This is a genomic window from Streptomyces sp. NPDC046831, from assembly GCF_040645305.1.
In the GTDB taxonomy this organism is placed as follows: domain Bacteria; phylum Actinomycetota; class Actinomycetes; order Streptomycetales; family Streptomycetaceae; genus Streptomyces.
Genome location: NZ_JBEYXZ010000032.1, coordinates 1 through 57,671, shown reverse-complemented (window position 1 = coordinate 57,671; position 57,671 = coordinate 1). Strand labels below are relative to the sequence as shown.

Annotated in this window: 42 protein-coding genes and 1 pseudogene (1 of these 43 running past the window's edge); 20 read left to right on the top strand and 23 right to left on the bottom strand. The window is 73.1% G+C overall.

Annotated features, from left to right (window positions below):
- The 6 genes from ABZ920_RS24190 to ABZ920_RS24165 all read left to right on the top strand — a co-directional run.
- On the top strand, positions 1–837 hold the 3' portion of the coding sequence (locus ABZ920_RS24190) for an ABC transporter ATP-binding protein (protein ID WP_361508622.1). Its footprint begins 15 nt before the window's first position; the window shows 837 of its 852 coding nt (coding positions 16–852); its start codon lies off the left edge, out of view; it ends in the stop codon at positions 835–837.
- Positions 834–1,724, top strand: coding sequence for an ABC transporter permease (locus tag ABZ920_RS24185; RefSeq protein ID WP_361508619.1), 891 nt, complete (start codon positions 834–836; stop codon positions 1,722–1,724). The genes ABZ920_RS24190 and ABZ920_RS24185 overlap by 4 nt, the downstream gene beginning before the upstream one ends.
- 44 nt (positions 1,725–1,768) lie before the next feature.
- Entirely contained in the window at positions 1,769–3,115 is a 1,347-nt protein-coding gene (locus ABZ920_RS24180; protein WP_361508616.1) for an LLM class flavin-dependent oxidoreductase, read from the top strand.
- Positions 3,112–4,704 (top strand): FAD-binding protein, encoded by a 1,593-nt coding sequence (locus ABZ920_RS24175; protein ID WP_361508613.1) that lies wholly within the window; start codon positions 3,112–3,114, stop codon positions 4,702–4,704. Before ABZ920_RS24180 ends, ABZ920_RS24175 begins: the two co-directional genes overlap by 4 nt.
- Positions 4,701–5,072 (top strand): ferredoxin family protein, encoded by a 372-nt coding sequence (locus ABZ920_RS24170; RefSeq protein WP_361508611.1) that lies wholly within the window; start codon positions 4,701–4,703, stop codon positions 5,070–5,072. Before ABZ920_RS24175 ends, ABZ920_RS24170 begins: the two co-directional genes overlap by 4 nt.
- 203 nt (positions 5,073–5,275) lie before the next feature.
- The gene (locus ABZ920_RS24165; RefSeq protein ID WP_361508608.1) at positions 5,276–6,268 is read left to right on the top strand and encodes a TauD/TfdA family dioxygenase; all 993 of its coding nucleotides are present in this window, start codon (positions 5,276–5,278) and stop codon (positions 6,266–6,268) included.
- 185 nt (positions 6,269–6,453) lie between these two features.
- Here the strand turns inward: ABZ920_RS24165 and ABZ920_RS24160 are convergent.
- From ABZ920_RS24160 to ABZ920_RS24145, 4 genes and pseudogenes are all read right to left on the bottom strand, one after another.
- Positions 6,454–6,630: pseudogene (locus ABZ920_RS24160) on the bottom strand (ATP-binding protein); the annotation flags it as partial.
- 137 nt (positions 6,631–6,767) lie between these two features.
- On the bottom strand, positions 6,768–7,418 hold the full coding sequence (locus ABZ920_RS24155; protein ID WP_361508605.1) for a hypothetical protein: 651 nt from the start codon (positions 7,416–7,418) through the stop codon (positions 6,768–6,770).
- Between the two features lie 550 nt (positions 7,419–7,968).
- Positions 7,969–9,498 (bottom strand): UDP-N-acetylglucosamine 1-carboxyvinyltransferase, encoded by a 1,530-nt coding sequence (locus tag ABZ920_RS24150; protein WP_361508602.1) that lies wholly within the window; start codon positions 9,496–9,498, stop codon positions 7,969–7,971.
- Between the two features lie 64 nt (positions 9,499–9,562).
- Positions 9,563–9,760: a DUF4236 domain-containing protein gene (locus ABZ920_RS24145; protein ID WP_361508599.1), complete on the bottom strand. Its 198-nt coding sequence runs from the start codon at positions 9,758–9,760 to the stop codon at positions 9,563–9,565.
- A 594-nt stretch (positions 9,761–10,354) separates the two neighbouring features.
- Here ABZ920_RS24145 and ABZ920_RS24140 point away from each other — a divergent pair.
- On the top strand, positions 10,355–13,189 hold the full coding sequence (locus tag ABZ920_RS24140; protein WP_361508596.1) for an aconitate hydratase: 2,835 nt from the start codon (positions 10,355–10,357) through the stop codon (positions 13,187–13,189).
- Between the two features lie 129 nt (positions 13,190–13,318).
- Here ABZ920_RS24140 and ABZ920_RS24135 read toward each other — a convergent pair whose 3' ends face one another.
- Together ABZ920_RS24135 and ABZ920_RS24130 are read right to left on the bottom strand one after the other, a co-directional pair.
- On the bottom strand, positions 13,319–14,392 hold the full coding sequence (locus ABZ920_RS24135) for an NAD(+)/NADH kinase (RefSeq protein ID WP_361508593.1): 1,074 nt from the start codon (positions 14,390–14,392) through the stop codon (positions 13,319–13,321).
- Between the two features lie 400 nt (positions 14,393–14,792).
- The gene (locus ABZ920_RS24130; RefSeq protein WP_361508590.1) at positions 14,793–18,590 is read right to left on the bottom strand and encodes a GH92 family glycosyl hydrolase; all 3,798 of its coding nucleotides are present in this window, start codon (positions 18,588–18,590) and stop codon (positions 14,793–14,795) included.
- A gap of 576 nt (positions 18,591–19,166) precedes the next feature.
- Between ABZ920_RS24130 and ngcE the strand changes: the two genes are divergently transcribed.
- The 9 genes from ngcE (at position 19,167) to ABZ920_RS24085 (ending at position 31,290) form a co-directional block, all read left to right on the top strand.
- Positions 19,167–20,618, top strand: coding sequence for an N-acetylglucosamine/diacetylchitobiose ABC transporter substrate-binding protein (gene ngcE / locus ABZ920_RS24125; protein ID WP_361508587.1), 1,452 nt, complete (start codon positions 19,167–19,169; stop codon positions 20,616–20,618).
- Positions 20,619–20,667: 49 nt separating this feature from the next.
- A complete protein-coding gene (locus ABZ920_RS24120) occupies positions 20,668–21,594 on the top strand; it encodes a sugar ABC transporter permease (RefSeq protein WP_361508584.1) in 927 nt (308 codons plus the stop codon).
- Between the two features lie 4 nt (positions 21,595–21,598).
- On the top strand, positions 21,599–22,522 hold the full coding sequence (locus ABZ920_RS24115; protein ID WP_361508581.1) for a carbohydrate ABC transporter permease: 924 nt from the start codon (positions 21,599–21,601) through the stop codon (positions 22,520–22,522).
- A gap of 246 nt (positions 22,523–22,768) precedes the next feature.
- Positions 22,769–23,968: an ROK family transcriptional regulator gene (locus tag ABZ920_RS24110; protein WP_361508578.1), complete on the top strand. Its 1,200-nt coding sequence runs from the start codon at positions 22,769–22,771 to the stop codon at positions 23,966–23,968.
- Positions 23,969–24,089: 121 nt separating this feature from the next.
- Complete coding sequence (locus tag ABZ920_RS24105) at positions 24,090–25,211, top strand: sugar ABC transporter substrate-binding protein (protein WP_361508575.1); 1,122 nt, start codon at positions 24,090–24,092, stop codon at positions 25,209–25,211.
- Positions 25,212–25,411: 200 nt separating this feature from the next.
- Positions 25,412–26,203: an ATP-binding cassette domain-containing protein gene (locus ABZ920_RS24100; protein WP_361508572.1), complete on the top strand. Its 792-nt coding sequence runs from the start codon at positions 25,412–25,414 to the stop codon at positions 26,201–26,203.
- Complete coding sequence (locus ABZ920_RS24095) at positions 26,200–27,489, top strand: sugar ABC transporter permease (protein WP_361508569.1); 1,290 nt, start codon at positions 26,200–26,202, stop codon at positions 27,487–27,489. The genes ABZ920_RS24100 and ABZ920_RS24095 overlap by 4 nt, the downstream gene beginning before the upstream one ends.
- A gap of 192 nt (positions 27,490–27,681) precedes the next feature.
- A complete protein-coding gene (dxs, locus tag ABZ920_RS24090) occupies positions 27,682–29,610 on the top strand; it encodes a 1-deoxy-D-xylulose-5-phosphate synthase (RefSeq protein ID WP_361508566.1) in 1,929 nt (642 codons plus the stop codon).
- 153 nt (positions 29,611–29,763) lie between these two features.
- Complete coding sequence (locus tag ABZ920_RS24085) at positions 29,764–31,290, top strand: amino acid permease (RefSeq protein ID WP_361508564.1); 1,527 nt, start codon at positions 29,764–29,766, stop codon at positions 31,288–31,290.
- 108 nt (positions 31,291–31,398) lie between these two features.
- Here ABZ920_RS24085 and ABZ920_RS24080 read toward each other — a convergent pair whose 3' ends face one another.
- The 6 genes from ABZ920_RS24080 to ABZ920_RS24055 form a co-directional block, all read right to left on the bottom strand.
- On the bottom strand, positions 31,399–31,770 hold the full coding sequence (locus ABZ920_RS24080; protein ID WP_361508562.1) for an NTP pyrophosphohydrolase: 372 nt from the start codon (positions 31,768–31,770) through the stop codon (positions 31,399–31,401).
- A 670-nt stretch (positions 31,771–32,440) separates the two neighbouring features.
- Positions 32,441–34,570 carry a 3-hydroxyacyl-CoA dehydrogenase NAD-binding domain-containing protein gene (locus ABZ920_RS24075; RefSeq protein WP_361508559.1) on the bottom strand — a complete coding sequence of 710 codons (2,130 nt, stop codon included), beginning with the start codon at positions 34,568–34,570 and terminating at the stop codon, positions 32,441–32,443.
- Positions 34,567–35,793: an acetyl-CoA C-acyltransferase gene (locus ABZ920_RS24070; protein ID WP_361508556.1), complete on the bottom strand. Its 1,227-nt coding sequence runs from the start codon at positions 35,791–35,793 to the stop codon at positions 34,567–34,569. Before ABZ920_RS24070 ends, ABZ920_RS24075 begins: the two co-directional genes overlap by 4 nt.
- A 545-nt stretch (positions 35,794–36,338) precedes the next feature.
- On the bottom strand, positions 36,339–37,628 hold the full coding sequence (locus tag ABZ920_RS24065) for a ribonuclease D (RefSeq protein ID WP_361508553.1): 1,290 nt from the start codon (positions 37,626–37,628) through the stop codon (positions 36,339–36,341).
- 353 nt (positions 37,629–37,981) lie between these two features.
- Positions 37,982–38,644, bottom strand: a complete 663-nt coding sequence (locus ABZ920_RS24060; RefSeq protein ID WP_361508550.1) for a response regulator transcription factor — start codon at positions 38,642–38,644, stop codon at positions 37,982–37,984.
- A gap of 670 nt (positions 38,645–39,314) precedes the next feature.
- Complete coding sequence (locus tag ABZ920_RS24055; protein WP_361508547.1) at positions 39,315–39,941, bottom strand: DUF3000 domain-containing protein; 627 nt, start codon at positions 39,939–39,941, stop codon at positions 39,315–39,317.
- A 194-nt stretch (positions 39,942–40,135) separates the two neighbouring features.
- Between ABZ920_RS24055 and hemE the strand changes: the two genes are divergently transcribed.
- Positions 40,136–41,218 (top strand): uroporphyrinogen decarboxylase, encoded by a 1,083-nt coding sequence (hemE, locus tag ABZ920_RS24050; RefSeq protein WP_361508544.1) that lies wholly within the window; start codon positions 40,136–40,138, stop codon positions 41,216–41,218.
- Positions 41,219–41,225: 7 nt separating this feature from the next.
- Here hemE and ABZ920_RS24045 read toward each other — a convergent pair whose 3' ends face one another.
- The gene (locus tag ABZ920_RS24045) at positions 41,226–42,050 is read right to left on the bottom strand and encodes a rhomboid family intramembrane serine protease (protein WP_361508541.1); all 825 of its coding nucleotides are present in this window, start codon (positions 42,048–42,050) and stop codon (positions 41,226–41,228) included.
- Between the two features lie 124 nt (positions 42,051–42,174).
- Here ABZ920_RS24045 and ABZ920_RS24040 point away from each other — a divergent pair, with 124 nt between their 5' ends.
- Positions 42,175–42,465 (top strand): hypothetical protein, encoded by a 291-nt coding sequence (locus ABZ920_RS24040; protein WP_361508538.1) that lies wholly within the window; start codon positions 42,175–42,177, stop codon positions 42,463–42,465.
- Positions 42,466–42,943: 478 nt separating this feature from the next.
- Here the strand turns inward: ABZ920_RS24040 and ABZ920_RS24035 are convergent, their stop codons facing one another.
- Positions 42,944–44,368, bottom strand: coding sequence for an FAD-dependent oxidoreductase (locus tag ABZ920_RS24035; protein ID WP_361508536.1), 1,425 nt, complete (start codon positions 44,366–44,368; stop codon positions 42,944–42,946).
- A 27-nt stretch (positions 44,369–44,395) separates the two neighbouring features.
- Complete coding sequence (locus ABZ920_RS24030; RefSeq protein ID WP_361508533.1) at positions 44,396–45,415, bottom strand: DUF4349 domain-containing protein; 1,020 nt, start codon at positions 45,413–45,415, stop codon at positions 44,396–44,398.
- Positions 45,416–45,589: 174 nt separating this feature from the next.
- Between ABZ920_RS24030 and hemG the strand changes: the two genes are divergently transcribed.
- Both hemG and hemQ read left to right on the top strand, forming a co-directional pair.
- A complete protein-coding gene (gene hemG, locus ABZ920_RS24025; protein ID WP_361508530.1) occupies positions 45,590–47,047 on the top strand; it encodes a protoporphyrinogen oxidase in 1,458 nt (485 codons plus the stop codon).
- 4 nt (positions 47,048–47,051) lie between these two features.
- A complete protein-coding gene (gene hemQ / locus ABZ920_RS24020) occupies positions 47,052–47,783 on the top strand; it encodes a hydrogen peroxide-dependent heme synthase (protein WP_361508527.1) in 732 nt (243 codons plus the stop codon).
- Between the two features lie 42 nt (positions 47,784–47,825).
- On the opposite strand, the gene ABZ920_RS24015 is transcribed toward hemQ, so the two are convergent.
- From ABZ920_RS24015 to ABZ920_RS23980, 8 genes are all read right to left on the bottom strand, one after another.
- Entirely contained in the window at positions 47,826–49,469 is a 1,644-nt protein-coding gene (locus ABZ920_RS24015; protein WP_361508524.1) for an alpha/beta hydrolase, read from the bottom strand.
- A gap of 431 nt (positions 49,470–49,900) precedes the next feature.
- A complete protein-coding gene (locus ABZ920_RS24010; protein ID WP_361508521.1) occupies positions 49,901–50,668 on the bottom strand; it encodes a TIGR04222 domain-containing membrane protein in 768 nt (255 codons plus the stop codon).
- A 95-nt stretch (positions 50,669–50,763) separates the two neighbouring features.
- Positions 50,764–51,549, bottom strand: coding sequence for a DUF4142 domain-containing protein (locus tag ABZ920_RS24005; protein ID WP_361508518.1), 786 nt, complete (start codon positions 51,547–51,549; stop codon positions 50,764–50,766).
- A 351-nt stretch (positions 51,550–51,900) separates the two neighbouring features.
- The gene (locus tag ABZ920_RS24000; RefSeq protein ID WP_361508515.1) at positions 51,901–53,418 is read right to left on the bottom strand and encodes a DUF692 family multinuclear iron-containing protein; all 1,518 of its coding nucleotides are present in this window, start codon (positions 53,416–53,418) and stop codon (positions 51,901–51,903) included.
- 323 nt (positions 53,419–53,741) lie between these two features.
- Positions 53,742–54,470, bottom strand: coding sequence for a peptidyl-tRNA hydrolase (locus tag ABZ920_RS23995; protein ID WP_361508512.1), 729 nt, complete (start codon positions 54,468–54,470; stop codon positions 53,742–53,744).
- Between the two features lie 99 nt (positions 54,471–54,569).
- The gene (locus ABZ920_RS23990; RefSeq protein WP_361508509.1) at positions 54,570–54,785 is read right to left on the bottom strand and encodes a hypothetical protein; all 216 of its coding nucleotides are present in this window, start codon (positions 54,783–54,785) and stop codon (positions 54,570–54,572) included.
- A 17-nt stretch (positions 54,786–54,802) separates the two neighbouring features.
- Complete coding sequence (locus ABZ920_RS23985) at positions 54,803–55,672, bottom strand: polysaccharide deacetylase family protein (protein ID WP_361508672.1); 870 nt, start codon at positions 55,670–55,672, stop codon at positions 54,803–54,805.
- 115 nt (positions 55,673–55,787) lie between these two features.
- Complete coding sequence (locus tag ABZ920_RS23980) at positions 55,788–57,308, bottom strand: FAD-dependent oxidoreductase (protein ID WP_361508506.1); 1,521 nt, start codon at positions 57,306–57,308, stop codon at positions 55,788–55,790.
- Positions 57,309–57,671: the final 363 nt, after the last annotated feature.

The following is a 57,671-nucleotide window of genomic DNA, read 5'->3' as shown; positions in this document are numbered from 1 at the left end:
GTACCCAAGATCGAGTTCAGGCAGGTGCGCAAGACGTTCCCCGCCCGGGCCGGTGCGGTGCGCCGCCGCGCCGCCGCCCGGGGGGACGGCGAGTTCACCGCCCTCGACGGCATCGACCTGAGCATCCGGGCCGGCGAGTTCGTCGCCGTGGTCGGCCCCAGCGGCTGCGGCAAGTCCACCCTCCTGGACCTGCTGGGCGGGCTCACCCCGGCGACCGGAGGGCGGATCCTCCTCGACGGGCGACCGGTGACGGGGCCGGGCCTGGACCGCGGCATCGTCTTCCAGCAGTACGCCCTGCTGCCCTGGCGGACCGCCCTGCGCAACGTGGAGTTCGGTCTGGAGGCGACCGGCGTGCCGCGCCGCGAGCGCACCGAACGGGCTCGCGCGTACCTGGACCTGGTCGGGCTGTCCGGCTTCGAGGACCGTCACCCGCACGAGCTGTCCGGCGGCATGCGCCAGCGCGTCGCGATCGCCCGCTCGCTCGCCTACGACCCCGACGTGCTGCTGATGGACGAGCCGTTCGCCGCGCTGGACGCGCAGACCCGCGAATCGCTCCAGGACGAACTGCTGCGCATCTGGCAGCGCACCGGGAAGACCGTCGTCTTCATCACCCACAGCATCGAGGAAGCCGTCTACCTGGGTCAGCGGGTCGCCGTGATGACGTCCCGGCCCGGTCGCGTCAAGCAGGTCGTGCCGATCTCCCTCGGCTCCCGCACCGCGACGGACGACCTGCGTTCCAGCCCCGAGTTCGCACGCTACCGGCACGAGATCTGGACGCTGCTGCACCACGAGGTGACCAGGGCCCAGCAGCTGGAGAAGGAGGAGGTCGCCCCATGAGCCCCGTAAGCGGTCCGACCACGCGCCTCGCGACGGCGCCCGCCAGGCCCACCGCGACGCCCCCGGCCGGCACGGAGCGGGCGACGCCCGCCCGGCCCCGCGACGTGCTGTCGTCACGTCCGCTGCGGGCCGTGCTGGCCGCCGCCACCAAGTCGGCGGCCGTCGCCGCCCTGCTGCTCCTGTGGGAGCTGGCGCCCCGCCTCGCCCTGGTCGACCGGACCTTCCTGCCCCCGTTCAGCGAGGTCGCCCGCGCCTGGTGGGACCTGGCCGCCGACGGCCGGCTCGCCACCCACGCGCAGGCCAGTCTGGTGCGGTCGTTCAGCGGCTTCGGCCTCGCGGTGGTCGTGGCCGTCCCCCTCGGCCTGCTGATCGGCTGGTACCGGCCGGTGGCCGATCTGCTCGGCCCCCTGCTGGAGGTGTTCCGCAACACCGCGGCCCTCGCCCTGCTGCCGGTGTTCGTGCTGCTGCTCGGCATCGGCGAGACCTCGAAGATCTCCATCGTCCTCTACGCCTGCACCTGGCCGATCCTGCTGAACACCATCAGCGCGGTGGGCAACGTCGATCCCACGCTGGTGCGGCTGGCGCGCTCCATGGACCTGTCCGCGCCGCGGCTGTTCCAGAAGGTGATCCTGCCGGCCTCCGTGCCGACGATCTTCACCGGCATCCGGCTGGCGGGCGCGGTCTCCATCCTCGTCCTCGTCGCGGCCGAGATGATCGGCGCCAAGGCCGGCCTCGGCTACCTGATCAACGCCTCGCAGTACAACTTCGCCATCCCGGAGATGTACGCCGGGATCATCACCATCTCCGCCATCGGCGTCCTGTTCAACCAGCTGCTGGTGGCCGTCGAACGGCGCCTGAGTTCCTGGCGCGTGCCCGCCGCACGCTGACGCAGCCGCCCCGCCCGTCCCTCCCAGCGCCCCGAGGAACCTCCATGCCCGCAGCCAGTCCCCGCCGTCTTCACCTCAACGCCTTCCTGATGAACGCCGGCCACCACGACGCCGCCTGGCGGCACCCCCGCACCCAGCCCGGACGCGTCACCGACATCGGCTACTTCCAGCACCTCGCGCGGACCGCCGAGCGCGGGAAGCTCGACTCCGTCTTCTTCGCCGACGGCCTCGCCCTCGCGGGCAAGGTCCGGCACAACGCGCTCGGCGGTCTCGAACCGCTCACCCTGCTGTCCGCGCTCGCCACGGCGACCGAGCGGATCGGCCTGATCGCCACCGTGTCGACCACCTTCAACGAGCCCTTCCACACCGCCCGCAAGTTCGCCTCCCTGGACCACATCAGCGGCGGACGGGCCGGCTGGAACATCGTCACCTCCGCCACCGTCGACGAGGCCCGCAACTTCGGCCGGGACGAGCACCTCGAACACGGCCTGCGCTACGACCGGGCACGGGAGTTCGTCGAGGTCGCCACGGAACTGTGGGACAGCTGGGAGGACGACGCGATCACCCTCGACGTCGACAGCGGGGTCTACGCCGACACCGGCAAGGTGCACCCCATCGAGCACCGCGGCACCCACTTCCGGGTCCGCGGACCGCTCAACGTCCCGCGCGCGCCGCAGGGCCACCCGCTGCTCGTACAGGCCGGCTCCTCCGAGGACGGCAGGGAGTTCGCCGCCCGGTACGCCGAGGCCGTCTTCACCGCGCAGCAGACCCTCGCCGACGCCCAGGCCTTCTACAAGGACCTCAAGAGCCGCCTGGCCCGCTACGGCCGCGCCGAGGACGACGTGCGGATCCTGCCCGGGATCTGCCCCGTCATCGGCTCGACCGAGGCGGAGGCCCGCGCCCTGGAGCAGGAGCTGACCGACCTGCAGGTGCCGGAGTACGGGCTCGCCCAGCTGTCCGGGATGCTCGGCACCGACCTGACCGGCCTGCCGCTGGACGGCCCACTGCCCGCACTGCCCGACGAGCGGGACATCAACGGCAACAAGAGCCGTTTCACGCTGGTCGCCGAACTCGCCCGCCGCGACGGACTGACCCTGCGCGAGCTGATCGCCCGGCTCGGCGGCGGCCGCGGGCACCGCGTCTTCGCGGGCACCCCCGAGCAGGTCGCCGACCAGCTCCAGGAATGGTTCACCCAGGGCGCGGCCGACGGCTTCAACGTCATGCCGCCGTACCTGCCCGGCGGACTGGAGGACTTCGTCGACCACGTCGTGCCGATCCTCCAGGACCGCGGCCTGTTCCGCACCGAGTACACGGGGCGCACCCTGCGCGAGCACTACGGCCTGCCCCGCCCCGCGAACCGGTTCGCCGCAGGCCGGGGAGGAGCCGCGTGAAGGGGCTCGACCTGACGACCGACGTCCTCGTGGTCGGCGGCGGCCCGGCGGCGACCTGGGCCGCCCTCAAGGCCGCCCAGGCCGGCGCGGAGGTCGTCCTCGCCGACAAGGGCCACTGCGGCACCAGCGGCGCGACCGCGTCGGCCGGCACCGGCGTCTGGTACGTGCCGCCGGACCCGGCCGCCCGCGAGGCGGCCATGGCGAGCCGCGAGGAGCTGGGCGGGCGCCTGGACGACCGGCGCTGGAAGCGCCGGGTCCTGGAGCAGACGTACGCGGGCGTCAACGAGCTGGCCGCGGCCGGCCGTTACCCCTTCCCGACGGGCCCGGACGGAACGCAGCTCAGGAACGGCCTCCAGGGGCCCGAGTACATGCGCCGGATGCGCGTCCGCGTCCAGCGCGCCGGCGTGCGCGTCCTCGACCACAGCCCGGTCACCGAACTGCTCACCGACCCGTCCGGGGCGGTCGCCGGAGCGGCCGGGTACCGCCGGCAGGCGGGGGAGCCCTATCGCGTGCGGGCGGGCGCCGTCGTCCTGGCCACGGGAGGCTGCGCGTTCCTCAGCGGCGCGCTCGGCTGCAACGTCGACACCGGCGACGGCGCCCTGCTCGCCGCCGAGACGGGCGCGGAGCTGTCCGGGATGGAGTTCTCCAACGCCTACGGCATCGCACCCGAGGGCACCTCGGTCACCAAGACGGCCTTCTACGCGTTCGCGACCTTCTTCCACGAGGACGGCACCGTCCTGGAGGGCGCCGCGAGCCAGGGCGGCCGGTCCGTGATCGCCCGCGCCCTGCTGCACGAGAAGGTGTACTGCCGTCTCGATCGGGCCGACGAGTCCGCCCGGGGCGCGATGCGGCTGGCCCAGCCCAACTTCTTCCTCCCCTTCGACCGGCTCGGCATCGACCCGTTCACCGAGCGGTTCGCCGTCACGCTGCTCGCGGAGGGCACCGTGCGGGGCACCGGCGGCATCCGCGTCACCGGCGACGACTGCGCCACCACCGTGCCCGGTCTGTACGCGGCCGGCGACGCCGCCACCCGCGAGCTGATCTGCGGCGGCTTCACCGGGGGCGGCAGCCACAACGCGGCCTGGGCCATCTCCTCGGGCACCTGGGCGGGCAAGGGGGCGGCCCGCCACGCGCTCTCCCTCGGCTTCCGCGCCGCGACCCGGAGCCTGCTGCCGGCGGGCGGGGCCGGACTCCGCCCCACCGGCAGGCCCGGACGGCCCGGCGCCCACCGGGAGGTGACCGCGGCCGTGCAGGCCGAGGTGCTGCCGTACGACAAGAACTACCTGCGCCACGGCACCGTCCTCACCGCCTCCCTCGCCGCGCTCGACGCCACCTGGCGCGAGGCCCGCGCCACGCTGCACGCCACGGGCCCCGACGCCGTACGGGCCCGCGAGGCGGCGGCGATGACCGCGCACGCCCGCTGGATGTACGCCTCGGCGCTCGCCCGCACCGAGAGCCGCGGCATGGCGCGGCGCCTGGACTTCCCCGGCCAGGACCCGGCGCAGCGCCACCGCGTGGTCAGCGGCGGGCTCGACGAGGTGTGGACCCGGCCCGAGCCGGTGGCCGCACCGCTGGAGGCCGCGTCGTGATCGAACTCGTCTCCGCCGAGCGCTGCATCGCCTGCGACAAGTGCATCGAGGTCTGCCCGACCAACGTCTTCGACCGGGGCGCGGACGGCGTCCCGGTCCTGGCCCGCCACTCCGACTGCCAGACCTGCTTCCAGTGCGAGGCGAACTGCCCCGCGGACGCCCTCTACGTCGCCCCGCAGACCCGCCCGGCCCCGGCCGGGGACGCCACCGTCACCGACGAGGAGGGCCTGGCGCGGGCCGGACTGCTCGGCAGCTACCGCCGCCGGATCGGCTGGGGGCACGGACGCACCCCGGGCGCCCGGCTGGCCGTCGGCCCGCCGCTGGACCCGCCCGGCGGCCGGGGGCACTCCCTGCCCATCACGTCCTGAGCCCGCGCGACGGCGAGCCTCGGCTCCCTGAGCACCCGCCCCCGGGCTCTCACTCCCCGGGCTCCCACCCTCGCTGGCAGCCCTCCCGCCCGGGGCTCACGCCACCGCACCCCGATCGGCCGCGACGCCTCCTCATCCGCGCCGCGCCGACATCCTTCCGATCGACCAGACCACCAGCCCACCCGCGTCGAAGGGACCGTTCCATGACCTCCACCGTGCCCGCCCCGTCCGCCCCGCCCGCCCCGGAGACCGCAGGGGCGGCCGCCGCCCTGACCGTCACCAGGATCGGGGGCCGCCTCGGTGCCGAGATCTCCGGCGTCCGCCTCGGCGGCGACCTGGACGAGACGACCGTGACCGCGATCCGCGCCGCGATCCTCGAACACAAGGTCGTCTTCTTCCGCGACCAGCACCACCTCGATGCCGGAAGCCACGAGGCGTTCGCCCGCCTCCTGGGCACCCCGGTCGCCCATCCGACCGTGCCCTCCGTCGACGGCCGCTACGCCCTCGGCATCGACAACGAACACGGCGGCCGGGCCAACCAGTGGCACACCGACGTCACCTTCGTCCCCGCCTACCCGGCCTTCTCGATCCTGCGCGCCGAGGTGGTCCCGCCGTACGGCGGCAACACCCTGTGGTCCAACACCGCCGCCGCGTACGCCGAGCTGCCCGAGCCCCTGCGGGTGCTGGCCGACAGCCTCCGCGGTGTCCACACCAACGACTACGACTACGCGGCCGTGCGCCCCGACGCCCCGTCCGAGGCGCTGAGGCAGCACCGGGAAGTGTTCACCTCGACCACCTTCCGCACCGAGCACCCGGTGGTGCGCGTCCACCCCGAGACGGGGGAGCGCACCCTGGTCCTCGGCAACTTCCTGCAGCGGCTCACCGGCTTCGGCGGCCCCGACTCCCGCGCGCTGATCGGTGTGCTCCAGTCCCACGTCGAGCGCCCCGAGAACACGGTGCGCTGGCAGTGGCGCGCGGGCGACGTGGCCGTCTGGGACAACCGCGCCACCCAGCACTACGGCGTGGACGACTCCGACGACCACGAGCGCACCCTGCGCCGCGTCACCCTCGACGGCGACGTCCCGGTCGGCGTGGACGGCCGCCGCTCCGTGCTGCTGTCCCCGGAGACGGTGCCCGAGCCCGCGTACGGCATCGCCTCCGGCGCCTCCACCGACGGGGCGGTCGCCCAGGCGTGACCTGGCAGCCCGGTCCGGATCGGCCCGCAGCGGTCCGGGCCGGCCCGCATCGGTCCGGCCCGGCCCGCAGCGGTCCGGCCCGGCCCGAACGGGTCCGGCCCGGCCCGCAGCGGTCCGGCCCGGGCGGGCGGTACCGGTCGGCCGGGCGGTACGGTCTGGCAGCACGCCCTGCGCCACTGGCTGCTGGTCGACTTGCGGCCCAGGTAGTCCGCGATGCCGCCGCGGGAGGCGTTGCCGGCGGTGATGGCGGCCAGTACGGAGTGGTAGAGAGCGGTGTCGTGGAGTTCGGGCTCCTCCGCCAGCAGGTATCGGACCTCGCGGAACAGGGGGCGGCCGGAGTTGAGGACGGCACGCACCACCCACGCAGGCTCCCGATCTTGCCTCGCAGGTGCTGGCCGGGCCGGCCGTGGCTCATGCGCACCAGTTGGTCCACCGCGAGATCAAACCGGGGAACGTGCGCCGCCAACTACGTCACCGGCCGCGCGGCCCTCGGGAACCGTCAGGCGCAGCCGCGCCGCCAGTTCCAGCCGACGAAGGTGTGACGCAGATCCACCTCGAAGTGGCAGGACGCGGTGCCTTCGGCCGTGATGTCGACGTACGAGTGGTGGGTGTTGGCGTACCAGGTCCCGGTCGCGTCGAAGATGCCCCGGTAGGTGAAGTCCGCGTGTGCCTCGCTGCGGGAGGCGGGGCAGTCAGTGGCACAGTCGACGCCCTCGGTGGCCGACTTCCGCGACCAGCCCGCGTCCCACGGCTCCCGGTTCCACTGTTGGGTGGCGTCGGTGGTCGCGCTCACGACACGGCCGCCGCCGGTGGTCCAGTGCGACGTCACGTACAGGCCGGTCATACGGATGTTGCAGCAGTCGTACATTTCGTTCCAGCTGGAGAGCCGGTGTGCGCCGCTCTCGGTGTCTTCGGTCCGAGCCCCTGCGGCGGTTCCCTCGGCCCGGCCGAGCGGCATCAGCCGCACCTCACCAGGTCGTGGCCTGCAGTCGGCGCCGATCGAGACCTCCTGCTGCACGGCCATGCCCGCTGGCGGCGCGGGCAGTGAGCTCGTCAACCGCAGACCGCCACAGGAGCGGTCGGCCCCCGCTCCGTCGCCGGCGGCGGACGCCGGAACGAAGACGAAGGACAGCACAAGGGCGACGAGCACTGAGCCACAAGCGATCCGGACAGGCAACTGCCCTCCCCTTTTCCCCAGGTGTCGACTCGGCCCGATACCTCCGCGCGGCATCTTGGTTCCCGCTCAGCACATGCCCCTGATCTGCCGGGGCAGTCCAGCGCAGACGCCTCCGCCCTCATCCCCTCTCCCGCCGGCCTGGGACGCGGCCTCCGATGCCGGCGATCTCTGCCGCCCTTCCTGTCGTGCAGCCCCGTCCCTCTGCCAACGACACGGAGTTCCTTCCCCACCGGCAACCACCGGCCAGTCACGCCCGGTTGAACAGCGGCAACGGCATCTGAGCCAATCCGCCCAATCCTCGGCGCACCGCAGTCCGCTGAAATGCCTGATCGGTGCCGTCAGCCGCTTCGACCCGGCCCTGTGTCTCTTCTCGGTGGCGCAACGTGTGGAATGCGTGGCGCCGGGAGCCTTCGAGCCCCGGCCGAAAGTCCCGTCAGGCTTCCCGGAAGCGCCGCCACGTCCCGGCTCGCCGCACATCTGTGCAGGTGACCAGGGACATGGTGGCACCTTTCCCTAAGAACGGTCAGATGTCCCGGAACGTCTCGATCTGGGCCCCGACCGAGTTGAGGCGCTCGGCCAGGTCCTCGTAACCGCGGTTGATGACGTAGACGTTGCGCAGCACCGACGTGCCCTCCGCGGCCATCATCGCCAGCAGGACGACCACGGCGGGGCGCAGCGCCGGCGGGCACATCATCTCGGCGGCGCGCCAGCGGGTCGGGCCCTCGACCAGCACCCGGTGCGGGTCGAGCAACTGCAGGCGGCCGCCGAGGCGGTTGAGGTCCGTCAGGTAGATCGCGCGGTTGTCGTAGACCCAGTCGTGGATGAGCGTCTTGCCCTGCGCGGAGGCCGCGATGGCCGCGAAGAAGGGGACGTTGTCGATGTTCAGGCCGGGGAACGGCATCGGGTGGATCTTGTCGATCGGCGCCTCCAGCTTGGAGGGCCGGACGGTGAGATCCACCAGCCGGGTGCGGCCGTTGTCCGCGAAGTACTCGGCGCCGCGGTCGTGGTCGAGGCCCATCTCCTCCAGGACCGCCAGCTCGATCTCCAGGAACTCGATGGGCACCCGGCGCACCGTCAGCTCCGACTCGGTGACGACGGCGGCGGCCAGCAGGCTCATCGCCTCGACCGGGTCCTCGGACGGCGAGTAGTCGACGTCCACGTCGATGTCCGGCACGCCGTGCACGGTGAGGGTGGTGGTGCCGATGCCCTCGACCCGCACGCCCAGCGCCTCCAGGAAGAAGCACAGGTCCTGGACCATGTAGTTGGAGGAGGCGTTGCGGATGACGGTGACGCCGTCGTGGCGGGCGGCCGCCAGCAGCGCGTTCTCGGTCACGGTGTCGCCGCGCTCGGTCAGCACGATCGGGCGGGCGGGGCGGACGGAGCGGTCCACCTGGGCGTGGTACTGGCCCTCGGTGGCCGCCACCTCCAGGCCGAACCGGCGCAGCGCGATCATGTGCGGCTCGATCGTCCGCGTCCCCAGGTCGCAGCCGCCCGCGTACGGCAGCTTGAAGCGGTCCAGGCGGTGCAGCAGCGGCCCGAGGAACATGATGATGGAGCGGGTGCGGACGGCGGCGTCGGCGTCGATGGCGTCCAGGTCGAGGCCGGCCGGGGGCACGATCTCCAGGTCGGTGCCGTCGTTGATCCAGCGGGTGCGGACGCCGATCGAGTTCAGCACCTCCAGGAGCCGGTAGACCTCCTCGATCCGGGCGACCCGGCGCAGCACCGTGCGCCCCTTGTTGAGCAGCGAGGCGCACAGCAGGGCCACGCAGGCGTTCTTGCTGGTCTTGACGTCGATGGCGCCGGACAGCCGGCGGCCGCCGACCACGCGCAGATGCATCGGACCGGCGTAGCCGAGGGACACGATCTCGCTGTCCAGTGCTTCGCCGATCCGGGCGATCATCTCAAGGCTGATGTTCTGGTTTCCGCGCTCGATGCGGTTGACGGCGCTCTGACTGGTGCCGAGTGCTTCGGCGAGCTGCGCCTGTGTCCAGCCCCGGTGCTGCCGGGCGTCACGGATGAGCCTGCCGATGCGTACGAGGTAGTCGTCTGCCATGAGGCTGAGGCTATCTCACATATGAGATGGCACCTCCTGGGGGGTCCATTCGGGTGACAGGGCGTCAGTGGCGTTTGGCGCTGTGAGTGCGGCGCCACCCGAAAGGTCCGGGCAGATCCATCGATGTCGTACGACGTCCCGTGCTGCTGTGAGTGTGCCGGGGGCCGTTCTTCCCGCCGGTGGTGATGGACCAGGAGCGCTTGTTGATGTTCAGCCGCACCCCCGGAAGGATGCGGAAGCTCTTGCGGAACGTGAGCGGCATGCCGTGCCTCCTTCGCTCGTCCGGGCCTCTCGGGCCCTCTCGTTTCCTTCCGGATACCCCGACTTGGCGTCCTGATGGGCGAACTCTCCGGCCGCTCCCCGGCGGTGACCGATGCCGTGGCCGGCGAGCCGTTGGGCCGATCGGGTGACTCGACCCACCGCACGAGCGCACCCCGGCCGTCGTGGCGCACGAGCGCACCCGGCCGTCATGACGTGTGTGCGCACCCGGCCGTCATGACGTGTGTGCGTACCCCGCCGTCATGACTGACGCGCGCACCCCGGCCGTCACGGCCCGTGCCGCCGCCTCCGCCGTCCCGGCGCGAACCGCCGCCCCACCGGGCAGCCGGGCGGTCACGGGCCGGCCGGCCCGCCAGGGCCTCGCCCCACCGGGCCGCCGGCCGGCCCGCCAGGGTGGGGCATGACCATTCGGCCCCCATGTACTAGAGTTATCTCGACATCGAGATATCTGCCGAGGCGCCCCGCAGCGGCCGACCCTAATAAGGGTGACCTAACTTAGCCTTACCTCAGCGGATCGGCCGATCCGTCCTGGCGGCAGGGTTGCGGTGGTACGCGCACATCAATGAAGGAGACTGTCGTGTCGGCGAACAGCTTCGACGCCCGCAGCACGCTGCAGGTGGGCGACGAGTCGTACGAGATCTTCCGGCTTGACAAGGTCGAGGGCTCGGCCCGACTGCCTTACAGCCTGAAGGTCCTGCTGGAGAACCTGCTCCGCACCGAGGACGGCGCGAACATCACCGCCGACCACATCCGCGCGCTCGGCGGCTGGGACTCCCAGGCCCAGCCCTCGCAGGAGATCCAGTTCACGCCGGCCCGCGTGATCATGCAGGACTTCACCGGCGTGCCCTGCGTCGTCGACCTCGCCACCATGCGCGAGGCCGTCAAGGAGCTCGGCGGCGACCCGGCGAAGATCAACCCGCTCGCCCCGGCCGAGCTCGTGATCGACCACTCCGTCATCGCCGACAAGTTCGGCACCCACGACGCCTTCAAGCAGAACGTCGAGCTGGAGTACGGCCGCAACCGGGAGCGCTACCAGTTCCTGCGCTGGGGCCAGACCGCCTTCGACGAGTTCAAGGTCGTCCCGCCCGGCACCGGCATCGTCCACCAGGTGAACATCGAGCACCTGGCCCGCGTCGTCATGGTCCGCGACGGCAAGGCGTACCCCGACACCCTGGTCGGCACCGACTCGCACACCACGATGGTCAACGGCCTGGGCGTCCTCGGCTGGGGCGTCGGCGGCATCGAGGCCGAGGCCGCCATGCTCGGCCAGCCGGTCTCCATGCTCATCCCGCGCGTCGTCGGCTTCAAGCTCACCGGCGAGCTGCCCGCCGGCACCACCGCCACCGACCTGGTGCTGACCATCACCGAGATGCTCCGCGAGCACGGCGTCGTCGGCAAGTTCGTCGAGTTCTACGGCGAGGGCGTCGCCGCCACCTCGCTGGCCAACCGCGCCACCATCGGCAACATGTCGCCGGAGTTCGGCTCCACCGCCGCGATCTTCCCGATCGACGACGAGACCCTGAACTACCTGCGCCTGACCGGCCGCAGCGAGCAGCAGGTCGCGCTGGTCGAGGCCTACGCCAAGGAGCAGGGCCTCTGGCTCGACCCGGCCGCCGAGCCGGACTTCTCCGAGAAGCTCGAGCTGGACCTGTCCACGGTCGTCCCGTCCATCGCCGGCCCGAAGCGCCCGCAGGACCGCATCGTCCTCGCCCGGGCCGCCGAGCAGTTCAACAGCGACGTGCTGAACTACGTCCAGGCCGGCCTGACCGGCGGCGACGACCGCGAGCCGGGCGTCCCGCAGCAGGAGCAGCCGGCGGGCGTGGCCTCCCCGGTCGACGAGGCGTCCGCCGAGTCCTTCCCGGCCAGTGACGCTCCCGCCTACGGCCGCCAGGAGAACGGCGCCGGCGCCCCGCGCCACTCCGCCGTCGTCGCCGGCCCCGGCCCGTCCGACCCGGTGACCGTCACCGCCCCCGACGGCTCGCAGTACGAGCTGGACCACGGCGCCGTCACCGTCGCGGCCATCACCTCCTGCACCAACACCTCCAACCCGTACGTCATGGTCGGCGCCGCCCTGGTGGCGAAGAAGGCCGTGGAGAAGGGCCTGACCCGCAAGCCATGGGTCAAGACCACCCTCGCCCCGGGCTCCAAGGTCGTCATGGACTACTACGACCGGGCCGGCCTGACCCCGTACCTGGACAAGCTGGGCTTCAACCTGGTCGGCTACGGCTGCACCACCTGCATCGGCAACTCCGGCCCGCTGCCGGAGGAGGTCTCCAAGGCCGTCAACGACAACGACCTCGCCGTCGTCTCCGTGCTGTCCGGCAACCGCAACTTCGAGGGCCGGATCAACCCCGACGTCAAGATGAACTACCTGGCGTCCCCGCCGCTGGTCGTCGCCTACGCCATCGCCGGTTCCATGAAGGTGGACATCACCAAGGACCCGATCGGCACCGACACCGAGGGCAAGCCGGTCTACCTGCAGGACATCTGGCCCTCCGAGCAGGAGGTCAACGAGGTCGTCGCCTCCGCGATCGGCCAGGACATGTTCTCCACCTCCTACCAGGACGTGTTCGCCGGCGACGCCCAGTGGCAGTCGCTGCCGATCCCGACCGGCGACACCTTCGAGTGGGACCCCGAGTCCACCTACGTCCGCAAGCCCCCGTACTTCGAGGGCATGACGACGGACCCGGCCCCGGTCGAGGACATCGCCGGCGCCCGGGTGCTCGCCAAGCTCGGCGACTCGGTCACCACCGACCACATCTCCCCGGCCGGTGCCATCAAGGCCGACACCCCGGCGGGCCAGTACCTCACCGAGCACGGCGTCGAGCGCCGCGACTTCAACTCCTACGGTTCCCGCCGCGGCAACCACGAGGTGATGATCCGCGGTACGTTCGCCAACATCCGCCTGCGCAACCAGATCGCGCCGGGCACCGAGGGCGGCTACACGCGGGACTTCACGCAGGAGGGCGGCCCGGTCTCCTTCATCTACGACGCGTCGCAGAACTACCAGGCCGCCGGCATCCCGCTGGTCGTCCTGGCCGGCAAGGAGTACGGCTCCGGCTCGTCCCGCGACTGGGCCGCGAAGGGCACCGCGCTGCTCGGCGTCAAGGCCGTCGTCGCCGAGTCCTACGAGCGCATCCACCGCTCGAACCTCATCGGCATGGGCGTCCTGCCGCTGCAGTTCCCGGAGGGCCAGAACGCCGAGTCGCTCGGCCTGACCGGCGAGGAGACCTTCTCCATCTCCGGCGTCACCGAGCTCAACGAGGGCACCACGCCCCGCACGGTCAAGGTCAGCACCGACACCGGTGTGGAGTTCGACGCGGTCGTCCGCATCGACACCCCCGGTGAGGCCGACTACTACCGCAACGGCGGCATCATGCAGTACGTGCTGCGCAGCCTGATCCGCAAGTAGGCGCGAAGGGCACGGCGCGGGAGAGGGCCGCGTCCCCGGCGACGGGGGCGCGGCCCTTCGCCGTTCCATGGCGGGAACAGGATCGGCGGCCCCGCCGCGGGCCGCTCCCGCCCCGCTCCCGCCGGTACGTCACTCCGAAGGCGCCGGTCCGGTGGGCCGGGTGGGCATGGCCAGATGGGCCAGGTCGCCCGGCGGCGGGGTCGTCACCGGCCACAGCGGAGCGGGCGTGCCGTCGGCGACCGCGGCCGGGGCGTCGGTGAGGTTCATGCGCTCGCGCAGCCGGCCGTAGAAGTCCATGGGCCCCAGACGCACCGCGCGCAGCCTGCGGGGCGCCGCGTACACGCCGATCCAGTCCCCGGGGTCGAGGACGCCGCGCACCTGGCCGTCGATGCTGACGGCGGCCCGGCCGGAGCGTTCCAGCACCCGGAACCCGATGGGTTCGTCCGGGGCCGCGACGACCGAGCGGTTGAACGCCATGTGCGGTGCCACCGGGGTGAAGACGAGACCCTCCGCCCGCGGTGAGACGACGGGGCCGCCGGCGGCGAAGCTGTAGGCGGTGGAGCCGGTGGGCGTGGCCACCATGAGCGCGTCCGCGGAGTAGGACGCCAGCAGGCGGCCGGCGAGGTAGACGCCGACCGACACCTGCCGGTCCCGGGAGAGCTTCTCCAGCACCACGTCGTTCAGGGCGGCCACGTCCAGGGCGACGCCCCACTCGCCACCGGCCTCGCAGTCGGCGCGCACACGCGGAGCCGGCAGCAGCGGGCCGCGGCCGTAGCGCATGAGGGTCTCCATGTCCGAGGGCACCTCCAGACGGCGTGAGGAGCGCATGGTGAGCAGCATGCGCTCCTCGACCTCCAGCCCGCCCTCGTGCACGGCGTCCAGCGCCGCGCGCACCCCCGTCACGGGCACCTCCGTCAGGAAGCCCACCCGGCCCAGGTCGACACCGAGGACGAGGGCGTCGATGGCGGCCGCGAGCCGGGCGCCCCGCAGGAAGGTGCCGTCGCCGCCCAGGGTGACGATGAGGTCGGGGTTGCCGGCCGCCGCGACCTCGTCCCGGGCACTGCGCCGCCCGGCGCCGTGCCACACGTCGATGTCCGTGCACGGCACGTCCTGTTCGGCGCACCAGGTCCGGACGGTGTCCGCGGCCTCCGCGGCCTCCGCGCGCCCGCCGTGCACGACCAGGCCGATCCGGTTGACCGTCATGTCCGTCTCCCCGCCACCTCGCCGTCCAGGGACCCATACGACCGCCGAGGCGGCCGCGACCCGCCGCCGGCCCCGTGCGTTTGCCGCCTCGGTGGCGGGCGCACGGGGCGCCGGCCGCGGCCACCGACCGGGTGCCCGCCACCGGTGACCCGACGCAGGCCATCCTCACCACCGCCGGTCCGCGCCCCGCGACGCCACGCCGCCGCGGGACGACGACTGCCCGGGACGGCGGGGTGGTGCCGGCGCGTCCGACGGGCGGCCCGGCGCGTCCGGCGCGTCCGACGGGCGGCCCGGCGCGTCCGGCGCGTCCGACGGGCGGCCCGGCGCCGCCACCGGCCGAGGCGGCACGGCGAAGGGGGCGGGCCCGGCGGGCCCGCCCCCTCACTCCTGCCGGTGCGCGTCAGCCCAGCAACTCCACCTCCGCCAGCGTCGCCTCGCCGTCGAGGACCAGGCGGTACTTCTGGTACGCCCCCGGGGCGGCGAGGGTGAACGGCCTGGTCTGCCTGGCCCAGGCGAAGGACTCGCCGGAGCGCCGGTCGACCGTCTTCCACGTGGTGCCGTCGGCGGACGCCTGGAGCGTCCAGCCGGTGGGCGCCTTCGCGCGGTCCGCCGACGACGTCAGCGTGTACTGGACCGCCTTGGCGCCCCGGGCGGCCGGCAGGTCCACCGCCGTCACCGTCGCGCTCGTCGCCGACGTGTCGTCGAACAGGGCGCCGTCACCCTTCAGCACGTCCGCCCGCGGCGCCGGGACCTCGTCGCCGGTCGTGATCGACACCGGCGCCGCGTTCTTGCCGGTGCCCCACGACGACGGCCGCGGGCCCATGTCGAACTGGACGACGCCGCCCTTGGACAGCAGCGAGTGCGGCAGGGACGTCGACGTCCAGGCGTGGCCGTCGACCTTCACGCCCTGCACGTAGATGTTCTTGCGGCTGTTGCGCGGCGCGTCGACCACCAGGTCCCGCCCGTTGTCCAGGTGCACGGTGGCCTTGCTGAACAGCGGGGAGCCGATGGCGTACTCGCCGCTGCCCATCACCAGCGGGTAGAAGCCGAGCGCGGAGAACAGGTACCAGGCCGACTGCTCGCCGTTGTCCTCGTCGCCGTGGTAGCCCTGCCCGATCTCGCTGCCGACGTAGAGCCGGGACAGCGCCTCACGGACCTTCTCCTGCGCCTTCCAGGGCTGCCCGGCCGCGTCGTACATGTAGAGCACGTGGTGCGCGACCTGGTTGGAGTGGCCGTACTGGCCCATCCGCACGTCCCGCGCCTCCGTCATCTCGTGGATGACCCCGCCGTAGGAGCCGGTGAACTCGGAGGAGGCGGTCTCCGGGGTGGCGAAGTACTCGTCCAGCTTGTCCGCCAGGCCCTTGCGGCCGCCGTAGAGGTTCGCCAGGCCCCGGCTGTCCTGCGGGGCGGTGAAGGCGTAGCCCCAGCCGTTGGTCTCGGTGTAGTCGTAGCCCCACACGCGCGGGTCGTACTCGGCGGAGTCCACCCGCCAGTCGCCGTCGGCGTCGCGGCCCTGGAAGAAGCCCGCCTTCGAGTCGAACAGCTTCACGTAGTCCTGGGCGCGGTTGCGGAAGTACCGCGACTCGTCCAGGTAGTGCTTCTGCCCGGTCCTGCGGTACAGGTCCTCGCCCATCCGCGCGATGCCGTAGTCGTTGACGTAGCCCTCCATCGCCCACGACAGGCCCTCGTGCGTGTCGGTGCTCGTGTAGCCGAGGAAGGGGGAGGTGCTCATGCCCTTGCGGCCCACACCGGAGGCCGGGGGCACCACCGTGGCGTTCTTCAGGGCCGCGTCGTAGGCCGCCTTCGCGTCGAAGCGGACGCCCTTGACGTAGGCGTCGGCGAAGGCGACGTCCGAGGACGTGCCCGTCATCAGGTCCGCGTAGCCGGGGGAGGACCAGCGCGAGGTCCAGCCGCCGTCCTTGTACTGCTGGACGAACCCGTCGACCATCTCGCCCGCCTGGCCCGGCGTCAGGAAGGAGTACGCGGGCCAGGTGGTCCGGTAGGTGTCCCAGAAGCCGTTGTTCACGTACACCTTGCCGTCGACGATCCTCGCGCCGGTGTGCGTCGGGGTGTCCGCGCCGGTCGCCGGCGAGAAGGGGGAGGCGTAGCGGTAGGTCCCGCCGGCCTTCTCGAAGCCGGAGTTCGGGTACAGGTACAGCCGGTACAGGCTGGAGTACAGCGTCGTCAGCTGGTCCGGGGTCGCGCCCTGGACCTCGACCTTGCCGAGGATGCCGTCCCAGGCCCGCTGGGCGCGCTTCTTGACCGTGTCGAAGGAGGTGCCCTCCGGTATCTCCTGGCGCAGGTTGTCCCTGGCCTGGTCGACACTGATCAGCGAGGTGGCCAGGCGCAGCGTGACGGTGCGGTCGGCGCCCGCGGCGAAGCGCAGGTGGCCCTTGACGCCGCTGGAGGAGCCGTCCGTCACCGGCTTGTCGAACACGCCGTAGACGAAGAGCCGGGTCGCGCCGGTCGACAGCCCGGACTTCACGTCCGAGTAGCCGGTGACCGTTCCGTGCTCCTTGTCCAGGGTCAGGCCCGCCTGGTCGGTGACGTTGTCGAAGACGACGCCGGCGTCGTCACCCGGGTAGGTGAAGCGCAGCGCCGCCGCGTGGTCGGTCGGCGCCATCTCCGCCTTCAGCCCGTTCTCGAACCGCACCCCGTAGTAGTACGGGCGTGCGGTCTCGTTCTCGTGCCGGAAGGCGAGCGCCCGGGCCGTGCGGCCGGTGTCCGGGGTGCCGGACGCGGCGGACGGCATCACCTGGAACGTCTGCCGGTCGCCCATCCACGGGCTCGGTTCGTGACTGGCGGCGAACGCCTGGATCGTCGGCAGGTTGGCGGTGTTGTTCGCACGCGCGTACTCGTACAGCCAGCTCAGCGAGGAGGCGTTCGTCACCGGCGTCCAGAAGTTGAAGCCGTGCGGGACGGCCGTCGCCGGGAAGTTGTTGCCGCGCGAGAAGCTGCCGCTGGAGTTGGTGCCGCGGGTGGTCAGCGCGTAGTCCGACAGGTGCGCCTTGCGCTTCTCGGGGGCGACCGGACGGATCGTCACGTCGTCCAGCCAGCCGCGGAACCTGGCCGGGCCGGTGGGGGAGTCGTAGGCGAGGAGGACGCGGTCGACCGTCTTGCCGGCGGCCACCGTGCCGATCGACGCCTCCACGTTGTTCCACTGGTTCGCGTACAGCGTCTTCGCCGCGCCCTGGCCCCGGGGGGTCAGCGCGAAGCCGTGGGCGTCGGTGGCGCCCAGGTCGCTGAGGTACGTGCCGTCGGTGAAGGCCAGGTCGACGGCGACGTTCGTGGCGTCGTAGTCGTGGTCGCCGTCCGCCATCGACGGGAAGACGCGGTACGACAGGCGGGTGTCGCGGGCCACCCTGACGTCGACGTCGAAGACCTTGTTGTAGGAGTGCGCCGGCCCGGTCGCCGTGTGCCGTCCGACGTAGCGCAGGGCCCTGGTCCCGGTGAAGCCGGCCCCGGCCTTCGCGGTCGGCGAGCCGGCCGGGCCGCGGTCGACGAGCGTCAGCATGTCCTGCGGGACGGGCCCGTCGCCGCCGCCGGTGGAGAACTGGACGTCGGCGAGCTGGAGGATGCCGGAGGCGCCGTTGTTCTTCGTCACCTCCAGCCGGAAGTGCTGGTACTCGGCCGGCTCGGCGAGGGTGAACGTCCTCGTCTGCAACCGCGCGGAGAACGCCTCCCCGGAGCGGGTGTCGAGCGTCTTCCAGTCCTTGCCGTCGGCGGAGCCCTTCAGGGTCCAGTCCCTGGGGTCCCGCTCGGCGTAGTCGTTGGCCGAGGTGAGGGCGTACTGCGTGATCCGCACCGGCTTGTCGAGGTCGAACTCGACCCAGCCGGTGGGGCGGAACGTCAGCCACTTGGTGGCGGACTCGCCGTCGGCGAGGTTCTGCGCCACCTCTCCCGAGCCCGCGTTCTCGCTGTCGGCCCGGACCTCGGTGACGTGGTCGTTCACATTCCCCGGAACGCCCGAGCTATAGCCGCCGTCCACACCCGACGCCCGCTTGCTGCCGTCCGGCGCGGTGTCGACGGTGTTCAGCCAGTCCGGCGCCGGGTCGTCCGCCTCGAACGAGGATGCGAACTCCGTGGCCGGGGCCCTGCCGGGCAGGGCGACCGCGGCCCCCTGGGATCCGGCGGCCATGACGAAGGCGGCCGTGACGACGACCGCCGGACCCCATCTGTGCCGTGCTCTGCGATGCATACGAAGGCACCCCTCCCTGTCTGTGGCCCGTCCGCCTGCGGGGGTGCCCGGCCCCGCGCCGAGGGAGCGCCTGCGGGGCCCCACGGGCTCCCACGTGGTCGCACGCCCGGCACGAGGCCGCCCCCACGGCTCGCGAGCGAGCGCCGGACAACGTTGTCACCTCTGTGCGCACGACCAGTAGGGGTCAAGTGGCCTGGGATGTCAAGGGTGTTGTGGGGGATATTCCGGCGCAAAGCCGCGGAATCATCCGTCGGGGAACGCGTGGACGGCCCGTATTTCCGCGAGGTCTCAACTCGGAAAAGACCATCGGCGAACCTTGCATTCGATCTTGCTCCGTCGGCCGGAAGTGGACTATACCTGTCGGCGTCCGCATAGCCCTCCAACTGGTCGCCCAGCGGACACCGGGGGAGCGGAAAGGGTGGTTCGACGGGCAACACGCGCCGGCCTCCTTGCTTTTCGGCCGATCCCGGGACATGACGCACGAAGTACTTCCTGCACGACCCAGCTTCACCTGACCGCGGTGCCGGGGAGGATCCGGTTCACCGCCTGAGTCCTGGAGAAGGCGAGGACTTGAGCATGGGATCCACTTCCGCCGAGAACCACGGTCCGGCAGGCGTCGGCCGTCGCGATCTGATCAAGCGCTCCGCGGCGCTCGGTCTGGTCTCCGTACCCGCCATGGGCCTGCTGTCGGCGTGCGCCAGCGGCGGCGGCGACAAGCAGGGCAAGGCCAAGACGGGAAAGAAGACCGCGAAGAACCCGCTGGGCGTGAACGACAGCGCCCGGATGGAGTTCGTCCTGTTCGACGGCGGATTCGGCAAGGAGTACGCCGAGGACGCCGTCGAGATCTACAAGAAGAACTTCCCGCAGGCCACGGTGAAGTTCGCCGCGACCCAGAAGATCCAGTCCACGCTCCAGCCGCGGTTCAACCAGGGCAACCCGCCGGACCTCATCGACAACTCCGGCGCCGAGCAGATGGACATGGGCGTCCTCGTCGGCAAGGACCAGCTCGCGGACCTCACCCCCCTGCTGGACGCGCCCTCCTACGACGACCCGGGCAAGAAGGTCCGCGACACGCTGCGCCCGGGCATCGTGGAGATGGGCCAGTTCGACGGCGACAAGGTGTGGATCCTGTACTACGCCTACACGGTCTACGGCGTCTGGTACTCGCAGAAGGCCCTGGACTCGCTCGACGAGAAGTACCCCGAGACCTGGGACGAGATGCTCAAGGTCTGCGAGAAGGCCAAGAAGAAGGGCATGGCGGGCTGGACGTACGCGGGCAAGTACCCGTACTACATCCCCTTCTCGCTCTACCCGATGATCGGCAAGGTCGGCGGCCGCGAGGTCCTCGACGCCATCGACAACCTGGAGCCGAACGCCTGGAAGCACCCGGCGGTCAAGGCCTGCCTCGAGGCCTACTACGAGCTCTACCGCAAGGGCTACATCCTCAAGGGCACGCCCGGCCTGGACCACATCCAGTCGCAGACCGCCTGGGCCAAGGGCAAGGCGCTGTTCCTCCCCAACGGCTCCTGGGTGGAGAACGAGTCCGCGAACGTCATCCCGAAGGACTTCGGCCTCGCCGTCTCGGCGCCCAGCGGCCTGGACGCCTCCGACAAGCTGCCGTTCGGCACCATCTGGGCCTCCGGCGGCGAGCCGTTCGTCGTCCCGGCCAAGGCGAAGAACGCCGAGGGCGGCATGGAGCAGCTGCGCATCATGCTCAGCGAGGCGTCCAGCAAGAACTTCACCTCGAAGGTGAAGTCGCTGACCGCGTACAACGGCGGCACCGACGGAATCGAGCTCACCCCCGGCCTGAAATCCGGAGTGGCGGCCCTGGAGAAGGCCGGCGGCAACGTGGTGAATCCGCGGCTGCAGGACTGGTACGTGCAGCTGCAGAAGGAGAAGATCGGCGTGGCCGGCCTCGGCGAGATGATGGCCGGCCGCATCACCCCGGCGGAGGCCATCAAGAAGATCCAGGGCTTCGCCGACGAGGCCGCGAAGGACTCGTCGATCAAGCACTACAAGCACCAGTGAGGATCCGTCACCAGCGGCAGCACCCGCCCAGAGATCGGGGTCGGCAGTAATGCAGCACGGCAAGTACCGGTTCATCGCGGGGTTCCTCGCGGTGCCCCTGGGGCTGTACGCGCTTTTCGTCGTCTGGCCGTTCATCCAGTCCATCTACTACTCGTTCACGGACTGGACGGGCCTGAGTCCCGAATTCGAGATGGTCGGTCTCGACAACTACTCGAGGATGCTCGACGACGGCATTTTCTGGAAGTCGCTGCAGCACAGTCTGCTCTTCGCCCTGCTGCTGCCGCTGGTGACGATCGGCCTGGCGCTGTTCTTCGCCTTCATGATCAATGTCGGCGGGCGGCGGCGCCGCGGCGGACCGGTGATCTCCGGCGTCCGCGGCTCGTCGTTCTACAAGATCGTCTATTTCTTCCCGCAGGTGCTGTCCATCGCCATCGTCGCCCTGCTGTTCGCCTTCGCGTACAACCCGGACAGCGGGGCGGTCAACTCGCTGCTGCGGGGCATCGGGCTCGACGGCGTCCAGCCCCTGTGGCTGGGCGACCCGAACCTCGCCCTGTGGTGCGTGATGGCCGTCCTCGTCTGGTCCACGGTGGGCTTCTTCGTCGTCCTCTTCTCCGCCGGCATGGCCTCCATCCCGGCGGAGATGTACGAGGCGGCGCTGCTGGACGGCGCCAGCCGCCTCACCACGTTCTTCCGGATCACCCTGCCGCTGCTGTGGGACACCGTGCAGTCCGGCTGGGTGTACATGGGCATCCTCGCCCTCGGGGCCGAGTCCTTCGCGGTCGTGCAGATCATGACGACCGGGCCGGGCGGGCCGGACTACTCGACCACCGTCATGGTCCTGTACGTGTACCAGAAGGCGTTCCGGGACGGCCAGGCCGCCTACGCCACCACCATCGGCGTCGCCCTGCTCGTCGTCACGCTGGCCTTCGCGGCCGTCGTGATGCGGCTGGGCCGGCGCGAGCGGCTGGAGTTCTGATCAGATGAAGACGACCGAGACCCCCGCCCCGGTACCGGCCGAGTCCGGGGTACCCGTCACCAAGACCGACGCCCCGGTCGCGCGGCCGGCCCGGCCCCGGCGCGAGGGCGGCGTCCTCAACGTCTTCTCGCACGGCATCCTCGTGCTCTGGGCGATCATGGTGGTGATGCCGCTGGTGTGGGCGGTGATGACGTCCTTCAAGGACGACGGCTCCATCTTCGGCTCGCCCTGGTCGCTGCCGGACCGGCTGCACTTCGACAACTGGGCGCGGGCCTGGAGCGACGCGCACATGAGCGACTACTTCCTCAACACCGTCCTGGTGGTGGGGGGCTCGCTCGTCGGCACCCTGGTGCTCGGCTCCATGGCGGCCTACGTGCTCGCCCGGTTCGACTTCCCGGGCAACCGCTTCCTCTACTTCCTGTTCATCGGCGGCATGAGCTTCCCGATCATGCTGGCCCTGGTCCCGCTGTTCTACGTCGTCAACAACATGGGACTGCTGAACACGATCCACGGACTGATCCTGGTCTACATCGCCTACTCCCTGCCGTTCACGGTGTTCTTCCTGACCGCGTTCTTCCGGACGCTGCCGACCTCGGTGGCGGAGGCCGCGTTCGTGGACGGGGCCTCGCACTCCCGCACGTTCTTCCAGATCATGCTGCCGATGGCCAAGCCCGGCCTGATCAGCGTGGGGATCTTCAACTTCCTGGGGCAGTGGAACCAGTACATGCTGCCCACGGTGCTCAACACCGACCCGGACAAGCACGTCCTCACCCAGGGGCTGGTGCAGCTGGCCGTGAGCCAGGGGTACAAGGGCGACTGGTCCGGCCTCTTCGCGGGCCTGGTGATGGCGATGCTGCCGGTGCTCGCGGCCTACATCATCTTCCAGCGCCAAGTGGTGCAAGGCCTGACGGCCGGCGCCCTGAAGTAGCCTTCCGGGTCTTTGAGCGCCCTCCGTGCGCCCCTCCGCGCCGCTGTGCGCCCGCCGCCGTTCCCGCGCCGTTCCGGCCGCAGGGGGCGGCTTCGGCGTGCCCGCGCGGGGCTTCCGGGGTGTGTCCAAGGACGCGGAAAGGGTTCAACCTCTTGACGGGAGGCAACCCGAACAGCTCAGCTTAGAGTTCACTAGTTGGACATGGACGGGGCCTCGCCGAAGCGGCCCCGCGCTCAGGAGGTCGTCGTGGAGACTCCAGGGTCGCAGTCGTCGCTGCACCGAGCCAACCTGGAGCGGGTCGTACGCGCCGTGCGGCTGGCCGGGTCCCTCACGCAGGCGGAGATCGCGAGGACCACGGGGCTGTCCGCGGCGACGGTCTCCAACATCGTGCGGGAGCTCAAGGACGGCGGGACCGTCCAGGTCACGCCCACCTCCGCGGGCGGCCGCCGGGCCCGCAGCGTGTCCCTGTGCGGCGACGCCGGCATCGTCATCGGCATCGACTTCGGGCACACCCATTTGCGCGTCGCGATCGGGAACCTCGCCCACCAGGTGCTGGCCGAGGAGTCCGAGCCGCTGGACGTCGACGCCTCCTCGACCCAGGGCTTCGACCGGGCGGAGGAGCTGGTCGGCCGCCTGCTCACAGCCATCGGCGTGGACCACTCCAAGATCGTCGGCGTCGGTGTCGGCGTGCCCGGCCCGATCGACGTCGAGTCCGGCACGCTGGGCTCCACCGCGATCCTGCCGGGCTGGACCGGCGCCCGGCCCGCCGAGGAATTGCGTTCGCGCATCGGCGTGCCCGTGCACGTCGACAACGACGCCAACCTCGGCGCCCTCGGCGAGCTGGTGTGGGGCAGCGGCCGGGGCGTGCGCGACCTGGCGTACATCAAGGTCGCCAGCGGTGTCGGCGCCGGCCTGGTCATCGACGGGAAGATCTACCGCGGTCCCGGCGGCACGGCGGGCGAGATCGGGCACATCACCCTGGACGAGTCCGGGCCGGTCTGCCGCTGCGGCAACCGCGGCTGCCTGGAGACCTTCGCGGCCGCGCGGTACGTGCTCCCGCTCCTGCAGTCCAGTCACGGCACCGACCTGACGATGGAGGGCGTCGTGCGGCTGGCGCGGGACGGCGACCCGGGCTGCCGCCGGGTGATCGCCGACGTGGGCCGTCACGTCGGCAGCGGCGTCGCCAACCTCTGCAACCTGCTCAACCCGAGCCGGGTGGTCCTCGGCGGCGACCTCGCCGAGGCCGGTGAGCTGGTGCTGGGCCCGATCCGGGAGTCCGTCGGCCGCTACGCCATCCCCAGCGCCGCGCGCCAACTGTCCGTGCTCCCCGGATCCCTGGGCGGCCGGGCCGAGGTGCTGGGCGCGCTGGCCCTGGCGCTCAGCGAGATGGGCGATTCGACCCTTTTGGACGGCACGCTGCACGCGACGTCCCCTGCCTTCACTTAGAGAACGGATGGCACCGTTGCCATCTCGTTAAGGATTTACTTCTTGACGTCGCACGTGTGGCCGAGTTGACTTCCAGCCACCTCGGCCGCAACGACGCGGCCTCGTCAGGGAGGTTTGTGAAGTGAACACGCGTATGCGTCGTGCCGCCGTTGCCGTTGCCGCTGGTGCGATGGCCGTCTCGCTCGCCGCCTGTGGCAGCGCCAAGCAGTCCGGTGGCAAGGACGACAGCCAGAAGCCGAGCGCCTCGAAGGGCGACGCCATCACCGTCGGCCTGCTGCTGCCGGAGAACCAGACGGCTCGTTACGAGAAGTTCGACAAGCCGATCATCGAGAAGCAGATCGCGACGCTGACGAACGGCAAGGGCAAGGTCGAGTACCTCAACGCCAAGCAGGACGCGACCCTGCAGTCGCAGCAGATCGACACGATGATCACCAAGAAGGTCGACGTGCTGATCCTGGACGCGGTCGACTACAAGGCCGTCGCCCAGGGCGTGAAGAAGGCCAAGGAGGCCGGCATCCCGGTCGTGGCGTACGACCGCCTCGCCGAGGGCCCGATCGCCGCCTACACCTCGTTCGACAACGAGGAGGTCGGCAAGACGCAGGGTGAGGCCCTGCTCAAGGCCCTGGGTGCCAAGGCCAAGTCGGGCAAGGTCGTCATGATGAACGGCTCCGTGACGGACCCGAACGCCGCGCAGTTCAAGAAGGGCGCCCACTCCGTCCTCGACGGCAAGGTGAACGTCGGCAAGGAGTACGACACCAAGGAGTGGAAGCCGGAGAACGCCAACGCCAACATGGAGGGCGCCATCTCCGCCCTCGGCAAGGACAAGATCGTCGGCGTCTACTCCGCCAACGACGGCATGGCGGGCGGCATCATCACCGCGCTCAAGGGCGCCGGCCTCAAGACCCTTCCCCCGGTCACCGGCCAGGACGCGGAACTCGCGGGCGTGCAGCGCATCGTCGCCGGCGAGCAGTACATGAGCGTCTTCAAGTCGTACCCGCAGGAGGCCGAGACCGTCGCCAAGATGGCCGTCTCGATCGCCAAGACCGGCAAGGTGGACAGCTCGCTGAACGCGACCACCGTCGACAGCGGCACCGACAAGGGCATCCCGGCGGTCATCGTCCCCGTCGTCTCGCTGACGAAGGACAACATCCAGGACACGGTCGTCAAGCAGGGCTACTACACGGTCGCCGAGATCTGCACGGCCAAGTACAAGGCCGCCTGCGACAAGATCGGCCTGAAGTAGCACTCCCGGGGCCGCCCCAGCGGCGGCCCCGCCGACCTGCACGGGAGACCGCGCTCATCGATCGCGCGCACCCGTGTCAGCGCGTCCGGCGCCCTGCCGCCGACAGCCCCGCAGCACAACGGCGGGGCGCCGGACGGAACGCACCCCCTCACTCTTCTTGTTCAACCTCCCGCCGGGGTCAGGCTCGGGCGGCGAAGGAGATGGTTCACGTGTCCGCTACGCCCGTGCTGGCGTTGCGCGGGGTCTCCAAGCGATTCGGTGCCGTCCAGGCGCTCACCGACGTAGAGCTTGAGGTCCACGCCGGAGAGGTCGTCGCCCTCGTCGGCGACAACGGCGCCGGAAAGTCCACCCTTGTCAAGACGATCGCCGGTGTGCACCCCATCGATGACGGTGTCATCGAGTGGGAGGGCAAGCCGGTCACGGTCAACCGGCCGCACGACTCCCAGAACCTGGGGATCGCGACCGTGTACCAGGACCTCGCCCTGTGCGACAACATCGACGTCGTCGGCAACCTGTTCCTCGGCCGTGAGATCAAGCGCCGCGGTGTCCTGGACGAGATCGAGATGGAGCGCCGCTCGCGCGAGCTGCTGGACCAGCTCTCGATCCGCATCCCGAGCGTCCGCATCCCGATCGCCTCGCTCTCCGGCGGTCAGCGCCAGGTCGTGGCCATCGCCCGCTCCATGCTCGGCGAGCCCAAGCTGGTCATCCTCGACGAGCCGACGGCCGCCCTCGGCGTCGAGCAGACCGCCCAGGTCCTCGACCTCGTCGAGCGCCTGCGCGAGCGCGGCCTCGCGGTCATCCTCATCAGCCACAACATGGCCGATGTGAAGGCCGTCGCCGACAAGGTCGCCGTCCTGCGGCTCGGCCGCAACAACGGCGTGTTCGAGGTCAAGACCACCTCGCAGGAAGAGATCATCTCCGCCATCACCGGCGCCACGGACAACGCCGTGACCCGTCGTGCGGCGCGCACCAACGCGGAGGCTCAGAAGTGAGCATCGACAAGACCCAGGCCACCGCCGACGCCCCCGTGGAGGCGCCCGCCGCCGCGGCCGACGCCGCGCCGGCCGTCGACCCCCGCCTCCTCGTGCGCGAGCAGGGATTCGCCGGCTACATCGGCGAGTTCAAGCGCAAGATCCGCGCCGGCGACCTCGGCGCCCTCCCGGTCGTCATCGGCCTCATCGTCATCTGCGCCATCTTCCAGAGCCTCAACTCGGCCTTCCTGGGCGCGGAGAACCTGAACAACATCTTCGTCGCCATGGTGGCCACCGGCATGATGTCGGTCGGCATCATCTTCGTGCTGCTGCTCGGCGAGATCGACCTGTCGGTCGGCTCCGTCTCCGGTGTCTCCTCGGCGATCATGGCCGTGATGAGCGTCACCCACGGCGTGAACGAGTGGCTCGCCGTCGTCACCGCCCTGGCCGCAGGCGCGGTCATCGGCGCCCTGCACGGCTTCTTCTTCGCCCGGATCGGTGCGCCCGCGTTCGCCGTGACCCTGGCCGGCCTGCTGTTCTGGAACGGCTTCATGCTCCAGATCCTGGGGGCCAACGGCACGATCAACATCGACGGCGACGGCGTGATCGGCAAGCTCACCACGTACTACTTCTCGGACGTGGCCGCCGCCTACCTGCTGGCCGTCGTCGCGGTCGCCGGGTACTTCCTCTCGGCCTTCTTCGGCAACCGCCGCCGCGAGGCCGCAGGCATCCCGTCCCGCCCGCTGGGCGACATCGTGCTGCGCACCGTGCTGCTCGCGGTCGCCGCGTTCGCCGTCGCGGTCATGTTCAACCAGTACAAGGGCCTGCCGCTCGCCGTGCTGCTCTTCGCGATCGTCCTGGTCGGCAGCGACTTCCTGCTGCGCCGCACGGCGTACGGCCGGAAGGTCTTCGCCCTCGGCGGCAGCGTCGAGGCCTCCCGCCGCGCCGGCATCAACGTCGCCGCGGTCCGGGTCTCGGTCTTCGCCATCGCGGGCTTCTTCGCCTCGGTCGGCGGCCTCTTCTGGGCCTCCAAGATCGCGGCGGCCAACCAGAGCGCCGGCTCCGGCGACCTGCTGATGAACGTCATCGCCGCGGCCGTCATCGGCGGCACCAGCCTCTTCGGCGGCCGGGGCCGCACCTGGAACGCGCTGCTCGGTGTCCTCGTGATCACGTCGATCCAGTACGGCCTGGCCCTGCAGGGCATCGCCACCCCGATCCAGTACATGATCACCGGTGGCGTGCTCCTCGCCACGGTCGTCATCGACTCGGTCACCCGCAAGACCCAGAAGTCGGCCGGACGCGCCTGAGCGCTCCCCGCACCGCACGGCCGTGCCCGGCACCCACCACGGTGCCGGGCACGGCCGTGCCCGGAGCCGGTTTCCAGGCACGGCCGTTCGTGTGACCCGCGACCCCCCGCCCGGACACCGGCCGCCCGGGCGGAACATTAGACTCGTCAGGCCCGCCGAAAGCTCGATCAGCTCTACTGCAAGGAGGCACGGGTGCCGCTGCTGACCCGCATCAGGGGACCGCGCGATCTGGACCGGCTCAGCCTGGAGGAGCTGGACCAGCTGGCAGAGGAGATCCGGACCTTCCTCGTCGACTCGGTCTCCAGGACCGGCGGCCACCTCGGCCCCAACCTCGGTGTGGTCGAGCTGACCATCGCCCTGCACCGGGTGTTCGACTCGCCCAAGGACCGGGTCCTGTGGGACACCGGCCACCAGGCGTACGTCCACAAGCTGCTCACCGGCCGCCAGGACTTCTCCCGGCTGCGCAGCAAGGGCGGCCTGTCCGGCTATCCCTCGCGCGCCGAGTCCGAGCACGACGTCATCGAGAACAGCCACGCCTCCACGGTCCTCGGCTGGGCCGACGGCCTCGCCAAGGCCAACCAGGTCCTGCGGCGCGAGGACCACGTCGTCGCGGTCATCGGCGACGGCGCGCTCACCGGCGGCATGGCCTGGGAGGCCCTCAACAACATCGCCGACGCCAAGGACCGTCCCCTCGTCATCGTCGTCAACGACAACGAGCGCTCCTACGCCCCGACCATCGGCGGTCTCGCCAACCACCTCGCCACCCTGCGCACCACCGACGGCTACGAGAAGTTCCTCGCCCGCACCCGGGAGGTGCTGGAGCGCACCCCGGTCGTCGGCCGGCCACTGTACGAGACCCTGCACGGCGCCAAGAAGGGCCTGAAGGACTTCATCGCCCCGCAGGGCATGTTCGAGGACCTCGGCCTGAAGTACGTCGGGCCGATCGACGGGCACGACATCGAGGCCCTGGAGTCCGCGCTCGCCCGCGCCAAGCGCTTCGGCGGCCCCGTCATCGTGCACTGCCTCACCGAGAAGGGCCGCGGCTACCGGCCCGCCGAGCAGGACGAGGCCGACCGCTTCCACGGCATCGGCCCCATCCACCCCGACACCGGCCTGCCCACCAAGGCCGCCGCCGCCAGCTGGACCTCCGTCTTCGGTGACGAGATGGTCAGGCTCGGCCGGGAGCGCAAGGACATCGTGGCCATCACGGCGGCCATGCTCCAGCCGGTCGGCCTGAAGAAGTTCGCCGACGCCTTCCCGGACCGCATCTACGACGTCGGCATCGCCGAGCAGCACGCCGCCGTCTCCGCGGCCGGCCTCGCCACCGGCGGCCTGCACCCGGTCTTCGCGGTGTACGCGACCTTCCTCAACCGCGCCTTCGACCAGGTCCTCATGGACGTCGCCCTGCACCGGTGCGGCGTGACGTTCGTGCTCGACCGGGCCGGCGTCACCGGCGACGACGGCGCCTCGCACAACGGCATGTGGGACATGTCGATGCTCCAGGTCGTGCCCGGCCTCAGGCTCGCCGCCCCCCGGGACGCCGAGCAGTTGCGCGCCCAGCTGCGCGAGGCGGTCCAGGTCGACGACGCGCCGACCGTCGTGCGCTACTCCAAGGGCGTCGTCGGCCCCGCCGTGCCCGCCGTGGGCCGCGTCGGCGGCATGGACGTGCTGCGTGAGCCGGGCACCGACACCCCCGACGTCCTGCTGGTCTCTGTCGGCGCCCTGGCGCCGATGTGCCTGGAGGTCGCCGCGTCCCTCGAGAAGCAGGGCATCTCCACCACCGTCGTCGACCCGCGCTGGGTCAAGCCCGTCGACGAGGCCATGGCCCCGCTCGCCGAGCGGCACCGCGTCGTCGTCACCGTCGAGGACAACTCCCGCGTCGGCGGTGTCGGCTCCGCCATCGCCCAGGCCCTGCGGGACGCGGGCGTCGACGTGCCGCTGCGCGACTTCGGCATCCCGCCGCGGTTCCTCGACCACGCCTCCCGCGCCGAGGTCCTGACGGAGATCGGGCTGACCGCTCCCGACATCGCCCGCCAGGTCACCGGTCTGGTCGCCAAGCTCGACGGACGGTTCGAGCGCACCGGCGCCGGGGTCGACTCGGTGGAGCCCGCGCGCGACTGACGGCCGCGAACGCCCCCGCGACCGACGGGCCGGTTCCGCCGCTCTCCACGGGTGGCGGAACCGGCCCTCGTGCGTGAACCTGCCAGTGCCGGGGCATTCGCATCGCCAGCCCTCTCGATCACGGCGAGGACGACCAGTGTGGGAGGTGGGTCCGTGGGCAGCCCGCTCTTCAGGACGAAGAACGTCGAGCAGTCGATCCAGGACACCGAGGAGCCCGAGCACGCGCTCAGGAAGTCCCTGTCCGCCCTGGACCTGACCGTCTTCGGCGTCGGTGTCATCATCGGCACCGGCATCTTCGTCCTCACCGGCAAGGTCGCCAGGGAGAACGCGGGCCCCGCGGTCTCCCTGGCCTTCGTCGCGGCGGGTGTCGTCTGCGCGCTCGCGGCGCTCTGCTACGCGGAGTTCGCCTCCACGGTCCCGGTGGCCGGGTCCGCGTACACCTTCTCCTACGCCTCCCTCGGCGAACTGCCCGCCTGGATCATCGGCTGGGACCTGGTCCTGGAGTTCGCGCTCGGTACGGCGGTGGTCGCCGTGGGCTGGTCGGGCTACATCCGCTCACTGCTGGACAACGCCGGCTGGCAGGTCCCGGCGGCGCTGGGCGGGCGGGAGGGGGCCACCGGCTTCGGTTTCGACGTCCTCGCCGCCGCCCTCGTCCTCGTGCTCACCGCCATCCTCGTGCTCGGCATGAAGCTGTCCGCCCGGGTCACCTCCGTCGTCGTCGCCGTCAAGGTGGCCGTCGTCCTGCTCGTGATCATCGCGGGCGCCTTCTTCGTCACGGCCGACAACTACGATCCCTTCATCCCGAAGTCGCAGCCCGTGGAGGCGGGCGGCAGCCGCCTGACGGCGCCGCTGGTCCAGCTGATGTTCGGCTGGACGCCCTACGACTTCGGCGTCCTCGGCATCTTCACCGCCGCCTCGGTCGTCTTCTTCGCCTTCATCGGCTTCGACATCGTGGCCACCGCCGCCGAGGAGACCCGCAACCCCCAGCGGGACGTGCCCCGCGGCATCCTCGGCTCGCTGCTCATCTGCACCGTCCTGTACGTGGCGGTGTCCGTCGTCGTCACGGGCATGCAGAACTACCGCACCCTGTCCGTCGACGCCCCGCTCGCCGACGCCTTCAAGGCCGTGGGGCACCCCTGGTACGCGGGCGTGATCAGCTTCGGCGCCGCCGTCGGCCTGACCAGCGTGTGCATGATCCTGCTGCTCGGCCAGACCCGGGTGTTCTTCGCGATGAGCCGCGACGGGCTGCTGCCCCGCTTCTTCTCCCAGGTCCACCCGCGGTTCAGGACCCCGCACCGGCCGACGATCCTGCTCGGCGTGATCATCGCGATCGTGGCGGGCTTCACCAGCCTGAGCGAACTCGCCGAACTGGTGAACATCGGCACGCTCTTCGCCTTCGTCGTCGTGGCGATCAGCGTGATCATCCTGCGCCGGACCCGCCCCGACCTGCCGCGCGCCTTCCGCACTCCCTGGGTGCCGGTGCTGCCGATCGTGTCGGTGTGCGCCTCGCTGTGGCTGATGCTCAACCTGCCCGCGGAGACCTGGCTGCGGTTCGCCATCTGGATGGTGATCGGCTTCCTGGTCTACTTCCTCTACGGCCGCTCCCACAGCCTCCTCGCCCAGCGCGAGCGCACCGCTACGGCCGGGGTGGCCGGGCGGGGCGGGGACACGGCGGGCTGACGCCGCGCGGTCCGGCCGCGCCGTGAGTCCGCCGGCGCCGACAGGCCGTCCGGCGCGCCGGACGGCGGTACGGGGCGGCAGCGGGCCGCGAACGCCCTGTCGGCCGGCTCAGGGGCGCACCGCCCGCGGGCCCAGGACCTCCGCGCCCAACTCCGTCACCCGGCGGCGCAGTTCGCGGTCCGCCGTCACCACGAGCGCCCGCCGGCCGCCGGCCTGCCCGACCAGCTCGACTATGCGGTCGTCGCCGCTGCCGGGTGCCGTCTCGATCCGTACCCCCGGCACCGGGGCGACACCGCGTGCCGCGCCCTCCACCACGAGGACGATCTCCGCGCCGCCCGGCAGGCCGGGCAGCCCGTCGGCCGCCAGCCGGTCCCGCAGCCTCTCGGCGGCACCCCTGCGGTCGCGCCACCAGCCGTCGGGCACGGACCCGACGACGTTCGCACCGTCCACGATCACCAGCAGGGGGGCGTCCGCGTTCATGCGTCCAGGGTGCCACGACGCGGGGGAGGGCGGTGGCGCGCCCTCAGGAACCCCGAGCGCCGCACCGACGCCACCGACGCGGGCGCCCGGCCGGGCAGCGGGCACACGCGGTAGCGGGCCGCCGCCGCGGGCGCCCTGCCGGGCATCCGCGGGAGAGGACCGCCGCGCGGGTCCACCAGCGCGGGTAGATGCGGGGAGGGTGGTCGCGCGGGTCGGCCGGCTTGGGTAGATGCGGGGAGGGTGGTCGCGCGGGTCGGCCGGCTTGGGCCAATGCGGGGGAGGGTGGCCGCGCGGGTCCATCGGCTCGGGCCAATGCGGGGAGGGCGGTCGCGCCGGTCCACCGGTCCGGGCTTCCCCGGCTCCGCCCGGCCCTTGGCCGACTCGGCCCGGCGGCCCGGCGTGCTCCGGCTCGGGCCAGGTCGGCCCAGTCCCGGTCCACTGCCGCGCCCGGTCGCCGGCTGGCGCCGGGTCGGCCCGGTCCGCCGCCGCCCCGCCCACCTCGGCCCGGCGCCGTACCGCCCAACTCGGTCCTGCCCGGCCCGGCTTGGCCCACGCGTCGGTCACGGGGGCCAGCGAGGACCCGCGCAGGGGACCGGACGGGACGCGGACACGACGGTGCCCGGCACACCCACCGGTGTGCCGGGCACCGTACAGCCGCGCGCGGGGGCGGTTACGCCGGGACGCTCGCCACGCCCTGCGCCAGGAACCGCTTGCCGTTCACCCGCTCGGAGACACCCTCGCGGTCCAGGTACGGCGTGATGCCGCCCAGGTGGAAGGGCCAGCCCGCGCCCGTGATCAGGCAGAGGTCGATGTCCTGGGCCTCGGCGACGACGCCCTCGTCCAGCATCAGGCCGATCTCCTGGGCCACCGCGTCGAGGACGCGGGTGCGGACCTGCTCCTCCGTGAGGACGGTGCCGCCCTGCTTCAGCAGCGCGGCGACCTCCGGGTCCAGCTCGGGCTTGCCGCTGTCGTAGACGTAGAAGCCGCGCTTGCCCGCCTCGACGACCGCCTTGAGGTTCGGCGAGACCGTGAAGCGGTCCGGGAACGCCCGGTGCAGCGTCTCGGAGACGTGCAGGCCGATCGCCGGGCCGACCAGCTCCAGCAGCACCAGCGGGGACATCGGCAGGCCGAGCGGCTCCACCGCCTTCTCCGCCACCTCGACGGGAGTGCCCTCGTCGATGACGTTCTGGATCTCGCCCATGAAGCGGGTCAGGATGCGGTTCACGACGAACGCCGGGGCGTCCTTGACCAGCACCGCGGTCTTCTTCAGCTTCCTGGCGACGCCGAACGCCGTGGCCAGCGAGGCGTCGTCGGTCTGCTCGCCGCGGACGATCTCCAGCAGCGGCAGCACGGCGACCGGGTTGAAGAAGTGGAAGCCGACGACCCGCTCGGGGTGCTGCAGCTTCGACGCCATCTCCGTCACCGACAGCGAGGAGGTGTTGGTGGCGAGGATCGCGTGCGCCGGGGCGACGGCCTCGACCTCCGCGAACACCTTCTGCTTGACGCCCATCTCCTCGAACACGGCCTCGATGACGAAGTCCGCGTCCGCGAAGCCCTCGGCCTTGTCCAGCACACCGGTGACGAGGGCCTTCAGGCGGTTGGCCTTGTCCTGGCTGATGCGGCCCTTGCCGAGCAGCTTGTCGATCTCGGCGTGGACGTAGCCCACACCCTTGTCGACGCGCTCCTGGTCGATGTCGGTCAGCACGACCGGCACCTCCAGGCGGCGCAGGAACAGCAGGGCGAGCTGCGAGGCCATCAGACCGGCGCCGACGACACCGACCTTGGTGACCGGGCGGGCCAGGCTCTTGTCCGGGGCGCCCGCGGGGCGCTTGCCGCGCTTCTGCACCAGGTTGAAGGCGTAAATGCCGGCGCGCAGCTCGCCGCCCATGATCAGGTCCGCGAGGGCCTGGTCCTCGGCGTCGTAACCCGCCTGCAGGTCGCCGTCCTTGGCGGCGGCGATGATGTCGAGGGCGCGGTAGGCGGCCGGAGCGGCGCCGTGCACCTTGCTGTCCGCGATGGCGCGGCCCCGGGCGACGGCCTGGTCCCAGGCCTCGCCGCGGTCGATCACCGGGCGGTCCACGACGATCTCGCCCTTGAGGACGGCCGCCGTCCAGATCAGCGACTGCTCCAGGAAGTCGGCGCCCTCGAACAGGGCGTCGGTGATGCCCAGTTCGTAGACCTGCTTGCCCTTGAGCTGCTTGTTCTGGTTGAGCGAGTTCTCGATGATGACCGAGACGGCCTTGTCGGCGCCGATCAGGTTCGGCAGCAGCGTGCAGCCGCCCCAGCCCGGGACCAGGCCCAGGAAGACCTCGGGCAGCGAGAACGCCGGGAGGGCCGCGGACACCGTGCGGTAGGTGCAGTGCAGGCCGACCTCGACGCCACCGCCCATGGCCGCGCCGTTGTAGTAGGCGAAGGTCGGGACGGCCAGCTTCGACAGGCGCTTGAAGACCTCGTGGCCGCCCTTGCCGATGGCGAGCGCGTGCTCGTGCTCCTTGAGCAGCTCGACGCCCTTGAGGTCGGCGCCGACGGCGAAGATGAACGGCTTGCCGGTGATGCCGACGCCGACGATCTCCCCGTCCGCGGCCTCCTTCTCGACCTGGTCGACGGCGGTGTTCAGGTTCGCCAGCGACTGCGGTCCGAAGGTGGTCGGCTTGGTGTGGTCCAGGCCGTTGTCGAGGGTGATCAGGGCGAAACGCCCGGCGCCCAGCGGCAGGTCGAAGTGGCGTACGTGCGCGGTCGTGACGACCTCGCCCGGGAACAGCTCGGCCGCGCCCTTCAACAGCTCAGCGGTGGTGCTCACTTGTCGCCTCCGGCGGACTCGAAGTGCGGGTTCTCCCAGACGACCGTGGCGCCCATGCCGAAGCCGACGCACATGGTGGTCAGGCCGTAGCGGACCTCGGGGTGCTCCTCGAACTGGCGGGCCAGCTGCGTCATCAGGCGGACGCCGGAGGAGGCCAGCGGGTGACCGAAGGCGATCGCGCCGCCGTACTGGTTGACGCGCTCGTCGTCGTCGGCGATGCCGTAGTGGTCGAGGAAGGCCAGCACCTGGACGGCGAACGCCTCGTTGATCTCGAACAGGCCGATGTCGGAGATGGACAGCCCGGCCTTGGCCAGCGCCTTCTCGGTCGCCGGGATCGGACCGTAGCCCATGACCTCGGGCTCCACACCGGCGAAGGCGTAGGAGACCAGGCGCATCTTGACCGGCAGGCCGTTCTCGCGCGCGAACTCCTCGGAGGCGATGACCGAGGCGGTGGCGCCGTCGTTCAGACCGGCCGCGTTGCCCGCGGTGACCCGGCCGTGGACGCGGAACGGCGTCTTGAGGTTCGCCAGGTTCTCCAGCGTGGTGCCCGGGCGCATCGGCTCGTCGGCGGTGACCAGGCCCCAGCCGGTCTCGCCGGCCTCGGGGGTGGTGCGGCGCACGGAGACCGGCACCAGGTCCTGCTGGATCTTGCCGTTGGCGTACGCCTTGGCGGCCTTCTCCTGCGAGCGCACGGCGTACTCGTCGGCGCGCAGCTTGGTGATCTGCGGGTAGCGGTCGTGCAGGTTCTCCGCGGTCATGCCCATGAACAGGGCCGACTCGTCGACCAGCTTCTCGCTGACGAAGCGCGGGTTCGGGTCGACGCCCTCGCCCATCGGGTGGCGGCCCATGTGCTCGACACCGCCCGCGATGGCGACGTCGTACGCGCCGAAGGCGATGGAGCCGGAGACGGTGGTGACCGCGGTCAGCGCGCCCGCGCACATGCGGTCGATCGAGTAGCCGGGCACCGAGGTGGGCAGGCCCGCGAGGATGCCGGCGGTGCGGCCGATGGTCAGGCCCTGGTCGCCGATCTGCGTGGTCGCGGCGATGGCGACCTCGTCGACCGTCTTCGGGTCGAGACCCGGGTTGCGGCGCAGCAGCTCCCGGATCGCCTTCACGACGAGGTCGTCGGCGCGGGTCTCGTGGTAGATGCCCTTCGGGCCCGCCTTGCCGAACGGGGTGCGGACGCCGTCGACGAAGACGACGTCCCTGACGGTACGAGGCACGATGGCTCTCCTCCAGGGTGCGGGATGGCACTGCTGCGACGCGCAACCGCTGAGCGCGCGCTCAGGTTCATGCTACTTGTGGGTAACGTAGCTGCACAGTCCCCCCGGGGGGAGCGGCGAACGTCACACCTCCGCGGCAGGGCCGACCAGCCGGGTCCGGGCGGGGTCCCGACGATTCTGCTCCGTCGCGGGCTCTCCCCGCGAGGAACGGGGGGTCGGCGCGCCTGGAAAGGACCACGGGAAACCGCACGACCGGCCCAGCGGGTCCGCCGCACGGCCCGCCGGACGCCGAGTCCCGCGGCGCGGCCGCCCGCGGGCGGCGAGACCCGTGGCCGTGCCGCCGCCCCGGCCGGCGAGCGCCGACGCAGCCGGCCCCGGGGGCTGTCCGGGACCGCGAGCCACCCGGATCGCCCGGCGGTCCGGGACCGCGAGCCACCCGGATCGCCCGGCGGTCCGGGACCGCGAGCCACCCGGATCGCCCGGCGGTCCGGGACCGCGAGCCACCCGGATCGCCCGGCGGTCCGGCGTGACCCGCCGGACAGCCCCTACGCGCCGTCGGCGGCCAGCGCCTCCACCAGGACCGGCGTCACCTGCTCGACCTGCCAGGGCCGCGCGCCGTATCCGGCGAGGGCCGCCGCCACAGACGCGGCGTCGGCGTCCTTCGGCGGTTCCCAGCACAGCCGGCGCACCGTGTCCGGCGCGACGAGGTTCTCCTGCGGCATGGAGAGCCGCTCGGCCAGCGCCGACACACCGGCCCGGGCCGCCGACAGCCGGGCGGCCGCCGCCGGGTCCTTGTCGGCCCACGCCCTCGGCGGCGGGGGCCCGGTCACCTGCTGGCCGGGCTGCGGCAGCTCGGCGTCGGGCAGGGCCTTGGCGCGGTCCACCGCGGCCTGCCACTGCTCCAGCTGGCGCCGGCCCGTGCGGTGCCCGAACCCGTTCAGCGCGGCGAGCGCGTGCACGTTCGACGGCAGGGCGAGGGCGGCCTCGACGATCGCCGCGTCCCCGAGCACCTTCCCCGGCGAGACGTCGCGCCGCTGCGCGATCCGGTCCCGGGTCTGCCACAGCTCGCGGACGACGGCCAGCTGCCGCCTGCGCCGCACCTTGTGCATCCCGGACGTGCGCCGCCAGGGGTCCTTGCGCGGCTCGGCCGGCGGGGCCGAGGCGATCGCGTCGAACTCCTGCCGGGCCCACTCCAGCTTGCCCTGCCGGTCCAGCTCCTTCTCCAGGGCGTCCCGCAGGTCGACGAGCAGTTCCACGTCGAGGGCGGCGTAGCGCAGCCACGGCTCGGGCAGCGGGCGGGTCGACCAGTCGACGGCGGAGTGCCCCTTCTCGAGCACGAAGCCGAGCACTCCCTCGACCATGGCGCCGAGCCCCACACGGGGGAACCCGGCGAGCCGGCCGGCCAGCTCGGTGTCGAACAGCCGGGTGGGCCGCATGCCTATCTCCCGCAGGCACGGCAGGTCCTGAGTGGCCGCGTGCAGCACCCACTCCACCCCGGACAGGGCGTCGCCGAGCCCGGACAGGTCGGGGCAGGCGACGGGGTCGATCAGCGCGGTGCCGGCGCCCTGCCGGCGCAGCTGCACCAGATAGGCGCGCTGGCCGTAGCGGTAGCCGGAGGCGCGCTCGGCGTCGACGGCGACGGGGCCGGAGCCGGCCGCGAAGGCGGCGACCACCTCGGCGAGCGCGGCCTCGTCGGCGACGACGGGCGGGATGCCCTCGCGCGGCTCGAGCAACGGGATCGGCGCCCCTGTGCCAGAAGGTCCGCCGTCGTCCGGAGGGGCGCCCCCGGTGGTTCGCAGTGGACTGTCTGCTGCGGTCTTTTGGGCGTCGGTCACATGTCAAGAGTATCCGTGCATGGACGGCGCCCGCCGACGGAACGTTCCGTCGACGGGCGCCGGAGGGTCGTGAACCGGTCAGCTGGGTGACACGTCCGGTTCACGACCGGCGGGTGGGACGCTGCGGAACCGACGGCCGGTCCCGGTCGCGCCGGTGGGGCGTCGCGGCTCTTCGGCGGCTCGGTGAAGAGGGCGGCGCGGGGGAGGAGGGAGAAGGGGGGACGAAGGGGATGATCAGGACGGGCTGGTCCTCAGGGGCTCCGTCGCGGGCGGTCGCCGGTGGGGGAAAAGTTTCGGGACGGGTTGCTTCGTACGGGTGATGAGTGACGGCTGACGGGTGACGGGAAGGATGGTCAGTGGATGATGCCGGTCCGCAGGGCCACCGCGACCATGCCGGCGCGGTCTCCCGTGCCGAGCTTGCGGGCGATGCGGGCGAGGTGGCTCTTGACGGTCAGCGCGGACAGGCCCATCGAGACGCCGATCGCCTTGTTCGACTGGCCTTCGGCGACCAGCCGCAGCACCTCGACCTCGCGGCCGGACAGCTCGCGGTAGCCGCCCGGGTGGCTCGGGGCACCCGGGGGGCGGCGGTGCAGGCGCGCGGCGGCGGCGCCGATGGGAGCGGCACCGGGTCGGGAGGGGAGCCCGAGGTTGGTGCGGGTGCCGGTGACGACGTAGCCCTTCACTCCGCCCGCGAGGGCGTTGCGAACGGCGCCGATGTCGTCGGCGGCGGACAGGGCCAGCCCGTTGGGCCAGCCGGCGGCACGGGTCTCGGACAGCAGGGTGAGCCCCGAGCCGTCGGGCAGGTGGACGTCGGCGACACAGATGTCCCGAGGGCTGCCGACGCGGGGACGGGCTTCGGCGATGGACGACGCCTCGATGACGTCGCGGACTCCGAGCGCCCACAGATGACGGGTGACGGTGGACCGGACGCGCGGGTCCGCCACGACGACCATGGCGGTCGGCTTGTTCGGGCGGTAGGCGACCAGGCTTGAGGGCTGCTCGAGGAGAACGGACACCAGGCCTCCTGGGGTGGGGGGACGGGGCCGGCTTGTGGGGATGAAGCCGGGACGAACCGTGCTTTCAAGGTCACAGTCGTCTTCGGCAGCAAACCTGTTGTCCTTTAGAGAATGATCACGATCTGGTGAGTAAGAATGCGTGCAATTCGGACACCTGAGCGATCGCCCGAAGATCGAATCGGTTCGGTCGCGGCCGTTCGGGTTCGATTCGAGCCCGAATGTGGCCGTATCGACAAAGACACGGCAACGAGCCGGTGGGGCGACCCCGCGAAGGTCGGACAAGAGGGTAAGAAGTCGAAAAGCCAAGCGGTCAAGAGGCCAAGAGCTCGCCGGGGCCGGGACGCCCGGGAGGCCCGGGAGGCCCGAGGGGGGGACCCGAGAGACCTGGGAGGTCCATGGAGACCCGAGAGGCTTAAGGAGGTGCGGGAGACCCCGAAGGTCCGGGAGGTCCGGGAGGTCCGGGAGGCCCTGGAACCCCCGGGAGCACGGCGAGGCGCGGGCAGCTCCGGAGGCCGGGCGGGCCGGGGACGGGAGGCACGGGACCGGCGGTCCACCGGTCCGGACGGACGGGACGCCCCGGCGCTCAGCCGGCCGGCTGCTCGGCCCGCGCGTCCGGGAACCGGGCGTCCCCGGGCCGGGCCGGCTCAGCGGGACTGCGTGCCGGGCCGGCTCAGCGGGACTGCGGGCCGCGCCGCTGCGGCAGCGTCACCACCGAGGCGTCGCCCGGCCCGGCCGGCGGCAGGCCCGCGACCTGGGCGAGCAGGTCGCACCAGGACGCGAGGTGGGCGGCGGTGTCCGGGGCACCGCCCAGGCTCTCCCGGGGCGTCCAGGAGGCCCGGATCTCGATCTGCGAGGCGGCCGGGCGGGCGGACAGCCCGCCGAAGTAGTGGGAGCTCGCACGCGTGACGGTACCGCTCGGCTCGCCGAAGGCGAGGCCGCGCGCCTGCAGCGCGCCGGTCAGCCACGACCAGCACACGTCCGGCAGCAGCGGGTCGGCGGCCATCTCCGCCTCCAGCTCCGCGCGCACCAGCGTCACCAGCCGGAAGGTGCCCCGCCAGGCGTCGTGTCCGGCCGGGTCGTGCAGCAGCACCAGACGCCCGTCGGCCAGGTCCTGGTCGCCGTCGACGACCGCGGCCTCCAGGGCGTGGGCGAACGGGGCGAGCCGTTGCGGCGCGGGCACCTGCTCGATCTCGACCTGCGGCCGCAGCCGGGCGGTCCTCAGCGCGTCGACGGCGGCCCGGAAGGGCAACGGAACCGCACTGCTCCCATGGCCGTCCCCCTCCTTCCCGTCGTCCATTCCGCCAGCGTCGTCCGACCGTCGTCCCTGAGCCGCAGCCATGCCGGGAAGATTAAGGGGAACCGGGCCGTCGTGCAGGGCAAGACACCCCACCCGGCCGCGCGGTTCGGCGGCCCGGAGCGGGGGGCCGCGCCGCCGCCGGACGGCGCGGACCGCGGCCGGCGGCCCTCCGGCGCCGTGCGAGACTTGCCCCTGTGAGTGCCAACGAGACCCCCGCGGGCCGGCAGCCGCAGCCGTCGCCGCCGAAAGCCACGTACGACTCCGCCTTCCTCAGGGCGTGCCGGCGCGAGCCCGTGCCGCACACGCCGGTGTGGTTCATGCGGCAGGCCGGGCGCTCGCTGCCGGAGTACCGCAAGGTGCGCGAGGGCGTCCCGATGCTCGAGTCCTGCATGCGGCCCGAGCTGGTCACCGAGATCACGCTCCAGCCGGTGCGCCGGCACGGTGTGGACGCGGCGATCTACTTCAGCGACATCGTCGTGCCCCTGAAGGCCATCGGCGTCGACCTGGACATCAAGCCCGGCATCGGCCCGGTCGTCGAGCAGCCGATCCGCTCCCGCGCGGACCTGGCGCGGCTGCGCGACCTCACCCCCGAGGACGTCTCCTACGTCACCGAGGCGATCGGCCTGCTGACCGCCGAGCTCGGCGCCACCCCGCTGATCGGCTTCGCGGGAGCGCCGTTCACCCTCGCGAGCTACCTCGTGGAGGGCGGCCCGTCCCGCAACCACGAGCACACCAAGGCGCTGATGTACGGCGACCCGCAGCTGTGGGCCGACCTTCTCGACCGCCTCGCCGACATCACCGCCGCCTTCCTCAGGGTGCAGATCGAGGCAGGCGCGAGCGCCGTGCAGCTCTTCGACTCCTGGGTCGGCGCGCTCGCCCCGGCCGACTACCGCCGCTCGGTGCTGCCCGCCTCCCGCAAGGTCTTCGAGGCCGTCGCCGGGTACGGCGTCCCGCGCATCCACTTCGGCGTCGGCACCGGCGAGCTGCTGGGCCTCATGGGCCAGGCCGGCGCGGACGTCGTCGGCGTCGACTGGCGCGTGCCCCTCGACGAGGCCGTCCGCCGCGTCGGCCCCGGCAAGGCGCTGCAGGGCAACCTCGACCCGGCCGTGCTGTTCTCCTCCCCGGAGGCGGTCGAGGCGAAGACCCGGGAGGTCCTGGACGCGGCCGCGGGCCTGGAGGGCCACGTCTTCAACCTCGGCCACGGCGTGCTGCCGACGACGGACCCGGACGCGCTGACCCGGCTCACCGAGTACGTGCACACGCGGACCGCCCGCTGACGCGCTCTCACCACGTCTGCCGGGGCCGCGCCTGCCTGCCGAAGAGCAGGCCGCGCGGTTCCGGCGGCGGGGGCGTGCCCGGGCGCAGCGGCAGCGCGATCAGCATGCCCACCACGAAACCGGCGACGTGGGCCGTGTAGGCCACCGTCCCCGCGGCGGAGACGCCCTCGCCGGAGGAGTACACCGCCTGCAGGGCGAACCAGAAGCCGAGCACCAGCCAGGCCGGCAGGCGCAGCGGCAGGAAGATCAGGAACGGCACCAGCACCCAGACCCGGGCCCTGGGATACAGCACCAGGTAGGCGCCGAGGACCCCGGCGATCGCCCCGGACGCGCCGATCAGCGGCTCGGCCGAGCCGGCGTTGAGCAGCGCGAAGCCGTAGCCCGCCGCGTAGCCGCAGACGACGTAGAACGCGAAGAACCGCACGTGCCCCATGCGGTCCTCGACGTTGTTGCCGAAGATCCACAGGAAGAGCATGTTGCCCAGCAGGTGCAGCCAGCCGCCGTGCAGGAACATCGCCGTGAACACCGACAGCGCGGGGGACTTGTCGTAGACGGGCGGCCCCACCACGCACCCCGGCCCCTGCGGGCCCACGCCGACCGCGCCGGTCGGCACCAGCCGCGGCATCTGACCGTGGATCAGCTCTCGCGGCACCGCGGCCCAGTGCTCCATGAAGGCATGCAGGTGGCAGAGCTGGGCCAGGTTGCCGTCGCCCGCCACGGACCCCGCGAGGCCGGGCGTGAAGAGGAACACCGCGATGTTCACGGCGAGGAGGGCGTACGTCACCCAGGGGGTGCTCCGCACCGGGTTCACGTCATGAACGGGTATGACCACGGGGGAGTAGTGCCCCCGATGGGCCGGGCGAATCGGTGAACGTCCTCGCCGCCGCGTGCGTATGTCTCCTCAACCGCCCGGGACCCGGCGAAGGCGGGCCGCGGGGACGACGTGAGGACAGGCGATGAGCGACCGTGTCACCCCACCGATGCACGCCCTGCCCGACGGCGAGGCGGAGATCGCCCTGGTGCTGCACCTGCCGTGGGAGGACGTCGCCAGGCTCGGCCAGGAGGCCGGACGGCTGGCGGCGCAGATGAAGCGGCCGGTGACCCTCGACGAGGCCGTCAGCCACCGGCTGCGGTCCGCCCGGCCGCCGGCCGCCCACGCCAGGCCGGCCGGTGAGCAGCCGTCGGCGGCGACGGCTGCCGGCGCGGCGTCGGTGTCGTCGCTGCCGAGGCTGAACGGGACGGCCTAGTGCCGCGGCAGGCAACGTCTGCCCGTCGAGGAGCGGCGTCCGGTGCGTGCTCTCGGGGTGCCGGCCGGACGCCCTCGTATTGGATGTACCGGGGCTTTCGGCCGCTGCGGCGAGTGGGGGTACCCCCTGGTCGAGCGGAGCCGAGAGCTTGGTGGGGGTACCCCCTGCTCGAGCGGAGCCGAGAGCTTGGGGGAGCGTGCCGGGTGCCGCGACGGGGCGAACGCAGTCTGTCGCGGCACTGGCTCCGCCGGCGGCGGCGCGGGGTCCGGCGCGCCCGTGCGCGGCAGGGCCGCCGGTCGCCGGCGCTCCGCGTCGACACCCTGCTCCCGCCTTGCGGCCGCACGCACCGCACCCCGCGCGTGGGCCGCGGGCGGCCGCCTGTTCCGCCGGCCCGATCCGCCGGGCAGCCCCTGGAACGGCTGCGGGAGGCGGGCCGCGTCCCGCAGCCGCCTCTTCGCCGGAGCGGAACCGCCGCCGCTCAGCCGACGCCCCGGCCCACCTTCGCCGCCGCCTTGCGCGCCGCCACCAGGACCGGGTCCCACACCGGTGAGAACGGCGGGGCGTACCCCAGGTCCAGGGCCGTCATCTGCTCCGCCGTCATCCCGGCCGTGAGGGCCACCGCCGCGATGTCGACCCGCTTGGCCGCTCCCTCCCGGCCGACGATCTGGACGCCGAGGAGGCGGCCGGTGCGGCGTTCGGCGAGCATCTTGACCGTCATGGGGGAGGCGCCGGGGTAGTAGCCCGCGCGGCTCGTCGACTCGATGGTGACCGTCTCGAACTGCAGGCCCGCGCGGCGCGCGTCCTTCTCGCGCAGGCCGGTGCGCGCGATCTCCAGGTCGCACACCTTGCTCACCGCGGTGCCGACCACGCCCGGGAAGGTGGCGTAGCCGCCGCCGGCGTTGGTGCCGATGACCTGGCCGTGCTTGTTGGCGTGCGTGCCCAGCGGGACGTACCGGTCCTGCCGGGAGACCAGGTCGAGCACTTCGACGCAGTCGCCGCCCGCCCAGATGTTCTCGTGGCCCCGCACCCGCATGGCCAGGTCGGTGAGCAGCCCGCCGTGCGGGCCGAGCGGCAGGCCCGCCGCGGCGGCGAGGGCGGTCTCGGGGCGCACGCCGATGCCGAGCACGACGACGTCCGCCGGGAACTCGGCGTCCTCGGTGCCCACGGCCCCGACCCGGCCGTCGTCACCGGTCAGGATCTTGGTCACCTCGGCGCCGTTGACCATGGTGACGCCCAGCCCCTCCATGGCCTTCCGCACCATGCGGCCCATGTCCGGGTCCAGCGTGGCCATCGGCTCCTCGCCGCGATTGACGACCGTCACGTCGTACCCGCGCTTGATCAGCGCCTCGGCCATCTCCACACCGATGTAGCCGGCGCCGACCACCACGGCACGCCGGCCCTCGGCCCCGCCGTCCGCGCGGTCCCGCAGCCGGGCCAGGGTGTCCAGCAGCGCCTGGCCGTCGTCCAGCGTCTGCACGCCGTGCACGCCGGGTGCGTCGACGCCGGGCAGGTCGGGGCGCACGGGCCGGGCGCCGGTCGCGATCACGAGCTTGTCGTACGGCGTCCAGGACTCGGCGCCGGTGTCGACGTCCCGCGCGCGCACCCGGCCCCCGGGGACGTCGATCTCGGTGACCTCGGTGCGCAGGCGCACGTCGATGTCCCGGGCGCGGTGCTCCTCGGGCGTGCGGGCGATCAGCCGGTCCCGTTCGACGACGTCGCCGCCCACCCAGTACGGGATGCCGCACGCCGAGAACGAGGTGAAGTGGCCCCGCTCGAACACGACGATCTCCAGTTCGCCGGGCCCGCGCAGCCGGCGCGCCTGCGACGCCGCGGACATCCCCGCGGCGTCGCCGCCGATCACGACCAGTCGCTCTCTCGTACCCCTCGCACGGCTCATCCTCATGCGGACACGCTACGGCCCCCGCCGGCGTCAGCGGTGCTCACCCGGCTCCGCCGTCCCCGGGCCGGACGGCTCCGGGGCCACCCGGGGCGCCGGCGCGACCATCGGGAAAGGGCCCGGCACCGCCGGATCGGACGCGGCCGGGCGGCGCGGCAGGCGGGGCCGCACCACCTTCCGCCACAGCACGACGGCGAGGGCCGCCGTCACGGCGAACGGCAGGACCGCGCCGAGGGCCAGCACCAGCCAGCGCACCACGGTGACGAAGACGTGCCAGCCGCCCGCCAGGGCGTCCCCGAACCCGGGCTCCTCGTCGTGCGCGGCCGGCCGCACCGGCGTCCGCGACAGCGACAGGGTGATCGTGGCCAGGCTGGTGCGGTCCTTCAGGGACGCCTGCCGGGCCAGCAGCGCCTCCAGGTCCGCCTGGCGACGGCTGAGCTCGCCCTCCAGGGTGACCACGTCGTCGATCCGCGTGGCCCGGTCCATCAGGGCGCGCACCCGGGCGACGCTGGCGCGCTGGGACCGGATGCGGCTGTCGACGTCGACGACCTGGCCGGTGACGTCCTCCGCCTTCACCGTGCGGTCCAGCAGCCTGCCGGTGCCCGCCAGGCCGGCGAGCACCGTGTCGAAGGCGCCCGTGGGCACGCGCAGGACCACACGGGTGCGCTCCTCGTCGTCCCCGTCGCGGGTGGTGGTCTCGTCACCGACGTAACCGCCCGCGGCCAGCACGTCGGCGCGGGCCGCGGCGAGGGCCTTCGGCACGTCGTCGACCTGCACGGTCAGCGAGGCGGTGCGGACGATGCGGCTCGTCGTGAGCTGCGGCGATCCGGTGGCCTTCGCGCCGCCGTACCGGGCGCCCGCGGAGCCCCCGGCGCCCTTTCCGTCGCCGGACAGGCCCGCGCCGTCCTTCTCCTGCCGCGCCGCGCTGCCCGCGCCCTTGCCCGACGCGCTGCCGTCCGAGTCGCCCGCGCCGCATCCGGCGAGCGCGAGCGCCGAGGCGAGCAGGAACCCGGCCAGGGCCCGGACGGGTCGGACGGAACGTCGTGCGCGCATGGGCGTACCCCCGTGACGTGGTGACGGACTGGGCTGTCTCCTCTTCGACTCCCGGGCCGTCCGGGACGTTGGCCTGCCCCGGTTCCGATGCGGTCACGGTCGGGACTCGTGACGGACACCGGGCGGCAGGACCGCCGCCGGGGCCGGACGCAGCCGTCTGAGAGAGTGGGGGACATGAGCGCAACGGGTACGAGCACGCGGCACGTCGTCGTCGTCGTCGGAGCCGGCATCGCGGGACTGGCCGCCGCGCACCGCCTGCTGCAACGCGGGGCGCGCGTGACCGTGCTGGAGGCCTCGGACCGCGTCGGCGGCAAGCTGCTGCCGGGCGAGATCGCCGGGGTCCGCGTGGACCTCGGAGCCGAGTCGATGCTCGCCCGCCGCCCCGAGGCGGTGACCCTCGCCCGCGAGGTGGGTCTCACGGACCGGCTGCGGCCGCCGGCCACCGCCACCGCCTCGATCTGGACCCGCGGCGCCCTGCGCCCCATGCCCAAGGGCCACGTCATGGGCGTCCCCGGCACCGCCTCCGCCCTCGCCGGCGTCCTGTCCGAGGAGGGCCTGCGCCGCATCGGGCGCGACGCCGGGCTGCCCCGCACGGAGATCGGCGACGACGTGGCGGTCGGCGAGTACGTGGCGGCACGCCTGGGCCGCGAGGTCGTCGACCGCCTGGTCGAGCCGCTGCTCGGCGGGGTCTACGCCGGTGACGCCTACCGCATCTCGATGCGCTCGGCGGTTCCCCAGCTGTTCCGGGCGGCCCGCGAGCACGACTCCCTGACCGAGGCCGTACGCGCCGTGCAGGCCGAGGCCGCGGCCGCTCAGCAGACCGGCCCGCTCTTCACGGGCATCGAGGGCGGTGTGGGCCGGCTGCCGCTCGCGGTCGCCGACTCGGTGCGCCGGCGCGGCGGGGAGATCGTCACGGAGGCGCCCGTCACGGAGCTGCGCCGCCGCGCGGACGGCGGCTGGCGCGTCACCGCAGGCGACCGTGTGCTGCGTGCCGACGCCGTCGTCGTCGCCGTCCCCGCGCCCGCCGCCGCCGCACTGCTGCGCGCCGAGTCGCCCGGGGCCGCCGCCGAGCTGGGGGCCGTCGAGTACGCCTCCATGGCCCTGGTCACCCTCGCCTACCGGCGCGCCGAGGCCGACCTCCCCGAGGGCAGCGGCTTCCTGGTCCCGCCGGTCGACGGGCGGACCATCAAGGCCTCCACGTTCGCCTCCCGGAAGTGGGGCTGGATCGCCGAGGAGGACCCGGACGTGGTCGTCGTGCGCACGTCCGTGGGACGGTACGGCGAGACGGAGATCCTCCAGCGCGACGACGCCGACCTCGTCGACGTCTCCCGGCACGACCTGCGCGAGGCCACCGGACTGGACGCCGAGCCGCTCCGGACCCGCGTCACCCGCTGGACCGACGGCCTGCCGCAGTACCCCGTCGGCCACCACGCGCGCGTGGCCCGCATCCGCGAGCACGTCGCCGGGCTGCCCGGCCTCGCCGTCTGCGGCGCGGTCTACGACGGCGTCGGCATCCCCGCCTGCATCGCGAGCGCGTACGCCGCCGTGGACCAGCTGGACGGCGACCCGCGCGGTGTCGACGAGCTCACCGCCCACCCGGTGCAGAGCCTGCACGGCGGAGCGGGAGAATAGCCCCATGAGTGACGACGCCCCCACCACCGAGTCCGGCAGGATCCCGAACAAGGGCAAGCTGGCCAAGGACCTCAACGAGGTCATCCGCTACACGCTGTGGTCCGTCTTCAGGCTGAAGGACGTGCTGCCCGAGGACCGCGCGGGCTACGCCGACGAGGTCCAGGAGCTGTTCGACCAGCTCGCCGCCAAGGACGTGACCGTCCGCGGCACGTACGACCTGTCGGGCCTGCGCGCCGACGCCGACCTCATGATCTGGTGGCACGCCGAGAGCAGCGACCAGCTCCAGGAGGCGTACAGCCTCTTCCGCCGCACCAGGCTGGGCCGCGCCCTGGAGCCGGTGTGGTCGAACATGGCCCTGCACCGCCCGGCCGAGTTCAACCGCTCGCACATCCCGGCCTTCCTCGCCGACGAGACGCCGCGCGACTACGTCAGCGTCTACCCCTTCGTCCGCTCCTACGACTGGTACCTGCTGCCGGACGAGGACCGTCGCCGCATGCTCGCCGACCACGGCAGGATGGCCCGCGGCTACCCGGACGTGCGCGCCAACACGGTCGCCTCCTTCTCCCTCGGCGACTACGAGTGGATCCTCGCCTTCGAGGCCGACGAGCTGCACCGCATCGTCGACCTCATGCGTCATCTGCGCGCCTCCGAGGCGCGCATGCACGTCCGTGAGGAGGTCCCGTTCTTCACGGGCCGCCGCAAGGACGTCGCGGAGCTGGTCGCGGGCCTCGCCTGATCCGGCGGGCCCACTGGGCCCGCAGTCCCCGGCCGCCGGGGACTACCGGAGCGAGTGCTCACCCCGGGGTTTCCGGGCGGAGGGGGCGCCCGGCTTCTGGGGCCGCGGTTCCGGGCGCGGCGCGCAGACCGCGTGCCGCCCCGGGAGCCGGCCCTCCAGCAGGTACGCCTCCAGGTGGGCGTCGACGCAACGGTTCCCGCCGCCCGCGACACCGTGCGTGCCCGCGCCCCGTTCGGTCACCAGGACCGAGCCGGCCAGCCGCCGGTGCAGTTCCAGGGCGCCGTCGTACGGCGTGGCCGCGTCCCGCTCGGCCGCCAGGACGAGCGTCGGGGGCAGCTCGCCCGGGGCGGTCCGCACGTCCAGGGGCCGCTGCCGGGGTACCGGCCAGTAGGCGCACGGCAGGTTCGTCCACACGTTGGCCCACGTCTCGAACGGCGCCACCCGCGCGAGCCGGGTGTTGTCCCGGTCCCACACCGACCAGTCCGTCGGCCAGGGAGCGTCGTTGCACTCCACGGCCGTGTAGACCGCGTCGGCGTTCTCCGCCCCGGCGGCCGCCTCCCGGCGCGGCGCGGCCAGCTCGACCAGCGGCCGCGAGTCGCCCCTCAGATACGCCGACAGGGCCGCGGCCGTGGCCGGCCAGGCGTCGTCGAAGTACCCGGCCTGCAGGAACGCGCTCTGCAACTGCCCCGGCCCGACCGTGCCGCCCGCGGGCCGGGCGGCGAGCCGCGTCCGCGCCCGTTCGTAGCTCGCCCGCACCTGCTCGGCGGTGCGTCCGAGCCGGTACACGCCGTGGTGCCGGGCCACCCAGCGCCGGAAGTCCGCCCAGCGCCCCTCGAACGCGGCCGACTGGGCGAGGTTGTCGCGGTACCAGATCCGGGCCGGGTCGGGGTTGACCGCCGAGTCGAAGACCATCCGCCGCACGTGCGAGGGGAACAGCGTCGCGTACAGGGCGCCGAAGTAGGTGCCGTACGAGGCGCCCAGGAACGTCAGCCGGTCCTCGCCGAGCGCGGCGCGCAGGACGTCCAGGTCGCGGGCGTTGTTGAGGGAGGTGTAGTACCGCAGGTCCCCGCCCGTGCGCCGCGCGCAGCCGCGGGCGTACGCCTTCGCCCGCGCGACCCGCTCCTTCTTGTACGCCTCCGACGGGTGCGCCGGCGCCGGGGAGGGCCCCCGCCGGAAGTGCGCGGGGTCCTCGCAGGACACCGGCGCGGAACGGCCCACCCCGCGCGGGGCGTAGCCGACGAGGTCGTAGGCGGCCGCGACGCGTTTCCACTGGGGCAGCGCCCCGATCAGCGGGAAGGGCATGCCGGAGGCGCCCGGGCCGCCCGGGTTGTAGACGAGGGCGCCCTGGCGGGGGACCCGGCGCCCGCCGTCGTGCCGATCCCCGCCGGTGGCCCGCGCCCGGCTGACCGTGATCCTGATCTGCCTGCCGTCGGGACGTGCGTAGTCGAGCGGCACGGACACGGTGCCGCACCGCACGGTGCCCGGCACCTCCGGTGCGCCGGCGCACGTGCCGAAGCGGATGCCGGCCGCGCGGGCGCGGGCGGCGGCCACCGCCGTGCCCCGCAGTTCTGCCGCGCCGGGGACGCCGCCGGTGGCGGGGACGCCGCTCGCGTTTGCTGCCGGTGCGGCGGCGAGGGCGGTCAGGACCAGGACCCCGGCGGCCGAGCGGACGGCGGCGGCTCTCATGGTGTATCCCTTCGGAGCACGGCAGCGACAAAAGGGATGTTTCGTACGCCGTCCGGGGAAGGCAAGCACCACCCGGCCGTGTCGCCGCCGGTGCGCCGATGCGCCCCCCGAGGGCGCCCGCACCGGGCAGTGCCCGCCCGTGCGGCCACGAGCCGCAGCGGTCGCCACGGGCGTGTTCCCGTGCGGTGCGGGGTCGCGGCCGGTGCGCTTCTGCGCGGGGTGGGCGGTGGCGGCCGGTGTGCTTCTGAGCGGGGCGGGCGGAGGACGGCCGGGGGGCTCCCCTGTGGTTGCGGGTGGCCGCCACAGACGGGACCTCTGCGCGGTGCGGGCGGTCGCCGTCGGCGTGCTCCCGTGCGGTCCGGGCGGTCGCCGCCCGCGTGCTGCCGTGCGTGGCGGCGGTCCGCTGCCGTCGCACGGCGCTTGTCGGTCCGTCAGGGCCGGTCGCGGTGCGCGAACGCCGCGCGGAGGTCCGCCTCGCCGACCGCGCGGATGCCGCGCACGGCGACGCGGGCCAGATACGCGCGCTCGTCGCCCGCGCCGTTCACGCGCCGGTCCAGGGCGCCCAGCAACCGCTGCCCGGCCGGGGACGCCCACCGCGCGTACGGGTGCACCTCGATGCGGGCGAGGGCGAGGCAGCTGAGGGCGAGCGTGAGGGGGAGTGCGAACCAGAGAGCGACCAGATGACGCGGCACCCCGGCCGACAGGGGCGTCAGCAGCGCCGTCACGCCCAGCGCGAGGACGGCCAGGGCGGCGGCCCGCACCTGGCGGACCCCCGCCGCGACGGTCGTCCGCGCCCCGTCCGGCACGGCGAGACCGGCGCGGACGAGCCGGTCGGCGAGCCCGCGCACCGCGTCCGCGGCGGCCGTCGCCGCCCGCACGGGTGCGATCCGGGACTGCCCCTCCGGGCCGATCGCCGATATGACGCACCGCTCCCACTCGTCCTGACCGCACGGGTCGACGACCGTCGCCCAGCCGGTGTGCGCGAGCAGCAGCCGGCGCTCACGCGCCATGGTGACGAGGGTCAGGTCGACGACCCGGCCGGGACCGCCGGAGAGGAACGCCGCCTCGTGGAGCGTCAGTTCGCGCTCCCCGCCCGCGGTCACGTCGTCGGCGGCCGCGCGTACGGCGGCCAGGCACAGCCGGGCGCACGCGATGCCGGCGACGGCCCAGGCCGGCAGCAGGAGAAGGACCCACACCATGCCGGTGTTTCTATGCCAGACATCCAGGAGAACACCATGCCCTGTTCACCATCCGGACGGTGGCCGAGGGGTGACGGGCCGTCCGTTCGGCGAGGTCAGGGCCCGGACGGGGGCGGACTGGAGGCGGCCGGCGGCATCGGGTACGAGGGAGACACGGACGGGGCGACGGGGATCACGTCGCCGGGTCCCGCGGTCGCGGGCGGATCGCCCGCCGGGCCGGCGGCGGAGGGACCGCCGCTCGGGGCCGACTCGCGGGCCAGGGCGGCGAAGTCGACGAACCCGGTGGCCTCCAGGACCTCGATGTGGTCCAGCACCGTCGTGTTGGCGTCGTCGGCGAGGGCGCGCACCAGCGAGTTCTGCGTACTCACGCGGACCTGGGCGACGAGCGAGAACACCCGGCCGTGCGCGAGGCGCAGGGTGTTGGCGAACGTGCGGTCGTACTCCTCGCCCCGCGCCGCGCTCAGGCCGGCGAGCCACTTCCGCTGCTGGGCGGTGGGTTCGTTGGGCAGCCCCAGGCCGAGCCTGGCGGCGACGTCGCGGACCCGCTCGTCCAGGAAGGTGTGGCCCCGCACGAGGTGCTCGCCCGCCGTCCGCACGGCCCGCGTGGTCCCCTTGCGCTGCGCCTGCTCACCCGCGGGCAGTTCCCACAGGCCGGCCAGCCGGACCTTGGTGACGAAGTCGCGGTCCTGGGGGGACAGCGGCCCGTACGGCGTCGCCACGCTCCGGGAGCTCAGCGTGTCCGCGGAGACCCCAGGGCCGGAGCGGTCGGCGTACGACCAGAGCGGGAAGAACAGCGCCGCGAGGGTCGCGGCCAGTCCGCCGACGATGATCCCGGTACCGCTGAGGACGCCTCGGCCCGGAACAGGCGGTCGCGGTCGCATGGTGCCTCCTTGTGCGGCACCGCACGTCAGTGCGCTTCGGGGAATGACGGGGGTTGGCATATTACTGCGGGCGACGGGACGGCCCCGAGCGGGTACCAAGAGGGCATCAGAGGCCTATGGGGCGGGTGCGGCGGCGGTTCCAGAACCCCGTGGGCAGACAGACGACGACAATCCCGGACGGCCGATCGCGGGCCGCCCGGGTCGTGTCCATCGGGGCACACGGCCCCGTCGACCGGCACCGGCTGCTTGCGGATGGGGGCCGGGCGGGGATGCTTCCCGGCGGGCCGTGCCGGGGGCGTCGTCGGTCGCATCGGCGGGGGTCGGCTCAGCGGCGCAACGCCGCCCGTTCGTTCACCGGCGCAGGAGTACCCGCCGGGTCGCCCGGGCCAGGCGGGCCGCCGGGTGCGGTGACCGGGGCGCCGGTCCGGACCGGTCCAGCCACCACTCCCGCAGCTCGCGCCGGGCCGCCGCGTCCTCCGGTTGCCCGGCGAGCAGCAGGAAGCTCGCGAAGTCCAGCGCGTCACGCCGATAGCCGCCGGTCATGGGGTGTCCCTGCGCGTACGCGAGGAACGCGGGCCGGTAGCCCTCCCCGAGGATCACCGGCAGCTCCGGAGCGATCTTGGCCACCACATCCGCGCGCTTCGACGCCAGCGCCCTCGACTGCACCGTCAGCCGCGCCCGGTCGAAGCCCTCCGGCACGGGGGTCCCGGCGACGAGCGCGGACAGCAGCGCGGTCTGCCCGAGCGCGAGCCGCTGCCGGGCGGCTTCGGCGGCCGGGCGGACCCCGCGCCCGAGGCAGCCCTTGGCGGCTGCCTCAGGCCCGATGCCGGTCTCAAGCCCGATGCCGGTCTTCGCCCCAGTGCCGGCCTCAAGCCCGACGCCGGCCTCAAGCCCGACGCCGGCGTCGGGCCGGACGCCGGACTCCGGCCCGGCGCCCGCCTCGGCCCCGGTGCCGGTTCGCCGGGCCGCGGGCGTGGCGTCTCGTGCCCCGGCCGCGGCGCCGGTCGGCTCGGCCCGGCCGGCCGGCTCTGCCGCGGTCGCCGCCCGTCCTTTCGCCACGGCCTCCCCGATCGCGCCCAGCTCCCGTTCCAGCTCGGCCGGCGCGGGGAAGTTCTCGTCCCGCTCCAGCAGCACTCCCGGCGGCGCGACGCGCGAGGCGAGGTCGGTCAGGATGTCGAGGACCGGCTGCGGCACCGGGTGGGCGTGGCTGTCGTGCCAGACGCCGTCCCGCTCGAAGCCGCCCGCCACGTGCACGTAGGCGATGGCTTCGAGCGGCAGCTCCGCGAGTGCCCCCGCCGGGTCCTCGCCGCGGTTGACGTGGTTGGTGTGCAGGTTGGCCACGTCGATCAGCAGCCGCACCCCCGTGCGGTCGGCCAGTTCGTACAGGAACTGCCCCTCGCTCATCTCCTCACCCGGCCAGGCCAGCAGCGCGGCTATGTTCTCCACGGCGAGCGGCACCGGCAGGGCGTCCTGAGCGATGCGGACGTTCTCGCAGAGCACGTCGAGGGCGTCCCGCGTGCGCGGCACGGGCAGCAGGTGCCCCGCCTCCAGGCGCGGCGAGGCGGTCAGCGGTCCGCCCGCCCGGACGAAGGCGATGTGCTCCGTGACGAGCGGGGAGCCGAGCGCCTCGGCCCGCTCGGCGAGGGCCCGCAGCCGCCCCTCGTCCGGTCGCTCGGCCCCGCCGAGACCGAGCGAGACCCCGTGCGGCACCACGGTGACGCCCCGGGCCCGCAGTCGCAGCAGCGACTCGGGGAGGTGTCCGGGGCACACGTTCTCGGCCACGACCTCGACCCAGTCGAGACCCGGCATGCGCTCCACCGCGTCCGCGATCTCCGGCCGCCAGCCGATGCCCGTTCCCAGTCGCCCCATGGTCCCCTCCTCCAGCGGCCGTCCCCCGGCCTCCCCCGATTCCCGTGCCCGTCCCCCCGGCGGGACCGGTCGGCCGCCCCCCGGCGCGGCCGTCCCGGCTGACGGGGGTATGGCCCCGGCAGCCCGCGGCGAACCGCGCCCACCGCACGTTCAGAGCAACATTTGAGGTTCCGCGGCACGCGCCTCCGGGTGCCGCCCGGAGGTACGCACGGAAGGCACCCGGCGTTCACCCGGCGGCGGTCGGGGTGTTCGGGGGCGGGTCGGGTACCGGCGTAACACCCGGCGGCGGCCGGGGTGCTCAGGGACGGGTCACGGACCGGCGTTCACCGCAGCGCCGGGTGGTCGGCGACCACCGTGCAGGAGCCGGGCGCGATCTCCGTGAAGCCCGCGTCGCGCACCACCGGCAGCCCGCTGGCGGTCAGTTCGCGCCACTCGCCGGGGGCCGCGGTGCGCACGGCGAGCGGGAAGCCGGCGTCCCGCCAGGCGGCGCGCTCCTCGTCCGGCAGCTCCCACCAGGCCAGTTGGGCGCCGTGCCCGGCCTGGGCCATCGCCTTGCCGGCGGACATGTCCAGCTCGGGGCTCGTCCAGAGCACCGGAGCGGAGCGGTCCGCCTCCGCGGGCGGTTCCGGGTCGTCGAGGTCGGTGCCGGAGACCTGCAGCTTCGCCAGGTCCCTGGGCCAGCCGTCCAGCGGGACGGGCGGGCAGACCCGCACCTCGGCCGTCCGGCCGGTGACCGTGATGCCGGGCAGGGCCTCGGCGCGCCGCCACTCGGCACCGCGCGCCCGCCGCACCACCTTGCGGATGCGGGCGTCCTGCCAGTCCCGCACCGCCTGGGCCCATTCGCCCTCGCCCAGCGACCGCTCGTCGCTCAGCATCACCAGCACCGCCCGCGCGGCGGTCTCCAGCGCGTCGGTGCGGGCCGGCGGAGCGGCCCGCTCGACGCGGACGACCAGCGGCAGCACGAACTGCGGGGCCTGGTCGCGCGCGCCCGGCTCGGATCGGAAGGGGCTGTCCCCGGGGCCGGCGGGTGCGGTGGTCTGGTCGGTGCTCACGGCCCCCAGTGTGCCAGGCGCGAGCTGCGCGCCCGTCCGCCGCCCGGCGCACCCACGGTGGCCATGACCTGCGCGCTCACCGTGCGGACCGGGCGCGGGTCACCCGGAGCAGGCGGTGCGCTGGGCCTCCTGCCACTCGCAGACGGGGCACAGGGTGATCCCCTTGTACGACTCCGGGTACTCCGTGGGCTCCCGGCACAGCACGCACTCCGCGTACGGCGGCCCGTCGCCCCCCGCTGCCTCCGGCGGGTGCGGGGCGCTGCCGTACGGCCCGGCCGGGCCGGAGCAGTAGTCGTCCGTGCGGTCGTCACTCATGACTCCAGCGTAGGAGGTCACGGCCGCCCGGCGGCGGCCCCGATCAGCTCGGACACCTTCACGAAGCGGAAGCCCCGCCGGCGCAGCTCCGGGACGACCGTCCGCACGACGCGCCCGGTGGTCGGCGCGGCGCTGCGGGTGCAGTGCATCACCACCACCGACCCCGGCCGCACGCCGTCCAGCACCTGCCGGGCCACCGCGTCGGCGTCCGTCGCGAACGCGTCGCCGCTGACCACGTCCCACTGCACCGCCGTGACACCGAGCCCGCCGAGCGCGCGCAGCGCCCGGTCGTCGTAGCAGCCGCCGGGGAAGCGGAAGTACGGCATCGGGTGCGGTACGCCCGCCGCGCGGAAGGCGGCGTAGGCCCGCTCCACCTCCGAGCGCATGCGGTCCGCGGACACGGTCGGCAGGCCGTAGCAGTCGCCGGTGAACGCGTAGTGGCTGTAGGAGTGGTTGGCGAGCTCGAACAGGGGATCGCGGCCGATGGAGCGGGCCTGGTCGGGGTACTGCTCGGCCCAGCGGCCCGTCATGAACACGGTGGCGGGCACCTTCAGCGCGCGCAGCGTGGCGAGGAGCGCCGGGTTGTCGAAGTGCTCGCCGGACGCCGCGCGGTCCCCCTGGTCGGCGGTCATGTCGGCGTCGAAGGTGAACGCGACCGTCCGGCCCCGCGTGCGCGGGCCGTGCGTGAAGACGGGGGTGAGCCCCGCGGGGCCGGGGGCGAGGGACGGGGGCCGGGCGGGTGAGGGCGTGGGCCGCGCCGGAGCCGGACGGCTCCCGCTCGCCCCCGGAGCGGGAGCCTGCGCGGGGCCGCAGGCGGCGAGGGAGGCTCCCAGGGCACCGACGGCCGTCACCAGTCGTACGAGTCGTACAAGTCGTCCACAGGGGATCACCGGAAGACCGTAGGGCGGTCACCGGTCATATGAACGGCGGCGCGGCGGCGGGGTCACCCGCCCGGCCGGGCACCCCGCCGACGTCCGCGCGCAGTCCCTCCGTGGCGCCGCCTCACACCTCCCGCGGCTCCAGCGGCCGGGTCGCCGGGCCCTGGATCACCTTGCCGTCCGTGTCGAAGCGCGACCCGTGACAGGGGCACTCCCAGGCGCGCTCCGCCGCGTTGAAGGAGACCAGGCAGCCCATGTGGGTGCAGCGGGCGGACACGGCGTGCGTGCGGCCCTCCTCGTCGCGGTAGACGGCGACGCGGTCGCCGCCCGCGCGGACCACCGCGCCCTCTCCCGGGGGGACCGCCTCGACGGGCGGCACGGGCCGCAGCCGGTCGCCGACGAAGTGGCGGGCGACCTGGGCCTGGTGCTTCAGGAACGACGGTGCCTCCCGCACGGTGGAGAGCAGCCGGCGCGGATCGTAGAGCTCGCGCCAAGGGCTGTCCTGGCCGGTGATCAGCGCTGTCAGCAGCCGCCCGGCCATCATGCCGCCGCTCATGCCCCAGCCGCCGAAGCCGGTGGCGACGTACGTGTGCCGGGCGCCGGGGTGCAGCAGCCCGACCAGGGGCACCGTGTCGGTCGGGTCGTTGTCCTGGGTGGCCCAGGCGTGGGTCAGGGCGACGCCGGGGAAGTGCTCGCCGGCCCAGGCGGCCAGCCGGTCGAAACCGGCCCGGGTGTCGCCGGTGCCCGGTGTGAAGCGCTCACCGGTGACGACGAGCAGCCGCTTCCCGGGCTCCTGGTGCGGCGCCGTGCGGACCGAGCGGGTGTTCTCGTCGGGGGTGATGTACATGCCGCCCGGGTCGCGGCCGGCGTCGATCGTCCCGGCGACGACCAGTTCCCGGCGCGGGGAGAGGCGGGTGAACAGCAGGGCGCGGTCGAAGACCGGGTAGTGCGTGGCCACCACGACGTCGCGGGCGGTCACGGTCGCCCCCGTCGCGGTGGCCAGCCGGCACGGCCCGTCCTCCTCCAGCCCGAGCACGGTGGTGTTCTCGTACACCTGCCCACCGCGCGCGACCAGGTCGTCGGCGAGGGCCAGCAGGTACTTGCGGGGATGGAACTGCACCTGGTCCGTCACCTCGACCGCGCCCGCCACCGGGTACGGCAGACCCGTCTCCGTCACGAACGAGGCGGGCAGCCCGGCCTCCCGCGCGGCCTCCGCCTCGGCCCGCAGCTCGTCCACGCGGCCCGCGTCGCAGGCGTAGGTGAAGGCGCTGCGGCGCTCCCACTCGCACTCGATGCCCAGTTCGTCCACGAGCGCCGCCGCGTGCTCGATCGCCTCGGACTGCGAACGGGCGTACAGCCGCGCGGCCTCCGGTCCGCGTGTGCGCCGCAGCCTGTCGTAGATCAGCGTGTGCAGCGCGGTCAGCTTGGCGGTCGTGTGCCCGGTGACGCCGGCCGCCACCCGGTGCGCCTCCAGCACCGCCACCTGACGTCCGGCCCGCGCCAGCTCGTGGGCCGCGCTCAGCCCGGCCACCCCGGCGCCGATCACGGCCACGTCGACGTGCAGATCCTCCTCCAGGGTGGGACGGGACGGGCCGGGCGCCGTCTGGAGCCAGTACGAACCACGGACGTGCGGGAGCTCGCTCATGGGCTCCGGATACCCCGTCGGAGGCCGCTCACCGTGCGGTCGTGCGCGGATACACGCCGTCGCCACCGGTTCCGGCCGCCGTGGTGGCGGCCGGAACCGGCGCGCCCGCGGCGGCGGCCGGACCCGTTCCTCCGGAGTTCCTCCGGGACCGGTTCGGCCGGGCTCCCCCCGGCCGTCCGCAGGGGTGCCGTCCGCCGCGCGCACGGGCGCCGCGTCAAGGCCCCGCACCCTCACACGTCAAGACCCCGCACCCTCATGGGGAAAGCCGGGCGTGCGCTGCGGCTCGGGGTGGGGCCGGTGGGCCGGGTCTGCGCGCGGTTGTCGGTCGTGTCCGCTCCTCGGCCGGTGGCCTGGTCGTCGGCC

Bases quoted from the DNA above. Each gene is read 5' to 3' on its own strand.
- ABZ920_RS24185 (WP_361508619.1), top strand. From the start codon at position 834: ATGAGCCCCGTAAGCGGTCCGACCACGCGCCTCGCGACGGCGCCCGCC.
- ABZ920_RS24180 (WP_361508616.1), top strand. From the start codon at position 1,769: ATGCCCGCAGCCAGTCCCCGCCGTCTTCACCTCAACGCCTTCCTGATG.
- ABZ920_RS24165 (WP_361508608.1), top strand. From the start codon at position 5,276: ATGACCTCCACCGTGCCCGCCCCGTCCGCCCCGCCCGCCCCGGAGACC.
- ABZ920_RS24150 (WP_361508602.1), bottom strand. From the start codon at position 9,498: ATGGCAGACGACTACCTCGTACGCATCGGCAGGCTCATCCGTGACGCC.
- ABZ920_RS24145 (WP_361508599.1), bottom strand. From the start codon at position 9,760: ATGCCGCTCACGTTCCGCAAGAGCTTCCGCATCCTTCCGGGGGTGCGG.
- ABZ920_RS24135 (WP_361508593.1), bottom strand. From the start codon at position 14,392: ATGACGGTCAACCGGATCGGCCTGGTCGTGCACGGCGGGCGCGCGGAG.
- ABZ920_RS24130 (WP_361508590.1), bottom strand. From the start codon at position 18,590: ATGCATCGCAGAGCACGGCACAGATGGGGTCCGGCGGTCGTCGTCACG.
- ngcE (WP_361508587.1), top strand. From the start codon at position 19,167: ATGGGATCCACTTCCGCCGAGAACCACGGTCCGGCAGGCGTCGGCCGT.
- ABZ920_RS24120 (WP_361508584.1), top strand. From the start codon at position 20,668: ATGCAGCACGGCAAGTACCGGTTCATCGCGGGGTTCCTCGCGGTGCCC.
- ABZ920_RS24115 (WP_361508581.1), top strand. From the start codon at position 21,599: ATGAAGACGACCGAGACCCCCGCCCCGGTACCGGCCGAGTCCGGGGTA.
- ABZ920_RS24100 (WP_361508572.1), top strand. From the start codon at position 25,412: ATGGTTCACGTGTCCGCTACGCCCGTGCTGGCGTTGCGCGGGGTCTCC.
- ABZ920_RS24080 (WP_361508562.1), bottom strand. From the start codon at position 31,770: ATGAACGCGGACGCCCCCCTGCTGGTGATCGTGGACGGTGCGAACGTC.
- ABZ920_RS24055 (WP_361508547.1), bottom strand. From the start codon at position 39,941: ATGGACGACGGGAAGGAGGGGGACGGCCATGGGAGCAGTGCGGTTCCG.
- ABZ920_RS24040 (WP_361508538.1), top strand. From the start codon at position 42,175: ATGAGCGACCGTGTCACCCCACCGATGCACGCCCTGCCCGACGGCGAG.
- ABZ920_RS24035 (WP_361508536.1), bottom strand. From the start codon at position 44,368: ATGAGGATGAGCCGTGCGAGGGGTACGAGAGAGCGACTGGTCGTGATC.
- ABZ920_RS24030 (WP_361508533.1), bottom strand. From the start codon at position 45,415: ATGCGCGCACGACGTTCCGTCCGACCCGTCCGGGCCCTGGCCGGGTTC.
- hemG (WP_361508530.1), top strand. From the start codon at position 45,590: ATGAGCGCAACGGGTACGAGCACGCGGCACGTCGTCGTCGTCGTCGGA.
- hemQ (WP_361508527.1), top strand. From the start codon at position 47,052: ATGAGTGACGACGCCCCCACCACCGAGTCCGGCAGGATCCCGAACAAG.
- ABZ920_RS24015 (WP_361508524.1), bottom strand. From the start codon at position 49,469: ATGAGAGCCGCCGCCGTCCGCTCGGCCGCCGGGGTCCTGGTCCTGACC.
- ABZ920_RS24010 (WP_361508521.1), bottom strand. From the start codon at position 50,668: ATGGTGTGGGTCCTTCTCCTGCTGCCGGCCTGGGCCGTCGCCGGCATC.
- ABZ920_RS24005 (WP_361508518.1), bottom strand. From the start codon at position 51,549: ATGCGACCGCGACCGCCTGTTCCGGGCCGAGGCGTCCTCAGCGGTACC.
- ABZ920_RS24000 (WP_361508515.1), bottom strand. From the start codon at position 53,418: ATGGGGCGACTGGGAACGGGCATCGGCTGGCGGCCGGAGATCGCGGAC.
- ABZ920_RS23990 (WP_361508509.1), bottom strand. From the start codon at position 54,785: ATGAGTGACGACCGCACGGACGACTACTGCTCCGGCCCGGCCGGGCCG.
- ABZ920_RS23980 (WP_361508506.1), bottom strand. From the start codon at position 57,308: ATGAGCGAGCTCCCGCACGTCCGTGGTTCGTACTGGCTCCAGACGGCG.